The 55,096-nt window shown below is 71.0% G+C and carries 55 protein-coding genes (1 of these 55 cut by a window edge); 22 read left to right on the forward strand and 33 right to left on the reverse strand.

Translation table 11 applies throughout. The features are described from left to right. The 7 genes from J2X36_RS07115 to J2X36_RS07145 form a co-directional block, all read left to right on the forward strand. On the forward strand, nucleotides 1-333 hold a 333-nt coding region (locus J2X36_RS07115), incomplete at its 5' end, for a transketolase C-terminal domain-containing protein (RefSeq protein ID WP_310347645.1). 157 nt (nucleotides 334-490) lie between these two features. Continuing rightward, on the forward strand, nucleotides 491-1,516 hold the full coding sequence (gene hpnA, locus J2X36_RS07120) for a hopanoid-associated sugar epimerase (RefSeq protein ID WP_132256051.1): 1,026 nt from the start codon (nucleotides 491-493) through the stop codon (nucleotides 1,514-1,516). Continuing rightward, a complete protein-coding gene (gene hpnC, locus J2X36_RS07125) occupies nucleotides 1,513-2,409 on the forward strand; it encodes a squalene synthase HpnC (RefSeq protein WP_310347647.1) in 897 nt (298 codons plus the stop codon). Before hpnA ends, hpnC begins: the two co-directional genes overlap by 4 nt. Continuing rightward, the gene (hpnD, locus tag J2X36_RS07130) at nucleotides 2,406-3,260 is read left to right on the forward strand and encodes a presqualene diphosphate synthase HpnD (protein WP_310347649.1); all 855 of its coding nucleotides are present in this window, start codon (nucleotides 2,406-2,408) and stop codon (nucleotides 3,258-3,260) included. Before hpnC ends, hpnD begins: the two co-directional genes overlap by 4 nt. Then, nucleotides 3,257-4,546 (forward strand): hydroxysqualene dehydroxylase HpnE, encoded by a 1,290-nt coding sequence (gene hpnE, locus J2X36_RS07135; protein ID WP_310348315.1) that lies wholly within the window; start codon nucleotides 3,257-3,259, stop codon nucleotides 4,544-4,546. The genes hpnD and hpnE overlap by 4 nt, the downstream gene beginning before the upstream one ends. A gap of 42 nt (nucleotides 4,547-4,588) precedes the next feature. Next, nucleotides 4,589-6,586 (forward strand): squalene--hopene cyclase, encoded by a 1,998-nt coding sequence (gene shc, locus J2X36_RS07140; RefSeq protein WP_132256054.1) that lies wholly within the window; start codon nucleotides 4,589-4,591, stop codon nucleotides 6,584-6,586. 157 nt (nucleotides 6,587-6,743) lie between these two features. Then, the gene (locus tag J2X36_RS07145; protein ID WP_405029745.1) at nucleotides 6,744-7,526 is read left to right on the forward strand and encodes a phosphorylase; all 783 of its coding nucleotides are present in this window, start codon (nucleotides 6,744-6,746) and stop codon (nucleotides 7,524-7,526) included. 125 nt (nucleotides 7,527-7,651) lie between these two features. On the opposite strand, the gene hpnH is transcribed toward J2X36_RS07145, so the two are convergent. Beyond that, nucleotides 7,652-8,815 carry an adenosyl-hopene transferase HpnH gene (gene hpnH / locus J2X36_RS07150; RefSeq protein WP_310347652.1) on the reverse strand — a complete coding sequence of 388 codons (1,164 nt, stop codon included), beginning with the start codon at nucleotides 8,813-8,815 and terminating at the stop codon, nucleotides 7,652-7,654. Between the two features lie 611 nt (nucleotides 8,816-9,426). Between hpnH and J2X36_RS07155 the strand changes: the two genes are divergently transcribed. Next, complete coding sequence (locus J2X36_RS07155; RefSeq protein ID WP_132256057.1) at nucleotides 9,427-12,078, forward strand: MMPL family transporter; 2,652 nt, start codon at nucleotides 9,427-9,429, stop codon at nucleotides 12,076-12,078. A gap of 156 nt (nucleotides 12,079-12,234) precedes the next feature. On the opposite strand, the gene hpnK is transcribed toward J2X36_RS07155, so the two are convergent. The 5 genes from hpnK to J2X36_RS07180 all read right to left on the reverse strand — a co-directional run bounded on the left by hpnK (nucleotide 12,235) and on the right by J2X36_RS07180 (nucleotide 17,633). Further along, nucleotides 12,235-13,077, reverse strand: a complete 843-nt coding sequence (hpnK, locus tag J2X36_RS07160) for a hopanoid biosynthesis-associated protein HpnK (protein WP_132254519.1) — start codon at nucleotides 13,075-13,077, stop codon at nucleotides 12,235-12,237. Nucleotides 13,078-13,157: 80 nt separating this feature from the next. Further along, nucleotides 13,158-14,591 carry a hopanoid biosynthesis associated radical SAM protein HpnJ gene (gene hpnJ, locus J2X36_RS07165; RefSeq protein ID WP_310347654.1) on the reverse strand — a complete coding sequence of 478 codons (1,434 nt, stop codon included), beginning with the start codon at nucleotides 14,589-14,591 and terminating at the stop codon, nucleotides 13,158-13,160. Between the two features lie 50 nt (nucleotides 14,592-14,641). Further along, complete coding sequence (hpnI, locus tag J2X36_RS07170) at nucleotides 14,642-15,826, reverse strand: bacteriohopanetetrol glucosamine biosynthesis glycosyltransferase HpnI (protein WP_310347655.1); 1,185 nt, start codon at nucleotides 15,824-15,826, stop codon at nucleotides 14,642-14,644. Between the two features lie 86 nt (nucleotides 15,827-15,912). Then, the gene (locus J2X36_RS07175) at nucleotides 15,913-16,530 is read right to left on the reverse strand and encodes an ABC transporter substrate-binding protein (protein ID WP_310347657.1); all 618 of its coding nucleotides are present in this window, start codon (nucleotides 16,528-16,530) and stop codon (nucleotides 15,913-15,915) included. After that, a complete protein-coding gene (locus J2X36_RS07180; protein WP_132254515.1) occupies nucleotides 16,521-17,633 on the reverse strand; it encodes a flippase-like domain-containing protein in 1,113 nt (370 codons plus the stop codon). The genes J2X36_RS07175 and J2X36_RS07180 overlap by 10 nt, the downstream gene beginning before the upstream one ends. 210 nt (nucleotides 17,634-17,843) lie before the next feature. Here J2X36_RS07180 and J2X36_RS07185 point away from each other — a divergent pair, with 210 nt between their 5' ends. Further along, nucleotides 17,844-19,025: an amidinotransferase gene (locus tag J2X36_RS07185; protein WP_132254514.1), complete on the forward strand. Its 1,182-nt coding sequence runs from the start codon at nucleotides 17,844-17,846 to the stop codon at nucleotides 19,023-19,025. 68 nt (nucleotides 19,026-19,093) lie between these two features. Here J2X36_RS07185 and J2X36_RS07190 read toward each other — a convergent pair whose 3' ends face one another. The 8 genes from J2X36_RS07190 to J2X36_RS07225 all read right to left on the reverse strand — a co-directional run bounded on the left by J2X36_RS07190 (nucleotide 19,094) and on the right by J2X36_RS07225 (nucleotide 24,058). Continuing rightward, nucleotides 19,094-19,306, reverse strand: a complete 213-nt coding sequence (locus tag J2X36_RS07190; RefSeq protein WP_132254513.1) for a hypothetical protein — start codon at nucleotides 19,304-19,306, stop codon at nucleotides 19,094-19,096. 90 nt (nucleotides 19,307-19,396) lie between these two features. Next, on the reverse strand, nucleotides 19,397-20,008 hold the full coding sequence (locus tag J2X36_RS07195; RefSeq protein ID WP_310347660.1) for a glutathione S-transferase: 612 nt from the start codon (nucleotides 20,006-20,008) through the stop codon (nucleotides 19,397-19,399). 43 nt (nucleotides 20,009-20,051) lie between these two features. Further along, nucleotides 20,052-21,233 carry an alpha/beta hydrolase gene (locus J2X36_RS07200; RefSeq protein ID WP_405029746.1) on the reverse strand — a complete coding sequence of 394 codons (1,182 nt, stop codon included), beginning with the start codon at nucleotides 21,231-21,233 and terminating at the stop codon, nucleotides 20,052-20,054. Nucleotides 21,234-21,346: 113 nt separating this feature from the next. Further along, nucleotides 21,347-21,553, reverse strand: coding sequence for a hypothetical protein (locus J2X36_RS07205; RefSeq protein ID WP_132254510.1), 207 nt, complete (start codon nucleotides 21,551-21,553; stop codon nucleotides 21,347-21,349). 60 nt (nucleotides 21,554-21,613) lie between these two features. Next, entirely contained in the window at nucleotides 21,614-22,063 is a 450-nt protein-coding gene (locus J2X36_RS07210; protein ID WP_310347662.1) for a response regulator, read from the reverse strand. A 312-nt stretch (nucleotides 22,064-22,375) separates the two neighbouring features. After that, nucleotides 22,376-22,807 carry a hypothetical protein gene (locus J2X36_RS07215; RefSeq protein ID WP_132254508.1) on the reverse strand — a complete coding sequence of 144 codons (432 nt, stop codon included), beginning with the start codon at nucleotides 22,805-22,807 and terminating at the stop codon, nucleotides 22,376-22,378. 139 nt (nucleotides 22,808-22,946) lie between these two features. Then, nucleotides 22,947-23,447, reverse strand: a complete 501-nt coding sequence (locus J2X36_RS07220; RefSeq protein WP_405029747.1) for a DUF192 domain-containing protein — start codon at nucleotides 23,445-23,447, stop codon at nucleotides 22,947-22,949. Between the two features lie 5 nt (nucleotides 23,448-23,452). Further along, nucleotides 23,453-24,058 (reverse strand): cold-shock protein, encoded by a 606-nt coding sequence (locus J2X36_RS07225; RefSeq protein ID WP_310347663.1) that lies wholly within the window; start codon nucleotides 24,056-24,058, stop codon nucleotides 23,453-23,455. Nucleotides 24,059-24,439: 381 nt separating this feature from the next. Here J2X36_RS07225 and J2X36_RS07230 point away from each other — a divergent pair, with 381 nt between their 5' ends. Further along, a complete protein-coding gene (locus tag J2X36_RS07230) occupies nucleotides 24,440-25,450 on the forward strand; it encodes a heparan-alpha-glucosaminide N-acetyltransferase (RefSeq protein WP_310347665.1) in 1,011 nt (336 codons plus the stop codon). A gap of 62 nt (nucleotides 25,451-25,512) precedes the next feature. Here the strand turns inward: J2X36_RS07230 and efp are convergent, their stop codons facing one another. Continuing rightward, on the reverse strand, nucleotides 25,513-26,079 hold the full coding sequence (gene efp, locus J2X36_RS07235; protein WP_132254504.1) for an elongation factor P: 567 nt from the start codon (nucleotides 26,077-26,079) through the stop codon (nucleotides 25,513-25,515). A 188-nt stretch (nucleotides 26,080-26,267) separates the two neighbouring features. Here efp and epmA point away from each other — a divergent pair, with 188 nt between their 5' ends. The 6 genes from epmA (at nucleotide 26,268) to J2X36_RS07265 (ending at nucleotide 31,764) form a co-directional block, all read left to right on the forward strand. Next, nucleotides 26,268-27,323 (forward strand): EF-P lysine aminoacylase EpmA, encoded by a 1,056-nt coding sequence (gene epmA, locus J2X36_RS07240; protein ID WP_310347668.1) that lies wholly within the window; start codon nucleotides 26,268-26,270, stop codon nucleotides 27,321-27,323. Next, nucleotides 27,320-28,369: a lysine-2,3-aminomutase-like protein gene (locus J2X36_RS07245; RefSeq protein WP_310347670.1), complete on the forward strand. Its 1,050-nt coding sequence runs from the start codon at nucleotides 27,320-27,322 to the stop codon at nucleotides 28,367-28,369. Before epmA ends, J2X36_RS07245 begins: the two co-directional genes overlap by 4 nt. A 259-nt stretch (nucleotides 28,370-28,628) precedes the next feature. Continuing rightward, complete coding sequence (gene aqpZ / locus J2X36_RS07250) at nucleotides 28,629-29,369, forward strand: aquaporin Z (RefSeq protein ID WP_132254501.1); 741 nt, start codon at nucleotides 28,629-28,631, stop codon at nucleotides 29,367-29,369. A 133-nt stretch (nucleotides 29,370-29,502) separates the two neighbouring features. Continuing rightward, nucleotides 29,503-30,123: a glutathione S-transferase family protein gene (locus tag J2X36_RS07255; protein WP_310347671.1), complete on the forward strand. Its 621-nt coding sequence runs from the start codon at nucleotides 29,503-29,505 to the stop codon at nucleotides 30,121-30,123. A gap of 90 nt (nucleotides 30,124-30,213) precedes the next feature. Then, nucleotides 30,214-30,876, forward strand: coding sequence for a dimethylmenaquinone methyltransferase (locus J2X36_RS07260; RefSeq protein ID WP_310347673.1), 663 nt, complete (start codon nucleotides 30,214-30,216; stop codon nucleotides 30,874-30,876). Nucleotides 30,877-30,924: 48 nt separating this feature from the next. Next, a complete protein-coding gene (locus J2X36_RS07265) occupies nucleotides 30,925-31,764 on the forward strand; it encodes a YdcF family protein (protein WP_132254498.1) in 840 nt (279 codons plus the stop codon). Here J2X36_RS07265 and J2X36_RS07270 read toward each other — a convergent pair. The 7 genes from J2X36_RS07270 to J2X36_RS07300 all read right to left on the reverse strand — a co-directional run bounded on the left by J2X36_RS07270 (nucleotide 31,689) and on the right by J2X36_RS07300 (nucleotide 37,798). After that, complete coding sequence (locus J2X36_RS07270) at nucleotides 31,689-32,033, reverse strand: DUF3253 domain-containing protein (RefSeq protein WP_310347675.1); 345 nt, start codon at nucleotides 32,031-32,033, stop codon at nucleotides 31,689-31,691. The two genes, J2X36_RS07265 and J2X36_RS07270, sit on opposite strands and share 76 nt — an antisense overlap. After that, entirely contained in the window at nucleotides 32,030-32,764 is a 735-nt protein-coding gene (locus tag J2X36_RS07275) for a DUF599 domain-containing protein (protein WP_132254496.1), read from the reverse strand. Before J2X36_RS07275 ends, J2X36_RS07270 begins: the two co-directional genes overlap by 4 nt. A gap of 87 nt (nucleotides 32,765-32,851) precedes the next feature. After that, nucleotides 32,852-33,136, reverse strand: coding sequence for an acylphosphatase (locus J2X36_RS07280; RefSeq protein WP_310347676.1), 285 nt, complete (start codon nucleotides 33,134-33,136; stop codon nucleotides 32,852-32,854). 105 nt (nucleotides 33,137-33,241) lie between these two features. Next, entirely contained in the window at nucleotides 33,242-33,673 is a 432-nt protein-coding gene (locus J2X36_RS07285) for a gamma-glutamylcyclotransferase family protein (RefSeq protein WP_310347678.1), read from the reverse strand. 16 nt (nucleotides 33,674-33,689) lie between these two features. Next, a complete protein-coding gene (locus J2X36_RS07290) occupies nucleotides 33,690-35,693 on the reverse strand; it encodes an acetyl/propionyl/methylcrotonyl-CoA carboxylase subunit alpha (RefSeq protein ID WP_132254493.1) in 2,004 nt (667 codons plus the stop codon). Nucleotides 35,694-35,845: 152 nt separating this feature from the next. Next, a complete protein-coding gene (locus J2X36_RS07295; protein ID WP_310347682.1) occupies nucleotides 35,846-37,171 on the reverse strand; it encodes a diguanylate cyclase in 1,326 nt (441 codons plus the stop codon). Nucleotides 37,172-37,363: 192 nt separating this feature from the next. Then, nucleotides 37,364-37,798, reverse strand: coding sequence for a hypothetical protein (locus J2X36_RS07300; RefSeq protein ID WP_132254491.1), 435 nt, complete (start codon nucleotides 37,796-37,798; stop codon nucleotides 37,364-37,366). Between the two features lie 266 nt (nucleotides 37,799-38,064). Here J2X36_RS07300 and J2X36_RS07305 point away from each other — a divergent pair, with 266 nt between their 5' ends. After that, nucleotides 38,065-38,994 carry a histone deacetylase family protein gene (locus J2X36_RS07305; protein ID WP_310347684.1) on the forward strand — a complete coding sequence of 310 codons (930 nt, stop codon included), beginning with the start codon at nucleotides 38,065-38,067 and terminating at the stop codon, nucleotides 38,992-38,994. A gap of 8 nt (nucleotides 38,995-39,002) precedes the next feature. Here the strand turns inward: J2X36_RS07305 and J2X36_RS07310 are convergent, their stop codons facing one another. From J2X36_RS07310 to aroC, 4 genes are all read right to left on the reverse strand, one after another. After that, the gene (locus J2X36_RS07310; protein ID WP_132254489.1) at nucleotides 39,003-39,386 is read right to left on the reverse strand and encodes a nuclear transport factor 2 family protein; all 384 of its coding nucleotides are present in this window, start codon (nucleotides 39,384-39,386) and stop codon (nucleotides 39,003-39,005) included. Nucleotides 39,387-39,468: 82 nt separating this feature from the next. Beyond that, a complete protein-coding gene (locus J2X36_RS07315) occupies nucleotides 39,469-40,302 on the reverse strand; it encodes a class I SAM-dependent methyltransferase (RefSeq protein ID WP_310347687.1) in 834 nt (277 codons plus the stop codon). A gap of 259 nt (nucleotides 40,303-40,561) precedes the next feature. Next, nucleotides 40,562-41,638 carry a 3,4-dihydroxy-2-butanone-4-phosphate synthase gene (gene ribB, locus J2X36_RS07320; RefSeq protein WP_310347689.1) on the reverse strand — a complete coding sequence of 359 codons (1,077 nt, stop codon included), beginning with the start codon at nucleotides 41,636-41,638 and terminating at the stop codon, nucleotides 40,562-40,564. A 29-nt stretch (nucleotides 41,639-41,667) separates the two neighbouring features. Then, entirely contained in the window at nucleotides 41,668-42,774 is a 1,107-nt protein-coding gene (aroC, locus tag J2X36_RS07325) for a chorismate synthase (protein ID WP_310347691.1), read from the reverse strand. Nucleotides 42,775-42,975: 201 nt separating this feature from the next. Here aroC and J2X36_RS07330 point away from each other — a divergent pair, with 201 nt between their 5' ends. Continuing rightward, nucleotides 42,976-43,836 carry an EamA family transporter gene (locus J2X36_RS07330; protein ID WP_132254485.1) on the forward strand — a complete coding sequence of 287 codons (861 nt, stop codon included), beginning with the start codon at nucleotides 42,976-42,978 and terminating at the stop codon, nucleotides 43,834-43,836. On the opposite strand, the gene J2X36_RS07335 is transcribed toward J2X36_RS07330, so the two are convergent. Beyond that, a complete protein-coding gene (locus J2X36_RS07335; RefSeq protein WP_310347694.1) occupies nucleotides 43,808-44,467 on the reverse strand; it encodes a DUF3578 domain-containing protein in 660 nt (219 codons plus the stop codon). The two genes, J2X36_RS07330 and J2X36_RS07335, sit on opposite strands and share 29 nt — an antisense overlap. 10 nt (nucleotides 44,468-44,477) lie before the next feature. Continuing rightward, complete coding sequence (locus tag J2X36_RS07340) at nucleotides 44,478-45,611, reverse strand: anhydro-N-acetylmuramic acid kinase (RefSeq protein ID WP_310347696.1); 1,134 nt, start codon at nucleotides 45,609-45,611, stop codon at nucleotides 44,478-44,480. A 144-nt stretch (nucleotides 45,612-45,755) separates the two neighbouring features. Between J2X36_RS07340 and tyrS the strand changes: the two genes are divergently transcribed. Beyond that, nucleotides 45,756-47,033 (forward strand): tyrosine--tRNA ligase, encoded by a 1,278-nt coding sequence (gene tyrS / locus J2X36_RS07345; protein WP_310347699.1) that lies wholly within the window; start codon nucleotides 45,756-45,758, stop codon nucleotides 47,031-47,033. 5 nt (nucleotides 47,034-47,038) lie between these two features. Here the strand turns inward: tyrS and J2X36_RS07350 are convergent, their stop codons facing one another. Then, nucleotides 47,039-50,488: a DUF3971 domain-containing protein gene (locus tag J2X36_RS07350; protein ID WP_310347702.1), complete on the reverse strand. Its 3,450-nt coding sequence runs from the start codon at nucleotides 50,486-50,488 to the stop codon at nucleotides 47,039-47,041. Between the two features lie 138 nt (nucleotides 50,489-50,626). Here J2X36_RS07350 and J2X36_RS07355 point away from each other — a divergent pair, with 138 nt between their 5' ends. Further along, nucleotides 50,627-51,094: a peroxiredoxin gene (locus J2X36_RS07355; protein WP_132254480.1), complete on the forward strand. Its 468-nt coding sequence runs from the start codon at nucleotides 50,627-50,629 to the stop codon at nucleotides 51,092-51,094. A 172-nt stretch (nucleotides 51,095-51,266) separates the two neighbouring features. After that, on the forward strand, nucleotides 51,267-52,409 hold the full coding sequence (locus tag J2X36_RS07360; protein WP_310347707.1) for a M23 family metallopeptidase: 1,143 nt from the start codon (nucleotides 51,267-51,269) through the stop codon (nucleotides 52,407-52,409). A 31-nt stretch (nucleotides 52,410-52,440) separates the two neighbouring features. On the opposite strand, the gene prfB is transcribed toward J2X36_RS07360, so the two are convergent. Then, a protein-coding gene (gene prfB / locus J2X36_RS07365; RefSeq protein WP_132257083.1) for a peptide chain release factor 2 occupies nucleotides 52,441-53,569 on the reverse strand; the annotation gives its coding sequence in 2 pieces (ribosomal slippage) (nucleotides 52,441-53,499 and nucleotides 53,501-53,569; 1,128 coding nt in all). A 155-nt stretch (nucleotides 53,570-53,724) separates the two neighbouring features. Here prfB and J2X36_RS07370 point away from each other — a divergent pair. Beyond that, nucleotides 53,725-54,081 carry a DUF3140 domain-containing protein gene (locus J2X36_RS07370; protein ID WP_132257085.1) on the forward strand — a complete coding sequence of 119 codons (357 nt, stop codon included), beginning with the start codon at nucleotides 53,725-53,727 and terminating at the stop codon, nucleotides 54,079-54,081. Between the two features lie 25 nt (nucleotides 54,082-54,106). On the opposite strand, the gene J2X36_RS07375 is transcribed toward J2X36_RS07370, so the two are convergent. From J2X36_RS07375 to J2X36_RS07385, 3 genes are all read right to left on the reverse strand, one after another. Beyond that, nucleotides 54,107-54,454 carry a hypothetical protein gene (locus J2X36_RS07375; protein ID WP_132257087.1) on the reverse strand — a complete coding sequence of 116 codons (348 nt, stop codon included), beginning with the start codon at nucleotides 54,452-54,454 and terminating at the stop codon, nucleotides 54,107-54,109. A 110-nt stretch (nucleotides 54,455-54,564) separates the two neighbouring features. Continuing rightward, the gene (locus J2X36_RS07380; RefSeq protein ID WP_132250407.1) at nucleotides 54,565-54,777 is read right to left on the reverse strand and encodes a hypothetical protein; all 213 of its coding nucleotides are present in this window, start codon (nucleotides 54,775-54,777) and stop codon (nucleotides 54,565-54,567) included. A gap of 153 nt (nucleotides 54,778-54,930) precedes the next feature. Next, nucleotides 54,931-55,096 carry the end of an LL-diaminopimelate aminotransferase gene (locus J2X36_RS07385; protein WP_310348328.1) on the reverse strand. The gene runs 1,052 nt beyond the window's last position, so only the last 166 of its 1,218 coding nucleotides appear in the window; its start codon lies beyond the right edge, outside the window — the gene reads right to left on this strand; its stop codon occupies nucleotides 54,931-54,933.

The raw sequence follows: 55,096 nt of genomic DNA on the forward strand, positions 1-55,096 counted from the left end.
GTGAGCGTTGCGGATGCGCGCTTTGCCAAGCCGCTGGACGAGGCGCTTCTTCTGGATCTGGCGGGCACGCACGAGCTTGTTGTGACGCTGGAGGAAGGCTCGGTGGGCGGGTTCGGGGCGATGGTCCTGCACCTGTTGGCGGAGCGGGGCGTTCTGGACACGGGCCGTGTCCGGGTCCGGACGATGACGCTGCCGGACCTGTACCAAGACCATGACAGCCCGGATCGGATGTACGCGGAGGCCGGCCTCGACGCCGCCTCCATCGTCAAGCTCGTCCAGGACACCCTCCCCGAGCGCCAGGACAGCCGGACGAGCCGTCTCCGCCTCGCCTGATGCCCGACCGAACGGGCGGCACGCGCGCGGCGCGGCCCGCGTGTGGCCGCCCGATCCTTGTTCCTTCAGCGGTTCGGTGACACAAGCGCGCGGCGCGCCGCGGCGCCCGGGGTGATGGCGCCCCGCCGCGGCTGCAGCCCGTGACGAAACGAGAGAGATGGCAGAGGCGACTGAGACCGGACGCACCGATCCCGGCCCCGTGCTGATCACGGGCGCGAGCGGATTCCTCGGCGCCGCCCTGGTCGACGTGTTCCGCGATGCGGGCTTTCCCGTGCGCATCCTCGTGCGCGCCACGAGCCCGAGCACCAATCTCGTCTGGCCCGATGTCGAGCGCGCGGTCGGCGACATGCGCGATCGCGCCGCGGTCGCCGCCGCGATGACAGGGCAGCGCTACCTCGTTCACGCCGCGGCCGATTACCGGCTCTGGGCGCCCGACATGGAGGAGATCGTCCGCACGAACCGCGACGGCACGCGCATCCTGATGGAGGAGGCGCTGAAGGCGGGCGTCGAGCGGATCGTCTACACGTCGAGCGTCGCCACCATCAAGCCGCACGACGACGGCACCTCCGCCGACGAGACGCGCCCGCTGACGCCCGAGACCGCGATCGGCGCCTACAAGCGCAGCAAGGTCGTGGCCGAGCGCGTCGTCGACGAGATGGTAGCGCGGGACGGCCTGCCGGCCGTGATCGTGAACCCCTCCACGCCGATCGGCCCCCGCGACGTGAAGCCGACGCCGACCGGGCGGATCATCCTGGAGGCGGCGCTCGGGCGGATGCCCGCCTTCGTCGATACCGGCCTCAACCTCGCCCACGTCGACGACGTTGCAGCGGGCCACTTGCTGGCGCTCCGGAAGGGCCGCTTGGGCGAGAAGTACATCCTCGGCGGCGAGAACGTGATGCTCGCCCAGATGCTCGCCGACATCGCCGGCCTCGTCGGGCGCAAGGCTCCGACCGTCCGGCTGCCGCGGGTGGCGACCTACCCCGTCGCGATCGTCTCCGAGCTGATGGCCCGGGTCACCGGCAAGGCGCCGCTCGCGACGATCGACGGCATCCGCATGGCGCGCTACCGGATGTTCTTCTCGGACGCCAAGGCGCGTTCCGAGCTCGGCTACACCGCCCGGCCCTACCGGGAGGGGCTCGCGGACGCGATCCAGTGGTTCCGCGGCGCGGGGTATCTGCGATGAGCGCGAGCCTTCAGACCGCGACCGAGACCCGCTCGGGCAAGGGCCACCGCGACGAGAACTTCCCCGTCGCCTCCCACCTGATCCACCCGCGCCACCGGGGGGCGATCCTCGCCTTCTACCATTTCGTCCGCGCGGGCGACGACGTGGCGGACCATGCGGACCTCACGCCCGAGCGCAAGATCGCGCTCCTCGACGGTCTCGCCGACGCGCTGACCGGACGCGGCCCTGCCGATACGGAAGCCGCGCCCCTGAAGCGGGAACTCGACGCCCGCGGCCTGCCGCCGACCCACGCGCTCGAACTCCTCGACGCCTTCCGGATGGACGCGCGCAAGAGCCGCTACGCGGATTGGGACGAGCTCATCCACTATTGCCGCTACTCGGCGATGCCGGTCGGCCGCTACGTCCTCGACGTGCACGGCGAGGACCCCGCCCGGGTCTGGGCGGCGTCGGACGCCATCTGCGCGGCGCTCCAGATCCTCAACCATCTGCAGGATTGCGGGAAGGATTACCGCAACCTCGACCGGGTCTACATCCCGCAGGATTATCTCGATCTGCACGGCGCGACCGTCGAGATGCTCGGCGCCGACAGGGCGAGCCCGGAGCTGCGCGGGGTGATCCGCGACCTCGCCGCCCGGACCCTCCTCCTCCTCGACGAGGGCGCCGTGCTGCCGAGCCTGATCGACGATCTGCGCCTGTCCCTGGAGATCGCCGCGATCCACCGCCTCGCGGTCGTGCTGACGCGCGGCCTCCTCGATCGCGATCCGCTCTCCGAGACGGTGCATCACGGCAAGGCCGGCTTCGCCCTCACGGCGCTCGGCGGAATCGTCGGCAGCCTCGCCCGCCGCCCCTTCCGCGGACGCAATCTGCGCGCCCTTCAGGGAGCTTCGCCATGAGCGCCACCGCGACGCCCCTGCCCGACGATGCGGCGTCCGAGGCCCCTGCCCTGCCGGCGGCGGGCTCCTCGTTCTACACGGCGATGCGCCTGCTGCCGAAGGAGCGGCGCGAGGCGATGTACGCCGTCTACGCCTTCTGCCGAGCGGTCGACGACGTCGCCGACGACGGCGGTCCGGCCGATATCCGCGCGGCCGAGCTCGACCGCTGGCGCGCCGACATCGATGCCCTCTACGCCGGCAGGCCCCCGGCCCGGGTGCGCGATCTCGTCGTGCCGGTCGAGCGCTACGGCCTGAAGCGCGAGGATTTCCACGCCGTGATCGACGGCATGGCGATGGACGCCTTCGAGGACATCGTGGCGCCCGACGAGGCCACCCTCGACCTCTATTGCGACCGGGTGGCGAGCGCCGTCGGGCGCCTCTCGGTGCGCATCTTCGGCATGCCGGACCAGGACGGGATCCGCCTCGCCTGGCATCAGGGCCGGGCGCTGCAACTCACCAACATCCTGCGCGACATCGACGAGGACGCGGAGCGCGGCCGCCTCTACCTGCCGCGCGAGAAGCTCGCCCGGATCGGGCTCTCCGCGCCGACGCCGCGGGCCGCGATCGAGCATCCGCGCATCGCCGAGGTCTGCGCGGCGGTCGCCGCCGAGGCCGACGCCCATTACCGCGCGACCTGGGAGATCATCGGGCGGTCGCCGCGCAAGGCCACGAAGGCGGCCCGCCTGATGGCGGCGGCCTACCGCCTCTACCTCGACGCGCTCGTGAAGCGCGGCTGGTCGGCGCCCCGCGCTCGCGTCAAGCCCGGAAAGCTCGCGCTGCTGGCGGTCGCACTCCGCCACGGGATCGTCTGATGGGGACCACCCACGTCGTCGGGGCCGGCCTCGCCGGCCTCTCCGCGGCCGTCGCGCTCGCCGAGCGGGGACGGCGAATCGTGCTGCACGAGGCCGCCAAACAGGCGGGCGGGCGCTGCCGCTCCTACTACGATCCGAGCCTCGGGCTCACCATCGACAACGGCAACCACCTCCTCCTCTCCGGCAACACCGACGCCCTCGCCTTCATGAGGACGATCGGCGCACCCTCCGATGCCCTGACCGGCCCTGACGAGGCCGCCTTCGATTTCGCCGACCTGAAGACCGGCGAGCGCTGGCGCTTGCGCCCGAATGCCGGCCGGCTGCCCTGGTGGATCCTGAGCCGCGGCCGTCGCGTGCCGGGCAGCCGCGCCCGGGACTACCTGGCGCCCCTGGGCATTCTGAAGGCCGCCTCCGGCAAGGCGGACGGCGCGGGCGGCACGATCGGGCAGAGCATGGCCTGCGAGGGCCTGCTCTACGAGCGGCTCTGGAACCCCGTCCTGCTCGCAGCCCTCAACACCGACCCGCGCGAGAGCGACGTGGGCCTCGCGGCCACGATCCTGCGCGAGACGCTGGGCGCGGGCGGGTCCGCCTGCCGCCCCCTCGTCGCGGTCGCCGGGCTCTCGGCGGCCTTCGTCGATCCGGCCGTCGCCTATCTGGAGCGGACGGGCGCGGAGATCCGATTCGGGCGGCGCCTGCGCGGCCTCGGCTTCGGAGCCGGGCGGATCGACCGGCTCGATTTCACGGACGAGCCGGTGGAGCTGGCGGCGGACGATTCGGTCGTGCTGGCCCTGCCGCCCTGGGTCGCCGCCGAGGTGCTGCCGGGCCTCGCCGCGCCGCAGAGCTTCCGCTCGATCGTGAACGCGCATTTCGCCGTGGTTCCGAAGGCCGGAAGCCCGCTTCTTCTCGGCGTGGTGAACGGGCTCACCGAGTGGCTCTTCGCCTATCCCGATCGGTACTCGGTGACGATCAGCGGCGCCGACAGGCTCCTCGACGTGCCGCGCGAGGATCTCGCGCGCCGGATCTGGGGGGAGATCGCGCAGCTCGATCAGCTTGCTCCGGAACTGCCAAGCTGGCAGATCGTCAAGGAGAAGCGCGCGACCTTCGCGGCGACGCCGGCGGAGGCCGCTCGGCGCGCGAGCGCCGTGACCGCGCAGACGAATCTCGTCCTGGCAGGCGATTGGACCGCGACCGGCCTGCCGTCGACGATCGAGGGAGCGATCCGCTCCGGCAAGACCGCCGCGCTTGCCCTGATGTGCGATCCGGCACTGGGGCGCGGCGCGGCGTGAGTCATAGGGCTCCCTTTCCGAGGAGCCGCTGAGGCGAGGACGATGCGAGAGGCTGTGAACAAGGTCGAGGCGCTGCAGCGCCCGAAGACCCAGGACATCTCCCTGGAGGATGTCGAGCGCGGAGTCGCCAACGCGACGCGGGCGCTCACACGCCTCGCGCACGCGGACGGGCATATCTGCTTCGAGCTCGAGGCCGACGCGACCATCCCCTCCGAGTACATCCTGTTCCACCAGTTCCGCGCGACCACGCCCCGCGACGGGCTCGAAGCCAAGATCGGCAATTATCTGCGCCGCACGCAGGGCAAGCACGGCGGCTGGGCCCTCGTGCACGATGGGCCCTTCGACATCAGCGCCAGCGTGAAGGCGTACTTCGCCCTCAAGATGATCGGCGAGGACATCGAGGCGCCGCACATGCGCCGGGCGCGCGAGGCGATCCTCTCCCGGGGCGGCGCGGCGAACGCCAACGTCTTCACCCGGTTCCTGCTCGCCCTCTACGGCGAGGTGCCCTGGGCGGCGGTGCCGGTGATGCCCGTCGAGGTCATGTTCCTGCCGAAGTGGTTCCCCTTCCACCTCGACAAGGTCTCCTACTGGGCCCGTTGCGTGATGGTGCCCATGTTCGTCCTGCAGGCCGAGAAGCCGCGGGCGAAGAACCCGCGCGGCATCGGCGTTCAGGAACTGTTCGTCACCCCGCCCGAGCACGTTCGCTCCTGGCCGGGCTCACCCCACGCCACGTGGCCCTGGACGCCGATCTTCGGCGGCATCGACAGGGTGCTGCAGAAGGTCGAGAACTATTTCCCGAAGACGCCTCGGCTGCGTGCCGAGGAGAAGGCCGTCGCCTGGGTCAGCGAGCGCCTGAACGGCGAGGACGGGCTCGGCGCGATCTTCCCCGCGATGGTCAACTCGGTGCTCATGTACGAGGTGATGGGCTACCCGGCCGATCACCCGCAGGTGCGCATCGCCTGCGAGGCCATCGAGAAGCTCGTCGTCGAGAAGGACCACGAGGCCTACGTCCAGCCCTGCGTCTCGCCCGTCTGGGACACGGCGCTCGCGAGCCACGCCCTGCTCGAGGCGGGCGGCGCCGAGGCCGAGCGGCAGGCCCGCGACGGCCTCGACTGGCTCAAGCCCCGGCAGGTTCTCGACATCGTGGGCGACTGGGCGGCGGCGAAGCCGAACGTGCGGCCCGGCGGATGGGCCTTCCAGTACGCCAACGCCCATTATCCGGACCTCGACGACACGGCCGTCGTGGTGATGGCGATGGACCGCGCCATGCGCCAGCACGGGCTCGTCGCCGACATGCCCGATTACAGCACCTCGATCGCCCGGGCCCGCGAATGGGTCGAGGGGCTCCAGTCGAAGGATGGCGGCTGGGCGGCCTTCGATGCCGACAACAACCACATGTATCTGAACCACATCCCGTTCTCGGACCACGGGGCGCTCCTCGACCCGCCGACTGCGGATGTGACGGCCCGCGTCGTCTCGATGCTGGCGCAGCTCGGCGAGACCCGGGAGACCTACCCGGCTCTCGACCGGGGCGTCGCTTACCTGCTCAAGGAGCAGGAGAAGGACGGCAGCTGGTACGGCCGCTGGGGCATGAACTTCATCTACGGCACGTGGTCGGTGCTCTGCGCCCTTAACGCCGCGGGCGTCGATCCGAACGCGCCGGAGGTGCGCCGGGCCGTGGCATGGCTCATCAGCATCCAGAATCCGGACGGAGGCTGGGGCGAGGACGCGTCGAGCTACAAGATCGATCCGGCCTTCGAGCCCGGCTACAGCACCGCCTCCCAGACGGCCTGGGCGCTGCTCGCCCTGATGGCGGCAGGCGCCAACGACGAGCCGGCGGTGACGCGGGGCATCAACTATCTCGCCCGGACGCAGGGCGCGGACGGCTTCTGGAACGAGGAGCGCTACACCGCGACCGGCTTCCCGCGGGTGTTCTACCTGCGCTACCACGGCTACTCGAAATTCTTCCCCCTCTGGGCGATGGCGCGGTTCCGCAACCTCAAACAGAGCAACAGCCGGCAGGTCGCCTACGGCATGTGACCCCGGCCGGCCGGTGCGCTGGCGCGCCGGGACGCTTCCGGCGCGGTTTGTTGCAGGTCGGCCACAGGCCGGCCGCATTGGGATTGGTATGAAGGCTGCTTGAGCGTCAAGGCCCGGCCCCCGGTCGGGATGTCCAGCCTCGAACAGCCGGGTTTCCATGATCCTGCCCGAGCCAGCCCCGAGCGGCCGTGTCGTCGCGGTCCGCCCCGGTCCCGCGGCGGCCTTTCTGCCGCACGCCCTGCCGGTCCTCGCCGTCACCGGACTTGCCAAGGAGGGCCGCCTCGCCGCCGGGCCCGGCGTCGCGGCCATCGGCGCGGGCGGCAACCCCCAGCGTCTGCGCAACCTGTTGGCCGGGCGGACGCAACCGGGCTGCCGGGCCGTCGTCAGCATCGGCATCGCGGGCGGGCTCGATCCGGACCTGCTGCCCGGCGACGTGGTAATCGCCTCCGGCGTGCAGGCCGACGGTCGCCGCTACGACGCCGACGCGACCGTGGCCGAGGCCCTGCTCGCCCGCCTCTCGCGTCCCGGTCTGAAGGTTCTGTCGGGCGATCTCGCGGGCGTCGACGCGGCGGTTCTCAGCCTGGACGGCAAGGCCGACCTGTGGGCGCGCACCGGCGCCGCGGCCGTGGACATGGAATCGCACGTCGCCGCTGCCTTCGCCGAACGACACGGCCTGCCCTTCGCCGCGATCCGCGTGGTCTGCGACCCCGCCCACCGCGCCCTCCCCGCCTTCGCCGCGCAGGCGCTGAAGCCGAACGGCGAGCCCGACATCCTGGCCGTCTTCGCCGCTCTCGCCCGGGGCTCGGCCAAGGTCGGCGGCCTCGTTCGGCTCGCGCGCGACTCGAAGGCGGCTTTCGGATCGCTGGCGCGCTGCCGCGCTCTGCTCGGCCCCGGCCTCGGCGTTCCTGTGGTGCAGGAGGCGCTCCGCGAGGTTGCCTGAGGCGAAGGTCTCCGGAAGGGGCCAGTCGCTCGAGCCAGGTGCCTCGACGCCGCAGATTCCGCTCAAGAGAAAGCCCCCGCGGCGATGCCGCGGGGGCTTTCTCTTTGGGTCGCGCCTGCGAGAGCTCAGGCGGCGGTGCGCTTCCGGGCTTCCTGCTTGGTGTCGACGCCCGACGCTTTGATCTCGGAGAGCTTCTGGGCGACGTTGCGCGAGAACACGAACTCGGCCGGGCGCTGGTTCTCCAGGCTCACGTCCGGGGCCATGTCGCCCTCGGTCTTGATGCCGCGAAGGGCCTGGACCAGCGGCTTCCAGGGCTTGCGCACGGAATCGACGACGGACGAGGCCTCGTAGCCCGAATGGACCATGCAATCGGCGCACTTCTCGTAGTTGCCGGTGCCGTAGGAATCCCAGTCCGTCTCTTCCATCAGCTCCTTGAAGGTCGCCGCGTAGCCCTCGCCGAGCAGGTAGCAGGGCTTCTGCCAACCGAACACGGTGCGGGTCGGGTTACCCCACGGGGTGCAGTGATAGGTCTGGTTTCCGGCCAGGAAGTCGAGGAACAGGCCCGATTGCTGGAAGGTCCACTTCTCGCGGCCCTTCTCCTTGCCGTGCCGGAACACGCCGCGGAACAGGTCCTTCGTCGCCTTGCGGTTGAGGAAGTGCTGCTGATCGGGCGCGCGCTCGTAGGCGTAGCCGGGCGAGACCGTGATCCCGTCGATGCCCATGCGCGTCACGGAATCGAAGAAATCGGCGATCTTGTCGGCCGAGGAATTGTTGAAGAACGTGCAGTTGATGGTGACGCGGAAGCCCATCTCCTTCGCCGTCTTGATGGCCGCGACGGCCTTGTCGTAGACGCCGCGCTGGCAGACGGACTTGTCGTGCATCTCCTGGTCGCCATCGAGGTGGATCGACCACGTGAAGTACGGGCTCGGCTTGTACTCCTTGATCTTCTTCTCAAGGAGCAGCGCGTTCGTGCAGACGATGGCGAATTTCTTCTGGGCGATGATGCCCTCGACGATCTGCGGCAGATCCTTGTGGAGAAGCGGCTCTCCACCCGCGATCACGACCACCGGTGCACCGCACTCGCGCACGGATTCGAGGGCGTCGGCGACGGGCAGGCGCTTGTTGAGGATCTCGTCCGGATAGTCGATCTTTCCGCAACCCGCGCAGGCGAGGTTGCAGCGGAACAGAGGCTCCATCATCATCACGAGCGGGTAGCGTTTGCGGCCCGTCAGATGCTGCTTGAGGATGTAGCCGCCGATCTTCGCGACGTACCGGAGGGGAATGCCCAAAACGCGGCTCCTTTGTTTTTGGCCCCAGAGTGTCGGGCTGCTTAGCGCGAAAACAACACGAATTCCAGCGATCTAGGTTGGAACGGGTCTTATTAGCGACCCGAATCGCGGGCGTCCGCACGTGTTTCCGGCAATGACGCAAGCGGGCCACAGATCCGGGGGCCGCCGGCTCCCGCGAACTGCCGCAAACCGACGCCTATCCCATCCCCGGTGCGATTTCCTAGCCCACCGACCGAATGCCAGCTTTGCGTCCGGATTGCGACGAGAACTCCAATGGAAGCTTGAGCATAGGCATGCTGCAGTGCGAAATCGCACCTGAGCGGACGGCTTCCACTGAAAATCGCCCCGCGTTGCATTCGGGGCGCCGGGCCTTTACTGAGCAGGCCGACCGTGAAGGGTCGGCGGCTGGGATGCGCCCGATCGGGCGTGGCCCCCTGAAACCGGCCGCCCCCGCCGCCCGTTCCGGTCACGAAGATGCCGGATCGCTGATCAGGGCGTTTCCCACGGGCGGAGGTTCGTGGCAAATGCCCCGGTTCCCCGTTGCGTCGCACGGTCTCGACCGGACATCCGCTCTCGGTTTCCGGTGAGGGCTCTAGGCAGGCAGGATACTCGTGATCGAACGACTCGTCGCGTTTTCCGTTCATCGTCGCTGGCTCGTCATCGCGGTCGTCGCTCTGATGACCGTCATCGGCGCGGGCACCGCCGCGCATCTGTTCCGGATCAACACCGACGTCGAGCGGCTGATCGATCCGAAGGAATCCTGGCGGCAGGACGAGATCAACTACGAGAAGGCCTTCCCCCAACGGACGAACACCGTCGTGGCGGTGATCGACGGGAAGACGCCGGAGGAGGCGGAAGAGGCCGCCGTCGAACTGACGAGGGCGCTGAGCAACAACAAGGCCCTGATCGAGACCGTCTACCGGCCGGATGGCGGCCCGTTCTTCGACAAGAACGGGTTCCTGCTGATGTCGCAGGCCGAGCTTGAGAAGACCACGGAGCAGCTCGTCCAGCAGCAGGGCCTGCTGGGTCCGCTGGCGGCCGATCCCTCGCTGCGCGGGGTGATGCGGGTGCTCAGCCTCGGGGCCCGCGGCGTGAAGAGCGGCGACGCCAAGCTCGAAGAGCTCGACAAGCCGATGGGCCAGATCAACGGGGTGCTGGAGACGGTGCTCGCCGGCAAGCCCGCGCGCATGTCGTGGCAGACGCTGCTCTCCGGCGGCGAGACGCGGGTGACGGACCTGCGCAAGTTCGTGATCATCCAGCCCGTCCTCGACTTCAACGCCCTGCAGCCGGGCGCGGAGGCGACGAAGCTGATCCGCAGCGTCGCTAAGGATCTGAAGATCGACGAGGCCCACGGGCTGCGCATGCGGCTGACCGGGCCGGTCGCCGTGGCCGACGACGAGTTCGCCACGCTGTCGGACGACGCGGTGCTGAACAACAGCGTGACGGTCGGCGCGATCGTCCTGTTCCTGTGGCTCGCGCTGCGCTCCGCCCCCCTCGTCACCGCCGTGATCATCACGACCTTCGCGGGTCTCATCGTCACGGCGGCGCTCGGCCTCCTGATGGTGGGCGAGCTCAACCCGATCTCGGTCGCCTTCGCGGCCCTGTTCGTCGGTCTGGGCATCGATTTCGGCATCCAGTTCGCGGTGCGCTACCGGGCCGACCGCTACGAGCAGCCGACGCTCGAGGCCGCGATCCGGGCGGCCGCCCGGGGCGTCGGCTGGTCCCTGACGCTGGCCGCGGTCTCGCTGCTCGCGGGCTTCTTCGCCTTCCTGCCGACCGCCTTCCGCGGCGTGTCCGAGCTCGGCCTCATCGCCGGCGTCGGCATGATCGTGGCCTATCTCTTCTCGCTGACCCTGCTGCCGGCGCTGATCGCCGTGTTCAAGCCGCGCGGCGAGAAGGAGGCCGTCGAGACGACCTGGCTGTCGGGCGTCGACCCCTGGATCATCCGCAACCGGAAATGGGTCCTGATCGGCGTCGGCCTGCTCACGCTGGCCGGGATGCCGCTGCTCTGGAAGCTCCCCTTCGATTCCAACCCGATGCACCTGAGGAGCCCGAAGGTCGAGTCGATCGCGACCTATCTCGACCTGATCAAGGACCCGGCCACGAGCCCGAACATCATCGACGTGCTCGCGCCGTCCGTCGCCGACATTCCGGAGACGATGAAGAAGCTGCGCGCCCTGCCCTCGGTGGCCGAGCTCATCAGCATCGACACCTACGTTCCGCGCGATCAGGACCAGAAGCTCGCCACGATCCAGGAGACGGCGCAACTCCTCGATCCCGTGCTCAACCCCGGCCGCAAGCCGCCGCCGCCCACGGACGCCGACAACGTGAAGGCGATCAAGGACGCGGTGACGGCCCTGCGCGGCGTCGCCGGCAGCAGCGAGCCGGGTGCCAAGAGCGCCGAGGCGCTGGCCAACACCCTCGACAAGCTCGCCAACGCCCCCGTCGCGGTCCGCGAGGCGGCCTCCGTCGCGCTGACGACCGATCTGAAGACGCTGCTGAAGCGCCTCTCCGACCTGCTCCACCCGGAGAAGGTCACCCTGGAGAACCTGCCCCCGCAGGTGAAGGCCGAGTGGGTCGCCGCGGACGGGCGCGCCCGGATCGAGGTCCACCCGAAGGGGAACTCGAACGACGATCAGGTCCTGCGCAACTTCGCCAAGGAGGTGCAGACCGTCGCCCCCCACGCGACTGGAGCGCCCGTGGCGACGACGGCGTCGAGCTACACGATCCTCGGCGCCTTCGTGCAGGCCGGGCTGACGGCGCTCGCGCTGATCTTCATCATCCTGTCGGTGGCCCTGCGCAAACCCTGGGACGTCGCCATGACGCTGGGTCCGCTGGTGCTCGCGACGCTGTGGACGCTGATGGCGCTCCACGTCATCGGCATGCCGCTGAACTTCGCCAACATCATCGCCCTGCCCCTGATGCTCGCGGTGGGCGTCGCCTTCCACATCTACTACGTCATCGCGTGGCGGGCGGGCGTGACCGACATGCTGGCCTCGAGCCTGACCCGGGCGATCTTCTTCTCGGCCCTGACCACGGGCACGGCGTTCGGCTCCCTCGTCCTGTCGAGCCATCCGGGCACGGCGAGCATGGGCAAGCTCTTGGCGCTGTCGCTGTTCTTCACGCTGCTCGCAGCCTTCTTCGTAGTGCCGGCCTTCCTGGGTCCGCCGCCCAAGAAGCCCGATCCGAAGCGCCCCGAGGCGAAGACCGTCGACAATGATCCGATGGTGCCGAGCCGCACCGAGGCGGCGCTGGCGAAGTAGCAGCCTGCAGCCGCCGCGGGCGGGGGTTCGCCCCGCGCCGCGGCGGCCGCCGGACGGGAGCCCCACCCCGGTCTCGTCGATCCGGACGGGACCGTTTGCGAAGCTCAGCGCTCGTGCCGCCGCGCGCGCCTCAGACCTGCCGGGCGCCGGCAGGGTTCAGCGGCTGAAATCCGAGAAGCCGCCGCTGACGGCCCCGACCCGCTGGAGCGCGGCCCGCGCTTCTGGGGCGATCAGGGCGTCCCGCTCCGCCGCGTAGGCGTAGCCCGGGGCCTCGCCGGGAAAGCCCGCCGCCGTCGCGGGATGCGTGTAGAGCTCGGTGAGTCCGTCCGGCAGGTGGGCGAGCAGCCCCGCCACGCGGCGAGGCGTCATCGCGCCGGACCACGCGAGGCCGAGGGTCCGGTCCGGGATCAGAAGGCCCGCCGCCCTGGCGCGCACCGAAAGGAGCGCCGCCCAGGGCGCGATGTCGAGGGCGGGCCGCGGGCGAGACCCGGGCTCGGCCTGGCGCAGGATCTCGCGAGGCTCCCGCGGGACGCGAAGCGCCCGCATGCCGTAATCGCGCCCGATCCCGAGCACCGCCCCGGCGATCAGCGGATGGACGTGGAAATGCTTGTGGGCGTTGACGTGGTCGAGCGGGAGCCCGGTGGCCCGGTAGGCCTCGAACTGGGCGCGGATCTCGGCGCCGAGCTGGCGGCGGGCAGGCGCCCGCACGGCGAGGTCGAGGCCCAGACGCTCCATGTCGCGCCGCATCAGCCCGTCGGGGCCGGTGAGGTCGGGCAGGTCCCCCGGGGGAAGGGTCGGCCACGCCTCGACGAGGACGAGGTGCAATCCCACGCGCAGGGAGGGCAGGCGGCGCGCGCGCGCCACCGCGTCGGCGGCTCCCGGAGCGGAGACCATCAGGCTCGCCGCCGTGAGGATGCCCTCGCGGTGGGCCTGCTCGACGGCCTCGTTGACCTCGACGCTCAGGCCGAAATCATCGGCCGTGACCACCAGCCGCTTCACGGCCACTCCCCTCGTCCCCGCAACGGAAACGGCCGGGCTTCAGGCCCGGCCGCTCCTCGATCGATCCGTGCGCGTGCCGCTCAGGCGGCCTTGGCGCTCGACTGACGCTCCTTGAGGAAGTGCCAGAACTCGACACCCTCGCGCAGGCGCCGCTTCATCATGTCCGGCGAGCGGACCATCTCGCCGACGATCGAGGCGATCTTCGGGGCGCGGAAGTAGAACTTCTTGTAGAAATCCTCGACCGAGTTGAAGATCTCGGTATGCGACAGGTGCGGGTAGTGCAGCGGCGCGACCTGCACGCCGTTCTCGTCGACGAGCTCGGCGTTCTCCACGTCGAGCCAGCCGTTCTCGACCGCCTGCTTGTAGAGGAAGGTGCCGGGATACGGGGCCGCCAGCGAGACCTGGATCGTGTGCGGGTTGATCCGGGTGGCGAACTTGATCGTCTCCTGGATCGTCTCCTTCGACTCGCCCGGCAGGCCGAGGATGAAGGTGCCGTGGATGGCGATGCCGAGTTCGTGGCAATCCTTGGTGAACTTCTCGGCCACCTCGACGCGCATGCCCTTCTTGATGTTGTGCAGGATCTGCTGGTTGCCGGACTCGTAGCCGACGAGCAGGAGGCGCAGGCCGTTGTCGCGCAGCACCTTCAGGGTCTCGCGCGGAACGTTCGCCTTGGCGTTGCACGACCAGGTGACGCCGAGCTTGCCGAGCTCGCGGGCGATCTCCTCGGCGCGGGGCAGGTTGTCGGTGAAGGTGTCGTCGTCGAAGAAGAACTCCTTCGTCTGCGGGAACGCCTTCAGGCAGTACTTGATCTCCTCGATCACGTGACCGACCGAGCGGGTCCGGTAGGTGTGGCCGCCCACCGTCTGCGGCCACAGGCAGAACGTGCAGCGGCTCTTGCAGCCGCGGCCGGAATAGAACGAGATGTAGGGGTGCTTCAGATAGCCGATGAAGTAGTTCTCCATCACGAGGTCGCGCTTGTAGACGCTCGTGACGAAGGGGAGCTGGTCCATGTCCGTCATGATCGGACGGTCTTCGTTGTGCACGATGACGCCCGAGCCGTTCCGGTAGGACAGGCCCTTGATCTGGGACATGTCGATCCCGTCGGCGACGTCCTTGATCGTGAAGTCGAACTCGTTGCGGGCCACGAAATCGACCGCGGGCGCCTGGGCGAGGCTGCCGGCGGCATCGACGGCGACCTTGGCGCCGATCAGGCCGGCCTTGAGGTTCGGGTTCTCGGCCTTCAGCGCCTCGATCGTCTTCACGTCCGACTTGAAGGACGGCACCGAGGTGTGGAGCACCACGAGGTCGAAATCCTTGGCCTGGCCGCGGATCTCCTCGAGCTTGGTCTTGTGCGGCGGGGCGTCGATCAGCTTCGAGTTCTCGACGAGCGCCGCCGGCTGGGCGAGCCAGGTCGGGTACCAGAACGACTTGATCTCGCGCTTGGCCTGGTAGCGGGAGCCGGCGCCGCCGTCGAAGCCGTCGAAGGTCGGTGCCTGGAGGAAGAGCGTGCGCATGGGGTTCAAGGCCTCAGTGCAAAGCGAGACGAAATCAGACGAAGCGAAGATCAGACGGAGGTCGCTTCAGCATCGCGGCTGAGGCTGGCCTCCGGAATTAGCGTTCCGTCCGCAACGACGCGATAATCGTGACCTTTCCATGTCACCGCACCCGAGACGAAGCTCCAGGAGAAGTTCGCGAAGGAGAGCATGTCGCGAATCGGCAACAGCCAGTAGGCGTGCGGCTCCAGGCCGAAGGCGCGCTCCAGGCGGACGCAGAGCAGGATGCGGCAGGCCAGGGCCAGTGCCGCCACGACGAGGGCGTTGTGGCCGGCCCCCGGCAGCAGCGCGCCGATCAGGGCGAGCGGGAAGGCGTGCGTGACGACGGAGCCGGCATAGCCGGCCGGGTCGACGTTGCGGATCGTGCGGTTCCAGCGCAGCTCGTGCCGCCAGAGGCCGGACATCTCGGTGTCGACGCAGGTATGCCCGATCGTGAAGTTCGGGATCGCCACTTCGCCTACATGGGTGCGCAGGGCCTCGCCGATCGCGTAATCGTCGGCGAGATCGTCGCGGAACGCCTCGAAGCCGCCGATCGCGGCGAGCGAGGTGCGGCGGAAGGCGATGGTCGAGCCGAAGCAGGGCTTGGCGAGCTTGAGCGCGGTGCCCATGACCACGTTGGGCAGGAATTGCACGTCGATGGCGAGGCCCGACAGGTGGGCGTGGATGCCGCGATGGGCGGGCACGCCGTGGTAGAGGCAGGTCACGCCGCCGATGCCCGGCGCCGACAATTCGGCCACCACGCGCTCCAGGTAATCGGGCCGCACGACCATGTCGCTGTCGGCCAGCACGATCACGTCGTGGGCGATCGCCGCCGACATGTTGATGAGGTTCGAGACCTTGCGGTTCGAGCCGTGCTGGCGGGCGTCGATCACGAGGTCGAGGCGCAGGCCCGGATGCGCGCCCTGCAGGCGGCGCACCACGCCGATCGCCGGGTCGGCCGCGTTCTGGACGCCGAAGACGATCTGGACCGGGCCGGAATAAGCCTGGCGGCAGAAGGTCTCGAGGTTCTCGTAGAGGTTCGGCTCCATCCCGCAGAGGGGCTTCAGCACGGTCACGGAGGGGCGCGGCGCACCCTCGGGAAGGCGGGCGGGGAGGCGCGCGGCGAAGCGGCCTGCGAGGAAGGCGGCGGTGAGGCCGTAGCCGCAACCGGCGAGCGCGAGGACGAGAAGGATCGGCGAGAGCCAGGTCAGGTCCATGGGGGCATCGCTCGGGCGGCAGGGATCGGGGGGATTGGAGGCGCGCCGGCCGGCGCCACCTCAGAGGCGTGAGGTGTCGGCCTCTTTCAAGGCGCTGGTTTGGCGGCGAGCATCTTCTCGGTGCGCTCGCGCAGGAATTTCTGCAGGGCGTCGGCGCCGCCGGCCTTCAGCGGATCGGCGAAGCTCGTGCGCAGGGCGGCGACCTCGCTGACATTGCCGTTCAGAAGCACGTCCTGGATGCGGTTGCCCGCATTCACGACGAAGTCGACGTCGGAATCCTCGCCGGCGGCATTCGACACGCGCGTGCGCACCACCCGGTTGCCCGCGCGCGCCTCGCTCTTCGGCGTCACCTCGAACGTGCCGCCTGCCGCCTGCGACAGGCGGGTCGCGTAGGTCGCGATGAAGTGCTGGACGAACGCTTCCGTCAGCGAGGCCTGCTGGTCGGCCGGCAGGCTCTTCCATTTCGGGCCGACGGCGACGCGCGCCATGGCCGGAAAGTCGAAGCTCTCGCGCATCGGGCCCGAGATCGCCTCGGCGCGGGCTTTCACGTCGCGCGAGCCGTCCTTCAGCGCGCTCTCGTAGCTGGCATAGAGGGCCTGCACCGTCTTCACGGCCTCGTCGTCGGCCGCCTGCGCGGACCGGGACGGCGCGGCGATAGCGGCGAGGCAGAGGAGCGCGACCAGGACTTCGCGGATCAGGCGCACTTCTTCAGGTCTCCCCGCTCGGCCTCGCTCAGGGAGGGGCCGTAGGCGCCGCGCGGCGGGGCGTAGCTGTACAGCGGCCCCAGGGTCGCCGGCTGCAGGACGGGGCCGAGGCGACGCCCGAGCTCCGCCGCCCGATCCTCGCTCTCCTCGGTCTTGCCGCCCTCCATCACGTGCCACGCGACGAGGCCCGGCACGCCGACGAGAAGGTCGGCGAGGCGCTTGACGAGGGAGAGGGCCAGGGCCGCCTCGGCCGGGATGCCGAAGATGGCGCAGAGGGCGATGAGGCCGCCCTCCTGGGCGCCGAGGGCGCCGGGCACCGCGAAGGCCGCGCCGCGGACGGCCTGCGCGAGGCTCTCGATGACCACGGCCTCGGCGAAGCTCACCGGGTAGCCCATGAAGTGCAGGCAGACATAGACCTCGAGGGTGCCGATCAGCCAGCCGATGAGGTGGATCGTGATGCCGGCGAGGATGCGGGCCGGCCGGCCGTAGAGGCGGCGCAGGTTGTCGTAGAGCACGTCGATGGCGCCGAGCGCCCGCCACTCGCGGCCCGAGGCGAAACGGCTGACGAGCGCCTGGATCACCCGGTGACCGGAGCGGCGCTGGATCAGGTAGAAGGCGCCCACGGCGGGCGCCGCCACGGCGAGGCCCGCCGCCACGGTGCGGACCACCGGCCCGTCGCCCGCGAGCCAGATGAGGATCCCGAGGCCGGCCACCGTGAACAGGAGCTGGGTGAGCGCCTGGGTCATCAGGTCGACGAACATGCTGGCGCCGGCAAGCCCCCCGGTCAGGCCGCGCTTCGTCAGGAGCCGGGCGCCCACGAAGTCGCCGCCGACGGTGGCGACGGGCAGCAGCGTGTTGATGCCCTCGCGCACGAAGCGGAGGTTGATGCAGGCGGCCAGACCCGGCCGATCGGCCTTCGGGAAGATGGCGAACCAGCCGAGGCCGGCCCAGGCGACGGCAACGCCGCGCGCGACGACGACGAACAGGGCACCCCAGCCGGCGCTCACCACCGCGGCCGCCACATCCTCCAGACCCGAGGACAGGAACAGTCCGACGACCGTGCAGAGTCCAGCGATGAGGGCCAAGGTCGTCAGGCGCTTCATGATCCTCTTTCGGGTTCGTCGAAGGCTGAAATGCTGAAATCCCGCCGTGATTCCGACGGAAAAAAATCGCCGGAAGCGAGGAGCATCTGGGCAAGTTGCAGCTTTGGTCAGCGTTGTCTATCACCCCAGAGACACACCGCGGTCCAAAGCGGCACAGGGGCAAAAGCCCCTCCCAGAAGAGCTGCCGGAACGCCGAAGGGGACTGACCGAATGGATCGCGAATCACACATCACGGCCGGCGAGGCCGTGCGCGAGGACGCTCATGCCGGCGCCTTCGCCGGGCAGCACCAGGGTGGCCCGGGCGCGCCCTCGCCCCAGTCGCCGGTGATGGCCTGGAACGAGTGGGACCCGCTGGAGGAGGTCATCGTCGGCTCGCTCGACGGCGCCACGATCCCCACCCACCACCTCACGGTGATCTTCAACCTGCCGCGGGCCGCGCAGCCCTTCTACCGCTTCGCGAGCGGCTGGAAGTACCCGAAATTCATGAAGAAGCTCGCCCAGGCCGAGCTCGACAACTTCATCGGCATCCTGGCCGGAGAGGGCGTGAAGGTGCGCCGCCCGGACGCGGTCGACTTCTCCCGCAAGTTCAAGGCCCCGCGCTGGTCCTCGCGCGGCTTCTGCGTGGCCTGCCCGCGCGACCCCTACCTCGTCATCGGCGACGAGATCATCGAGAGCCCGATGTGCTGGCGCTCGCGCTACTTCGAGGGCGATGCCTACCGCTCGCTCTTCAAGGAGTATTTCCGGGCCGGCGCCCGCTGGACCTCGGCTCCGCGGCCCCAGCTCACGGACGATCTCTACAATTACGATTACCGGGTGCCGAACCTGAAGGCCGGCGAGCCGATGCAGTTCACGGTCAACGAGTTCGAGCCGGTCTTCGACGCCGCCGACTTCGTGCGCTGCGGGCGTGACCTTTTCGTCACGCGCTCCAACGTCACGAACCTGATGGGCATCGAGTGGCTGCGCCGCCATCTCGGGCCGGGCTTCCGCATTCACGAGATCGAGAGCCGCTGCCCGCAGCCGATGCACATCGATTCGTCCTTCATGCCGCTCGCGCCCGGCAAGGTGCTGGTGAACCCGGACTACGTCGATGTCGAGCGCCTGCCGGCCGTGCTGAAGAAGTGGGACGTGCTGATCGCTCCCCGCCCCGACCCCGTCGCGGGCTTCATGAGCAAGATCTCGATGTGCTCGCCCTGGACCTCGATCAACGTGCTGGCGATCGACGAGAAGAAGATCGTCGTCGACGCGAGCCAGCCGACCCTGATCAAGGCCCTGAAGGATTGGGGCTTCGACCCGATCCCGGCGCCGTTCCTGTCCTACGGCCCGTTCGGCGGCTCCTTCCACTGCGCGACGCTGGACGTGCGCCGCCGCGGGACCCTGAAATCCTACTTCTGATCGCGGCCAAGCCGCGACGGGTCAGGGGCGCGCCGGCGACGGCGCGCCCTTTCCCGTTGTCGGGGCCTTCAGCGCCCGAGGCGGCTGCGCGCGGGCAGCGGCACCCGGCGATAGGCGGCGCGGGCGAGGAGGAGCGCCCCGCCGAGTTGCAGGAAGCCGTTCTCGGCGAGGTCGTGGGGTGCCATCTGCCAGTGAAGGGCGAGGCGCGTCAGCGCATTGAGGGCGATCAGGCCGAGGCAGAAGACGGTGGCGGCGGTGAGCGCGGCGACGAAATCGGGCATGGCTTGCGCGTCCCAACGATCGGGATTCCAAGCGTAGCAAGAGGTGCGCCAGGGCACATCTGTCCGAAGGTCGAAGCCTCTGGATCGTGATCAGGCCGCGGGCGGGCGCGTCTCGCGCATCGAGGGCCGCTCGGCGAAGGCGGCGTACCATGCGGCGAGCCCCGGACGGCCCTCGGCCCAGGCGAGATCGGGGAAGCGCAGGTCGAGATAGCCGAGCGCCGTGGCCGTCGCGATCGTGCCGATGTCGAGACGCTCCGCGAAGCTCTCCGCCCGCGCCTCGAACCAGTCGAGCGCGCTCGCGATCTTGGCCTGCTGCCCCGCGATCCAGGCGGCGGAGCGCTCGGCTCCCGCGCGCGCGGTCAGCTCGTAGCGGATGAGCAGGGCCGCATCGAGGAGGCCGTCGGCGACCGATTGCTCGTTCAGGGCACGCCAGCGTTCGGGGCCGCGCGCCGGGAACAGGCGGTTGCCGGCGAGCGCGTCGAGATACTCGCAGATGACCCGGCTGTCGGCGACCGCCTCGCCCGCATCGTCGAGGAGCGTCGGCGCCTGCGCGAGCGGGTGATGGGCGAGCACGGTCCTGTCGCGCTCGACCGGGTGCACGGCACTCGGAAGGAGCTCGATCCGCTCGGCGAGGCCGAGTTCGTGCGCGCAGATCAGGACCTTCCGCACGAAGGGCGAGAAGTGGGAGTGGAAGAGCTTCATGGGCGGCGTTCGGGGCTGGAGGGCGGGAGCGTCCGGCCCGGCTTCAGCGGCGGGCCGGCGTCGCCGCGTTCCGGGCGGCCGGTGCGGCGCCGCTCGCCGCCGGGGTCGGGGCGGGGGCGGGCGTGGCCCGCGGCGTCTCGACGGCGAGGCGCTTCACGGGCCAGCCGTCGGTCCAGCGCTCCATGTCGCTGAAACGGGCGTTGCTCTTGAGGCCGGAGGCGTCGCTGCCCGCGAAGGCCGCCGCCGCCGCGAGGTCGAACGTCTTCCAGAAGGCGAGGTAATCGAGCGCGTCGGTGCGGGCGTTGTTGATCTGGGCGACGAGCGTCTGCTGCTCGCCGGAGAGCGCCATGTCGGCCGACCACTTGAAGGGCGGCGGCTTCACGTCCTTCGGGTCGGGCGGCAGCTTGATCGCGCCGCCATCGTAGGCGGCCTCGACGCCGGCCGGAGCGGCGAGCGTGGCGGTGAGCGCCGGGAAGCCGTGATCGTCGGAGAGGGCCCGCACGAAGAGCTTGCGCTCCGGCGGCACCGCGCTCGCCTCGCGCAGGATCCGCCGCGCCGCCGCGTCCGCCGCGCGGGCATCCTTGTCGCCGATCACGGTGACGACCATCGTGCCGGCGGGGATCGCGGCCAGATCCTTCAGGGCGATGCCCCGCGCCTTCGGGTTGCTCGCGATGCCGCCGGGCATCACGGCGAAGACGAGCTTCGGCGCGGGCAGATCCTGCTCCTTCGCGTCGGCCGCGAGGTTCGCGGCCAGCGGCGCCCCGGCGAGGTGGCCGATGACGGCGACGCGCTTCGGGTCGGGCTTCGCGTCCGGATCGTTCGCGAGCTCGGCGAGCGCCGCCTTGAGGAGGCTCTCGGCGTTTCCGGTGGCGTCGGCCGGCCGGGTGCGGTTCACCTCCTGGAAGCGCGGAAACAGGACGAGATGGCCCTGCCGGGCCAAGTGGTCGATCCAGCCGCCGTAGCTCTGCGGGTTGGGAGCCCCCCAGGCGTGCAGGAACACCACGACGGAGCGGCCCTCCGCCGGCGCGGCGCCGGCGGCGTAGAAGGCGAAGGTGCCGGCGCCGGCCCGGCCGACGCCCCGCTTCACGACGTTCGCAGCCCGGTCCCCGGCGCCTCCGGGGCCCTGCGCCGGCTGGGGCGGCGGGGCCGCGGCCTGTGCAGCGCCCACGAGCAGGCCCGCCGCCACTCCCGCGGCCATCAGGCTGTGCCAAGCTGTCAGAGGCATGAGATGCTCGATCGAAGGGGACGCGCGGGCTGAGCCGGTGCGCCTCCATAGCAGATTTGCGCGGGCTGGCGATGCCGGCTGCGCCCCTCCGCCGCGCCCCTCCGCAGAGCCGTTCAGGCGCGCGCGGGCTCCCGTGCGCGCTTCTCGTCGAGGAGCAGGGCGAGTTGCGCGAGGCGGGCCGGCTGCGCGCCGGCGCAGACGTCGCGGTAGAGATCGCGCATGTCCTCGCCGATCTTCGCGAGGAGCAGCGTGTCCGCGATCGACGGGGAGGCGCCGGGGCGGCGGTAATTGGCGGCGTGGTTGAGGGCGACGGGTTTCATGACAACTCGCGGCGCCGTTCGCGGCGCACCATCCGGGTTGCCGTCAACGGGAAGCGGACCTCAAGTTTCCATCCCGCGGGTGATTATTTTGCCGCCCTGCCCGATCACCGAGGGCCCGCCGTCCGGCCGTCCCGCCGCCTGCTCGACCCAGGCGAGGATGTCCTCGGCCCGCCAGGGCTTCGGGATGAAGGTCGCGGAGACGCGCAGGTCGCTCGGCTGATCGCCGGCATCGCCCGAGGTCAGCAGGACGCGCACCCGCGGCCAGGTCACGCCGATGATCCGGGCGAGCTCGAACCCTCCGATCGGACCGGGCGTCCGCACGTCGGAGAAGACGACGCTCACCTCTTCGGCCCGGTCGTTGAGGATGGACAGCGCCTTGTCGGCGGTCTCGGCCTCGATCACGGTGAACCCCGTCTCTTCCAACAGGGTTGCCGCGAGGAAACGCTCGTCGGGTTGGTCCTCCACGACGAGGATCACCGGCTTGCGTCCCGACGGCGTCACGTCATTCATGTCCGGGCCACTCTATGGGGGCTGAACGGCGAGGCCGTCCTTTTGTTTCATCGCGCCTTCGCCGTAACTCACCCGCCCTCAGACAAAGCAAGTCCTGCACCGCACCCTCGCACAGAACGATTGCGCTGGGCGTGTCCGGAAGGGCACAGGTCGAGCCAAGATCAGGGCATCATTGGGACGGACGGGATCGCGGGACGGACCTCCGCAAACGCCAGGCGCCCCACCCGGAGGCGAGGCGCGACGACGTCGGGAAATCGTCCGGCCGCGGCCGAACGCGATGGGTGGAGCGGTGCCGGGCGGGGCGCCCCGCCCTCAGGCCCTCGCCGAGGCCCGCGGCGCGCTACGGCGCGGCTGCCGCATCTCGCCGGCGCTCGCACGGTCGGCCGCAGGCCGGCGCGGGCGCACGATCTCGGCCAGGGCGACGAAGCCCTCGCCGACCGCCCCCTGCCCGGCCCGGATGCCGATGCCGACGGCGAAGGATGGCGCCAGCTGCGCATCCCGCCCGATGCCGAAGCGGTCGAGCGCCACCAGGAACGCCTCTCGGAACAGGCTCGGCGTGCACCAGCGCTTCTCGGCCATGTGCAGGGGCCAGGCCCAGAGGTTCTCCTCCCGGCGCTGAGCGAGGGCGTCGCGCTCGATGAAGTAGCCGGTGCGGTGCTCCAGCCCCTCGTCCGAGAGTGTCCAATCGTCGTTGCGGAAGAGGACGCCGCCGGTGGTGCCGCCGTTCCGAGCGTTCTCGATCATCGCCGTGCCTCCCCGCCGCCCCATCCCGGAGAGGAATGGAACAATAGAGGAACACTGGATCGAAACGGGACGGTGGTCAAGCGTTCCGTTCACCATGCGTTCGTGAAAGTGTGACGTGCCGCCGGAGGGCCGCCCGTTCCTAGCGCGTTGGCCGGAACAGCGGATGCTCGACCCGGTCGCCGGCCCGGATCCCGAGCTTGGCGGCGACGCCCGCGTTCAGCTCCAGCACCGAGAGGACCGGCTCGCCGGAGGCGATCACGCGGGTCGAAAGCGGTTCGGTCTCGGCCTCGATCCGGACGATCGTGCCGTCGGCGCGGATGAAGACCATGTCGAGCGGCAGGTAGGTGTTCTTCATCCACATGTTCACGGGCAGCGAGCGCTCGAAGTCGAACAGCATGCCGTGCTTGGGCGCCATGCTGCGCCGGAACATCAGCCCGCGGGCGCGGGAGGCGTCGTCGCGCATCACCTCGACATCGAAGGCGTGCGCCCCGGTTCGGGTGACGATGGTCAGCGGCTCGGTTCGGGCAGCCTCCGCCGGGGCGGCCTGGGCCCGGGCCGGCGCGGCCGGCAGGGCGATGCAGGGGAGGAGCGCGAGACCGGCGCAGAGGATCGAGGGGAGGACGCGACGCAACGGGACCATCCGGATCAATGGGAGGATGGCAGGGCTCCGTCGATCAGGCGGACCTCGGCGGCCATGGTCCCCTTCGATCCGTCGCCGTAGCGCACGAGCACCGCCTCTCCCGGCTTCAACTCGGCGATTCCGTAGCGGCGCAGCGTCTCCATGTGAACGAAGATGTCCGGCGTCCCGTCGCCGCGGCTGAGGAAGCCGAAGCCGCGCAGGCGGTTGAACCACTTCACGACCGCCGTCTCGAGACCGCTCGTCGGCGTCACGGTCACGTGGGTGCGCGGCATCGCCAGTTCGGAGGGATGCGTCGCGGTGGATTGGTCGAGGGAGACGACGCGGAAAGCCTGCCAGCCCCGCGCGCGCTCGACCGCCTCGACCACGATCCGGGCGCCTTCGCTGGCCGCCTGGTGCCCGTCGCGGCGCAGGCAGGTGACGTGGAGCAGGATGTCGGCGCTGCCGTCGTCCGGCACGATGAAGCCGAAGCCCTTCGAGACGTCGAACCACTTGATGCGGCCGGCCACCTCGACGAGGTCGAGGGGCTGCTCCGCATCGCCGATCTGCGCGGCGCTGCCCAAGCCATCTGCCGAACGAAGGCCCCGGGGCCCCGACCCGAATTCGTCAGACATGATTAAGCAACCCACACCGAATCGCGACTTGCGGTTCACAAACGAGATTAACAAAGTCCCGACTCGGCGGAAGCCTGTTTGACCGGCAGTCCTGGCGCGCGCCTACGCAATTTCCCGCGAGACGGCAGCGGTGCCACAGGTCCGTTCCGGCCGGCGAAATCCCGGCGCGACTGCAAACCCGTGATCCGACTCGCAGATTGCGCCGGGCGAAGCTTGAGCGTGCCCGGGCGGCCACGCCGGCTTCACGTTTTCGAGAGGCGTTCCGCCGCAGCGATGACCGCAATCGAGCGTTGTGCAGATCGCGCAACCGCAACGGGAAGCACCCGCTTGGCGGACGAACCGGCCTTCCATCGAGGGGGAACGGGTTGTTATGAGCGGCGCATGCTCGCGTCCCGGCTCGATCCTGCGCCCCTGCCGCCGGCGGAGGTTTCCCCGGTGCCTCCGGCGCGCTTCGCCGTCGTCGATCTCGCCCGCGGCGCGGCCCTCGTCGCGATGGCCGCCTACCACACGGTCTGGGATCTCGGCTTCCTGCGCCTGACGCCGGACAATTACGCGCTGACCGCGCCGGGGCGGGTGGCGGCCCATGTCATCGCCGGCAGCTTCCTCGTCCTGGTCGGCCTCGGCCTCGTGCTGATGAACGGCGGCGGGATCCGCCCGCGGCCCTACCTGCTCCGGCTCCTGCGGATCGGCGGCGCGGCGCTGCTCATCACGCTCGCCACCGCGTTCGCCTTTCCCGACAGCTTCATCTTCTTCGGCGTGCTACACTGCATCGCGGTGTCGAGCGTGCTGGCGCTGCCCTTCCTGCGCATTCCGCCCCTCCTCGTCGGGCTCGCCGCCCTCCTCGTCGCGGCGGCCCCTCACCTCGTGGCGAGCCCGCTCCTCGACGCGCCCGCCCTGCGCTTCCTCGGCCTCGGCGTCACCCTGCCCCGCACCAACGATTACGTGCCGCTGTTTCCCTGGTTCGGGGCGGTGCTCGCCGGATTGGCGGCCGGCCGCGTGCTCCTGCCGCGCCTCGCGGGGTCGCGCCTCGCATCCTGGCGGCCGGCCGGGATCGGACGCGCCCTCGCCTTCGCGGGCCGGCACAGCCTCGCGATCTATCTCGTCCACCAGCCGGTCCTGCTCGCCCTCCTGACCGGCCTCGTCACCCTGACCGGCCCTCATCCCCGCGCCGGGCTCGACCGCTTCCACGCGGATTACACGGGCAACTGCGTACGCACGGGGGGCGAGGTGGGCGCCTGCGGGCGGGCCGCCCGCTGCACCGCGGAGGCGCTGCGCCGGGAGAACCTGTGGTCGGGCGACGGGCGCGTATTCACGGCGGCCGAGACGCTGCGGGCGCAGGCCCTGTCCGAGGCCTGCTACGCCCAGGCCGAGGGTGCGGCGCCGCCCCCCTGAAACGCATCGAGGCCGGGTGCTGCCGCCCGGCCTCGACGATTGCGCCTTGCCTGCGGCGGGGCTCAGTCCTTGGCGCGCTCCACGTAGGAGCCGTCCGCCGTCATGATGACGACGCGGGTCCCGGCGGCGATGTGCGGCGGCACCGTGGTGCGCACGCCGTTCGAGAGGACGGCGGGCTTGTAGGAGGACGAGGCGGTCTGGCCCTTCAGCACCGGCTCCGTCTCAGCGACCTCAAGCGTCACGCGCTGGGGCAGCTCGATGGTGAGGGGCGTGTTGTTGTGGATCGAGAGCATCACGGCCATGCCTTCCTGCAGGTAGGGGGCGGCATCGCCGACCACATCCTCCGGCACGGCGATCTGCTCGTAATTCTCGGGGTTCATGAAGTGGAACCCCTCGCCGTCGTTGTAGAGGAAGGTGTGCTCGCGGTCCTCGACGAAGGCGCGCTCGACCTGCTCGGTGGTGCGGTAGCGCTCCGAGACCTTCACGCCGTCGGTGATGCGGCGCATGTCGAGCTGCGTCACCGGGGTGCCCTTGCCGGGATGGATGTTCTCGGCGAACAGGATCACGTAGAGCCTGCCGTCCTTCTCGACGACGTTCCCCTTGCGGAGCGTTGAGGCGATCACCTTCACGGGGTTCAGATCCTGACGTTGACAAAACGGGGTGGCGTCCCCATCGCGAGTTACCGCGGGGACGACTCGCTCCCGCCACTATCGCATCCGCGGCCCGGTTGCCAGTCGCCGCGGCCGCAAGGCCCCGCCCGTCCCATGCCGTCGCGCCCGCAGGGCCACGCCCGCGGGCCGCTCGGAGCGTCCCGCCCGTGAGCCCGTCCTCATCACCCTGGTGGTCGCCGCAGGTCCATGCCGACCGGCGCCCCCTCCTCCTGCTGCGCAACCGCATCGCCGCCCGCATCCGGGCGCATTTCGCGGCGCTCGACTTCGTCGAGGTGGAGGCCGCCGCCCTCCAGGTCTCGCCGGGCAACGAGGCGCATCTCTCCGCCTTCGCCACGGAGGCGATCGGCCCGGACGGGGCGCGCCGCCCCCTCTACCTGCACACCTCGCCCGAATTCGCCTGCAAGAAGCTGCTGGCGGCGGGCGAGCCGCGCCTGTTCAGCCTCGCGCGGGTGTTCCGCAACCGGGAACGGGGCGCGCTGCACCATCCCGAATTCACGATGTTCGAATGGTACCGGGCGAACGAGCGCTACACGGTGCTGATGGCCGATTGCGCCGAACTCCTGGCGCTCGCCGCCGAGGCCGCGGGCGCGCGCCGCCTCCGCTTCCGCGGCCGGGAGGCCGACCCGCAGGCGGATTTCGAGCGGCTGACGCTCGCCGAGGTGTTCAGCCGGCATGCCGGGATCGACCTCCTCGCGACGATCGACGGCGCGGGCGCGACGGACCGGGATCGTCTCGCGGCGGGCGTCGCCGCCGCGGGCCTGCGGGTCGCGCCGGACGACACCTGGGCCGACCTGTTCAGCCGCGTCCTCGTGGCGCGGGTCGAGCCCCATCTCGGGCTCGGCCGGCCGACCATCCTGTGCGAGTACCCGGTGAGCGAGGCGGCGCTCGCCCGCCCCTGCCCGCGCGACCCGCGGGTGGCCGAGCGCTTCGAGCTCTACGCCTGCGGGGTCGAGCTCGCCAACGCCTTCGGCGAGCTGACCGACCCGGCCGAGCAGCGCCGCCGCTTCGAGGCCGAGATGGCCGAGAAGGCCCGGGTCTACGGCGAGACCTATCCGATCGACGAGGATTTCCTCGCCGCCCTCGCCGCCATGCCGGAGGCGAGCGGCATCGCGCTCGGCTTCGACCGGCTGGTGATGCTGGCGAGCGGCGCCCCGCGGATCGAGGACGTGATCTGGACCCCCGTCGCGGAGACCGCCCCGTGACGCGCCCGCTGAGGAGCCTCGTCGATCTCGCGGCCGCGGGCCTCGTCCGCGACGGGGACCTTCCGGCGCTCCAGGCGGTCGCGGCCCGCTACGCCGTCGCGGTCACCCCCGACATGGCCGAGCTGATCGATCCGGCCGATCCGGCCGACCCGGTGGGCCGCCAGTTCGTCCCGCGGGCCGAGGAGGCCGAGACGCGGCCCGAGGAGCGGGCGGACCCGATCGGCGACGGCGCCCACGCGCCGGTGCCCGGCCTCGTCCACCGCTATCCCGACCGCGTCCTCCTGAAGCCGCTCCACGTCTGCCCCGTCTATTGCCGCTTCTGCTTCCGCCGCGAGATGGTGGGGCCGGACGGGCTCGGCACCCTGAGCGAGGCGGAGCTCGCCGCCGCCTACGCCTACATCGCCGCGCAGCCGGGGATCTGGGAGGTGGTGCTGACGGGGGGCGACCCCTTCGCCCTCTCGCCGCGGCGGCTCGGCGCCATCGCGGAGGCGCTCGCCGCGATCCCGCATGTGCGGGTGCTGCGGATCCATACGCGGGTGCCCCTCGTGAGCCCGGACCTCGTGAGCGCGGACCTCGTCGCGGCCCTGAAGCGCTTCGGGGGCGCGGTCTTCGCGGCGCTCCACGCCAACCATGCCCGCGAGTTCACCCCGGCCGGCCGCGCCGCGATCGCGCGCCTCGTCGATGCCGGCATCCCGATGGTGAGCCAGACGGTGCTGCTGCGGGGCGTCAACGACGAGGCGGCGACGCTGGAGCGGCTGATGCGCACCTTCGTCGAGAACCGCATCAAGCCCTATTACCTGCATCACGGCGACCTCGCCCCGGGCACCGCGCATCTGCGCACGGGGCTCGCCGAGGGTCAGGCCCTGGCGCGCGCCCTGCGGGGGCGGCTCTCCGGCCTCGCCCAGCCCCTCTACGTCCTCGACATCCCCGGCGGCCACGGCAAGGTCCCGGCCGGGAGCGCCTATCTGCGCGAGAGCGACGCGGGCTACCGCGTCACCGATCCGTCGGGGGAGGAGCACGCCTACCCGCCCCGCGAGGCGGAGTGAAGGTCTCGTCCGAGGCCTGATCAAGAGCGGCGCCAGTAGAGCGGCCGGTACGTTTCGAGACCGAATCGTTCAAGAGTTGTCTTTGCTATGGCTCCTCTTCGGAGGGGCGCGTAAAGCTGCGTCCTGCATCGCAGGATTCAGGTATCTGGCCGCCGATCATCTCGCCGCGGGCCCGTTGTCCGGTGTGAGTACCGCGAGAGACACCTCCGCCCACCCTGCTCCGGCCGTTCCTCGCCTGCGCGATCCACGGAGTCCGGTCATGCGCGACGACCTGATGCGCCGGTCCACGGCGGAATTCTTCGGCACCTTCTGGCTCACCTTCGGCGGCTGCGGCGCCGCCGTCCTGTCCGCCGCCTTTCCCGGCCTCGGCATCGGCTTCCTGGGGGTGGCCTTCGCCTTCGGCTTCACGGTGCTGACCATGGCCTACGCGGTCGGCCACATCTCCGGCGGCCATTTCAACCCTGCCGTGACCCTCGGCCTGTGGTCGGCCGGGCGCTGCGCCAACCACCACGTCATCCCCTACATCGTGGCGCAGGTCGTCGGCGCCATCGTCGCGGCGGCCGTGCTCTACGCCATCGCCTCCGGCAAGCCGGGCTGGATGCCGGAGGGCTTCGCCTCGAACGGCTACGGCGATCTCAGCCCCGGCAAGTACGGGCTGGTGGCCTGCGTCGCGACGGAGATGCTCGCGACGTTCTTCTTCCTGTTCATCATCATCGGCACCACCTCGAAGGGGGCGGCGGTGGGCTTCGCCGGCATCCCGATCGGCCTCACCCTGGTGCTGATCCACCTGATCTCGATCCCGGTGACGAACACCTCGGTCAACCCGGCGCGCAGCACCGGCCCGGCCCTCTTCGCGGGCGAGCCCTACGTGATGCAGCTCTGGCTGTTCTGGCTCGCGCCGATCGCGGGCGCGATCCTCGCCGGCATCGTGGCGCGCTGGCTCTACGAGCCGGCCGACATCGTCGACACGGTCGTGGTCGAGAAGCGGGCGGTGGCGTAAGGCTTCGCCGTCGCTGCGCGGGCCCCGGCCGGCGCTGCGCGGGCCCCGGCCGGGGCTTGCGCCCGCGCCGGATCCGGTCGATCTCCCCCGGCGCCGGCCCCTCGCGGCGCGGCGCTGACGGGAGAGGTTCGGCATGCGCAGGCTCTGGGGCCGGGCGAATTCGGTCAACGTGCAGAAGGTGCTCTGGGGCCTCGACGAGCTCGGGCTCCCCTACGAGCGGATCGAGGCCGGCGGCGCCCACGGAATCGTCGACGCCGCCGCCTACCGCGTCCTGAACCCGAACGGCCTCGTGCCGACCCTGCAGGAGGACGGCTTCGTCCTCTGGGAATCGAACGCGATCCTGCGCTACCTCGCCGAGGCCCATGGCGGCCCCCTCGCCCTCCCCGAGGATGCCCGGGCCCGGGCCCGGATCGCGCAGTGGCTCGACTGGCAGGCGACGAGCTTCACCCCCGCCATGCGCGACGCCTTCTGGCAGACCTACCGGGTCGCGGACGGGCAGCGCGACCACGAGGCGGTCGCGGCCTCCCTCGCCCGCACGGAGCGCCACGCCGAGACCCTCGACCGGCACCTCGCCAACCAGCCCTTCGTCGCAGGGGACCGTTTCAGCATCGCCGACATCGCCGTGGGCTGCGCCGCGCATCGCTGGCTGTACCTGCCCCTCGCGACCGCCGAGCGGCCGGCCCTGTCCCGGTGGTACGCGGAGATCGCTGCCCGTCCCGGCGCCGCGCAGGTGATCGCCGAGCCGATCAGCTGAGGCCGGGGCGGCTTGCCGGGGCCCGCCCGCGACCCACCTTGAGCGGAGGCCGAGCGGGCCGGGGCGGAGATTCCTGGGGAGATTCCTGGCATGCCGATCGACACGACCCTGCGGGACGCCCTCTCGGCCGTCACGACGGCGAGCCTCGCGCGGGTGCTGGCGCGCCGCGGGCTGGCCGCCTGCCTGCCGCGCGGCCTGCGCCGCCGAACGGGCGGCGCCCACGCAATCGGCAAGGCCGTCACTCTGCGGCTGATCCCGGCCCGCGACGCGCCCGGCCCCTCCCTGGCCGATGCCGTCGAGGCGGTGCCGGAAGGCGCCTTCGTCGTGATCGACGCGGGCGGTCCTGGCAACGCGCTTCCCTTCGGCGCGATCCTGGCCGAGCGCCTCCAGCGGCGCGGCGCGGCCGGCCTCGCGATCTCCGGCGCGCTCACGGCCCCGGGCGCCCTGCCGATCTGGGATGCCGGAGAGGCGCCCGCGCTCGCCGCGACCGGGCTGGTTCTCGCCGGCGCCAACGAGCCGATCGCCTGCGCCGGAGCCGCCTTCCACCCGGGCGACATCGTGGTCGGCGACGGGCACGGCGTGGTGGCGATCCCGGATTCCATCGCCGAGGCCGTCGCCTTCGAGGCCGTCGAGCAGCAGCGCCTCGACCTGTGGATCCAGCGCGCCGTCGAGAACGGGGGCAGCCTCGCGGGGCTGCTGCCGCCGGACGAGGCCGCGCTCGCCCGCTTCCGGGCCGAGACGGAAACCCGCTGAGGGCCCGACGACCCGACCCGCCACTCCCGCCCGAGGCCCGTCCGGACGATGTTCTTCCCGCTCTCGAAGGTGATCTTCTTCGTCCTGACGCCCTCGAACTTCCTGATCCTCGCCGGGCTCGCCGGGATCGTGCTCCTTGCCGCCACGCGTCGGCGCAGGTTGGGTTTGAGCCTGGCGGGTTTCGGGCTCGGCGGCCTCCTCGTGGCCGGGCTCTCGCCCCTGCCCTTCCTGGCGCTCGCGCCCCTCGAGGAGCGCTTCCCGGCCCTTCCCGAGGACGCCGCGCCGCCCACCGGCATCATCGTGCTCGGGGGCGGCGTCGATTCCGGCCTGTCCGAGGCGCGGCGCCAGATCGTCGTGAACGATGCCGGCGAGCGGCCGATCTACCTCGCCGACCTCGCCCGCCGCTTCCCGAGCGCGCGCCTCGTCTTCTCGGGCGGCAGCGGCAGCCTCAACCAGGGCCTGTCCGAGGCGGAGGTCGTCGGCCGCCTGGCGGACGTGATCGGCGCGCCGCGCTCGCGGCTGATCCTGGAGCACCGCTCCCGCAACACCCGCGAGAACGCGCTCTTCACGGCCGATCTCGTCAAGCCGAAGCCGGGCGAGCGCTGGCTCCTCGTCACCTCCGCCTGGCACATGCCGCGCTCGGTCGGGTGCTTCCGGCAGGCCGGCTTCGAAATCGTCGCCTTCCCGGTCGACTATCGGACGCGCGGCTTCGCGGACGCCGTCCGGTTCAACAGCTTCGCCTCGGACGGGCTTCTCCACCTCGACCTCGCGGCGAAGGAGTGGATCGGCCTTCTCGCCTACAGGCTCGCCGGCTACACGCCGGAGGCGTTCCCCGCACCCTCCTCCGCGTCCCGGCCGGACGCGCCCGGCCCGGCCGCCAGCCGGTAGATGCCGCGGAAATCGTCGGGGTCGGGCACCGGCCGCCCCTTGCGCAGGATCGCGACCTGACCCGCCTTCATCAGCCGCACCGCGACGCGCCGCACGGGCTGCATCAGGGGGCTCCAGCCGTCCGGGTGCGGGCCGCCGAGCGCCCGCGCCACCTCGGAGGGGCAGATCGTCTTGCCGGCCCCCCGCTCGGCGACGAGCCGCAGCAGGGTCTCGGCGATGACCTCCTCGCTCGCACGCGTCGGGCGGGCCGTGTCCTGCGGATTCGTCATGGGCTGGGTTCCCGGACCGTCAACGGGTCCTCCGAGAGGAGTGCCGACCGGATCTCGGAGGCGAATTGGCGGCGCCACATCACGAGGACGACCGCGGTCGTCGTCAGCATGAGGATGATGGGGCTCACGAACCAGCCGAGATAGGCGAGGGCGAAGAAGAAGGCCCGCTGGCCCCGCGCGAAGTGGCTGCCGGCCGCGATGTTCATCGTGGCCGCCCGGCGCGCCGCGCGCAGCATCTCGGCCTGCGAGGCGCCGCTGCCCTTGGGCGGCACCGCGCCGATCAGGATGGCCCCGTAATTGAACAGCCTGTAGGCCCAGGCGAACTTGAAGAAGGCGTAGACGAACACGACCGCGAGCCCCGCCACCTTGATCTCCCAGGTGGTGCGCGTCGTGACCGTGCCGAAGGGCAGCGTCCCGAACAGCGTCAGGACCTCGTCGCCGGAGCGCGAGAGCGTGAGCACGCCGCCGAGCGCGATCAGCGAGGTCGAGGCGAAGAAGGCGGTTCCGTTCTGCAGCGAGGCGTTGATGGTGGTGTCCACCACGCGGTTCTCGCGCACGATCATCTGCCGCGCCCAGGCCTCGCGCTGCGCGTTCATGATCTGGCTGAGGCTCACGAGCCGCCCCCGCATCCGCCCGACCGAGAGGCCGTAGCCGACCCAGGCGACGACGAAGACGATCAGGGCCGCGAGGTCGAGATGCGAGAAGGTGGCGTCGGTGGGAAGGTTGGTCATAGGGCCGGATGTCGGGCAGCGCGCCGCCGCTCGCTAGCCCGGCGGGGCCTCCCCTGTCGAGTGCGGGAGCCGTGCGCGGGGGCGGCTTCAGGCGCCGCGGATCTCGAAATCCGGAAACGTCCCGGATCCCGGCCGCTCCGTCAGCTCGACGGAATCGACCCGCGCCCCGCGCGGCCCCGCCTCGCAGGCCTTCAGCATGGCGCCGACCGCCTCGGCCGGCCCCGAGAAGGTGGCGGCGACGGCCCCGTCGTCGCGGTTGCGCACATGGCCGGTCAGCCCGTGCAGCTGCGCCTGATGCTGCGTCCAGACGCGAAAGCCGACGCCCTGCACGCGGCCGCTGATCACGACGTCGACGGTTCTGGTCTCGCTCAAGAGCGGCTCCCGGGTTGCGCGGGGCGGAGGGGTCCCGGCTCCGGCGGCCGGTGAGGTATCACGCGGCGGGCGCGATGAGAACGCCGCCCGGGCGGGGTCCGCCCCTCAGGGCGCCGGGCCGCGCGCCCAGGCGCGCATCTCCTTCAGGTAGGCCGGCGGAAGCTGCGCCGCCTCGGCCGCGGCGAGGACGGCGTCGAGATAGCCGGGTCGCGGCACGCCCGGGGCGACGCTGCGGCCGAGATAGATCAGGGCGCGCTTGACCCCCGCCTGCGTCGTCACCGGCTGCGCCGCCTTGAGATAGAGCCCCGAGGCGACGCCCTCGTAGCGGTCGAGGGCCGGGATGTCGGCGAGGGCGAGGTCCCAGAGCACGCCCCAGACGGTGCGGGCGGGGTCCCGCACCACGGAGGCGTAGCCCTCTCGCATCACGATGAAGCGGTGCCGGTTGAGCCGCCTCTGCCCCACCAGCCGCGAGGCGGGGCAGCGCAGCGCCATCGCGGCGGCGTCCATGTTGGCGCCGTAGGCGAAGTAGAGCGGCAAGGGGCCGCTCTGCGCCTCAGGCGAATTCCAGGATCACGGCGTCGACCGCGAGGCTGTCGCCCTCCTTGGCGTGGATCTTGGAGACCGTGGCGTCGCGCTCGGCGCGCAGCACGTTCTCCATCTTCATCGCCTCGACGATGGCGAGCGGCTCCCCGGTCTTCACCTCCTGGCCGTCCTTGACCAGGATCTGCTTCACGAGGCCGGGCATCGGGCAGAGGACCTGCTTGCCAGAGCCCGCCTGCTCCTTGACCGGCATCAGCGCGGCGAGCTCCGCCTCGCGCTTGGTGAAGACGCGGGCCTCGGCCGCCGCGCCCGCGTGCTGGAGCGCGACGCCGTTGAGGAGGCCGCGCACCTGGATCGCGACCCGCTCGCCGCCGATCGTGCCCGACCAGACCGGCTCGCCCGGCCGCCATGTCGTCGCGACGGTGAGCGGCGTGCCGTCGGCCTCGGTCACGACGAGGTTGTCGCCGTCCGAATCGACCGTCACGGCATAGGATTCGCCGGCCAGGATCACGACGCGGTCGCGCTCGAAGCTGAGGAGGCCGGGATCGCGCATCTGGCCCGAGATGCCGCGCTTGCGCTGGTTGAGCTTGTGGTCGATCGCGGCGGCGGCCGCGGCCATGCGGCGGGCGATCTCGCCCCGCGGCTCGGGTGCGACGAACCCCTCGGGGAATTCCTCGGCGATGAAGCCCGTCGAGAGCCGGCCCTCGCGCCAGCGCGGATGCGCCATCAGGGCGGAGAGGAAGGGGATGTTGTGGCGGATGCCGTCGATCGCGAAGGCGTCGAGCGCCTCTCCCTGCGCCTCGATCGCCTCGGCGCGGGTCGGCGCCCAGGTCACGAGCTTGGCGATCATCGGATCGTAGTGGATCGCGATCTCGCCGCCCTCCTCGACGCCGGTGTCGTTGCGCACGATCGCCGTGCCCCGGCGCCCCTCCTCCGGCGGCTGGTAGGTGGTCAGCCGGCCGATCGAGGGCAGGAAGTTGCGGGTCGGATCCTCGGCGTAGACGCGGCTCTCCACCGCCCAGCCGTCGAGCTTCACGTCGCCCTGCGCGAGCGGCAGCCTCTCGCCGGCCGCGACGCGGATCATCAGCTCAACGAGATCGAGCCCGGTGATCATCTCGGTGACCGGGTGCTCCACCTGCAGGCGGGTGTTCATCTCCAGGAAGTAGAAGGACTTGTCCTGGCCGGCCACGAACTCGACGGTGCCCGCCGAATCGTAGTTCACCGCCTTGGCGAGCGCGACCGCCTGCTCGCCCATCTTGCGGCGGGTCTCCTCGTCGAGGAGCGGGGACGGCGCCTCCTCGATCACCTTCTGGTTGCGGCGCTGGATCGAGCACTCGCGCTCGCCCAGGTAGATGACGTTGCCGTGCTTGTCGCCGATCACCTGGATCTCGATGTGGCGCGGATCGGTGATGAACTTCTCGACGAAGACCCGGTCGTCGCCGAAGGAGGAGGCCGCCTCGGACTTGGCGCGGGCGAAGCCCTCCGCCACCTCGGCCGCCGAGTGGGCGATGCGCATGCCCTTGCCGCCGCCGCCGGCCGACGCCTTGATCATGACGGGGTAGCCGATCTCGTCGGCGATGGTCACGGCGTGCTCGGGGGAATCGATCACGCCGAGGAAGCCCGGCACGGTCGAGACCTTGGCGGCGGAGGCCGCCTTCTTGGACTCGATCTTGTCGCCCATCGCGGCGATGGCGCCCGGGTTCGGGCCGATGAAGACGATGCCGGCCTCGGCGAGCGCCTTCGGGAAGGCCTCGCGCTCGGAGAGGAAGCCGTAGCCCGGATGCACCGCCTGCGCGCCGGTCTTCTTGCAGGCGTCGATGATGCGGTCGATCAGGAGGTAGGATTGGGCGGCCGGCGCCGGGCCGATATGGACGGCCTCGTCCGCCATCGCGACGTGCACCGCGTCCCGGTCGGCGTCCGAGTAGACCGCCACGGTCTTGATGCCCATCCGGCGCGCCGTCTTGATGATGCGGCAGGCGATCTCGCCGCGGTTCGCGATCAGGATTTTCTCGAACATCGAATACCGTATTCAATCCGGGGAAGTGCAACGGCGGGCATGCACCCAAGCTTTGCCCCGTTAAAGCACTTGCGCGCGTTTCGGAAGGCGACCTTCGTGGGAAGGCGCGGGATTCGCGCCGCGCGGTTCCCTCCGGGGCGTCGGGGGCCGGTTCAGGCGGCCCGCACGTCCCCGTTCGCGGACGGCATGGTCCAGAGCGCGACCACCCGGTCGCGCCCGCGCGCCTTGGCCTCGTAGAGGGCCGCGTCCGTGCCTTGCAGGAGCGCCTCTGCGCCCGCGATCTCGCCGTCGGCGACGGCCAGCGCGACGCCGACGCTGACCGTGACGCAGCGCCCCTCGGGCAGGCCGGGATGGGGCAGCGCGAGGGCCGTGACGCCGGCCCGGATCCGCTCCGCGATGTCGGCGAGGGCGCGGGGCGCGGTGCCGGGCACCAGGGCGACGAATTCCTCGCCGCCGTAGCGCGCCGCGAGGGCGGTGCCCGGCACCGCGGCGCGGATCGCCTCTGCCACGGCGACGAGGCAGCGGTCGCCCGCCGCGTGGCCCGCGCTGTCGTTGAAGCGCTTGAAGTGGTCGACGTCGATCAGGATGGCGCCGACGCGGCCCGATCGGGCCGCCTGCTCGGCCCAGTCCCGGGCGAGGCGGGCCTGGAAGGCGCGGCGGTTCGGCAGCCCGGTCAGCCCGTCCGTGTCGGCGAGGATCGCGAGCCGGGCATTGGCGGCCGCGAGCGCCTCCGCCTGGATGCGGGTGCGCAGGCTCAGCACGTAGGCGTGCTCGAGCACGGTGTTCATCGCCTGCCGGGCCGGGACGAGGCAGCCGATCACGAAGGTGAAGAAGATCGTCTCGAGGATCGGCACCTTGGTCTCGACATCCGCGTTCGTCAGGCCGAAGGCGAGGAACAGGCCGATCACGACGACCGTCCCGGCGATCGTCCAGCGCTGGTCGAGCGGGAACACGACGATGGCGGTCGAGGTCGCGAACAACCCCGCCATGAGGTAGCGCTCGTGCAGATCCCCGCCGCCCGCGTTGCCGAGGATCTCCGCCACCACCATCATGGCGCCCACGGTCAGCGGCAGCGTCAGCCCCTCGATCACGGGTGCCCGCGGCCGCGACCAGAACCAGGCGAGCGCCGCGTAGACGACCGGGATGAAGACGCCCCGGAAGACGAGGGAGACCCCGAGAAGCGCCGGCTGCATCACGTAGTCGAGCAGGCAGGTCACGGCGCTGAAGACCGAGACCCAGAGCAGCCAGAAGCGGATCGTCCGGCTCCGGTGCGGCCAGCTCGCGGCCCGGTAGATGTCGCGCAGGCGGCCCCGCAGCCTGATGTCCCGCACGCGCCTGCAGAGGAGCGCGTCGATCTCGGCGAGGAGGTCGTCACGGCCCGCCGCATCGAGCCCGTCGAGGATGGCGAAGCGCGACGAGCGTGGGCCGGGCGAGACCCGTTCCCGATCGTCCGCACCGAGGGAGAAGCCTCCGATCATCGTTCCTGCCCGATCTCAGGACAGAGAGTATCCGCGATCCGCTCGGGGGATCCGTTACGATCGCCGCCGCGTCCGGGCCGCTCATGCGGGGATCCGCATCTGTTTTCGCTCAGCATCGCGCCCATGATGGGTCGTGGCCGGCATTTTTCGTTCAGGCCGGCGGCCATGCCGACGGCGCGTCGCAGGGATTGCTCAGGCCGCGCGCCGGTTCTCGGCCGGCGCGCTCTCCAGCGTGCACCGGTTGGCGGCGAGGGCGAAGGCGACCAGCGTCTCGTCGCTCGCCTGCGCCTCGCGCACGATCTCGACGGCGATGCGCGCGCCGGTCGTGGTCGGGCCGCGCCCGTTGCCGATCGAGGCCGCGAGCCAGCGCGCCGTCTCGGCGTTGACGTAGCCGGTCGGCCGCTCGCCCCAGACGGCGAAATCGACCAACGAGGCGACGAGGAAATCGGCGAAGGCGGGCACGGAGCCGCCGAGCGCCCGGTCGAGGGCGATCAGCAGGTCCGCCTCGTCGCGGGTCGTGAGGCCATCGGGCAGCAGCTCACCGCCCAGGATGCGAAGGTCGGCGGCCGTCATGCGACCGGCGGCGGCGATACGGTTACAGAAATCCTGCAGCGAAGCGTTGATCATGTCTTGATGCTCCCCCGGCTTTTTCTTGCGCCGGTCTGTGTCCCTGTCTGAATTGGACTATGCGGAAGCGGTTCGACTTGGCGGTTAACGGGCGAGTCTGAACTGGCGTTCAGGTTAAAGCGTGCTCACGAAGCAGCGTTTCGAGTTTCTTGCCGGCCCGTCTTCGACATAGCCCGCCGCCCACGTTCCGTGGCACAGTCGCCCCGCGTCCCGCACCGACGCGTCGCGAGCGGACCGCCGGAGGGACCGCCGCCGGGAGGACCCGCGTGAGCACCCTGTACATGAGCCATCCGGCGGCCCTCGACCACGAGATCCCGCCGGGCCATCCCGAGCGGCCGGACCGGATCCGGGCCATCGAGCGGGCCCTGGAGGACGAGCGTTTCGCGGGGCTGGTGCGCGGCCTCGCCCCGCTGGCCGAGGCCGAGGTCGCGACCCTCGTCCACCCGGCGGCCTACGTGGAGGCGATCGTCGCGGCCTCGCCCGCGGAGGGCTACGTCCAGATCGATTCCGACACGCTGATGTCGCCCGGCACCCTGGAGGCGTGCCTGCGCGCCGTGGGCGGCGCCGTGCACGCGGTCGACGCGGTGATGGCGGGCGAGTGCGCCAACGCCTTCGTCGCCATGCGGCCCCCCGGCCACCACGCCGAGCGCGCCACCGCCATGGGCTTCTGCCTGTTCAACCACGCGGCGATCGCCGCGCGCCACGCTCAGAAGGCGCACGGGGCCGAGCGGGTCGCCCTCGTCGATTGGGACGTGCATCACGGCAACGGCAGCCAGGACATCTTCTGGGACGATGCCAGCGTGCTCTACGCCTCGACGCACCAGATGCCCCTGTTTCCCGGCAGCGGCGCCGCCTCGGAGCGGGGCGCGAGGGACACGATCGTGAACGTGCCGCTGCGCCCCAACGACGACGGCGCCGTCTTCCGCGAGGCGTTCGAGGCGGGCATCCTGCCCCGGCTGGAGGCGTTCCGGCCGGACATCGTGATCATCTCGGCGGGGTTCGACGCCCATCGCCTCGACCCGCTCGCGAACCTGCGCCTCGACGACGCCGATTTCGCCTGGGCGACGCGCAAGCTGATGGACCTCGCGGACCGGCACGCGGGCGGCCGGATCGTCTCGGTGCTGGAGGGCGGCTACAGCCTGGAAGGTCTGGCGCGCTCGGCCGCCGCCCACGTGGACGCGCTGCTCGGGCGCTGACCGAGCCCTCAGAACATCCCGTTCGGGTTGGCGGAGTTTTCCGGCAGGGGCTGGAGCACGTCCCAGTGCTCGACGATCCGGCCCCTGTCGTCGAGCCGGAAGATGTCGATGCCCGCATAATCCTGGTCGCCCGGCCAATGCTGCAGGCAGTGCAGCACGACCAGATCGCCCTCCGCGACCGCCCGCTTCACCTCGACCCGCTTGCCGGGCCATTCGCGCGCCATGCGCTCGAAATAGGCGATGAAGCCGTCCTTGCCGGTCGCCACATGCGGGTTGTGCTGGATGTATTCGTCGCCGGCATAGCGCTCGATCGCCTCGCGCGGCCGGCCATCGTTGAACATCAATGCGTAGAAGGCGATCACGGTCGCCTTGTTCTGCGCGGCGTCGGCCATGATGTCTCGCCTCGGACGGCCCGGCGCCCGCTCTGGATTCGCGGCCGGATCCTATCACGCGCCCCATCCGCCGAAGGCCCGATCAGGGCCGCTTCCGCAAGATCGCCCCGATCGTCGGACTCCGCTGCGCGATCAGCGCAGACGAGCGCCGTCGACGCTTGGCATGGAGCGCCGCCCGATGGAGGTGGGGCACCAGCGAACGCAGTCTCCGCGTCAGCCCCTGCCGCCTGTCGTCCTTGGCCAACCAGTCGAGGGCCGCTTGCGTCACGTTTCCCGACTCGTCGAGCCATGCCGGTTGTCCGGCGAGCCCCGATCGGCCGGCCTCCGGCTCCCTGCCCGTGTACATCGGCGTGAAGTCGCAGAAGTTGACGCTCAGCCCCGCACGCCGCGCCATCTGGCGGATCGCCGTCTCGGAGAACCACCAGAGATGGACGGGCGGGTTCTCCGTCTTCCAGCAGGCGTTCAGGGGTGCGGCCGACTTGTTGGGCGTCGTCATCAGGATCGGGCCGCCCGGCTTGAGCAATGCAGACGCCGCTTCGAGAAACGCGATCGGCTCCGTGACGTGTTCGATGACCTCCGTCAGGATCACCGCATCGTATCGGTCAGGATCGGCAGCGAGGGTGAACAGATCTCTGCGCGCGTAGAGATCCCCGAACAGCGCACGCGCTCGGGAGACCGCCTGATCGGAAATGTCGATGCCCGTCGCGGCGTAGCCTTCGCGAGCGAGGGCGAAGCTCAGGTAGCCCAGCCCGCTGCCGATCTCGAGAACGGAGGCCGGCTTCGGGAGCTTGCCCAACTCCCTGCGGATGAACCAATAGGCTGGCTCCTGCTCGCTGAGCCAGTGCAGCGGTCGCGCCTGCTTCGCAATCTCCGATTGATACCAGGCATACCGGTTGTAGCCGGGAATGCGGGACACGTTGGCGTAGATGTGATCGTACAGGTCGTCGGGAACGCTCAGGGTGCCGGCATGCTGGAGATCGCAGTATTGGCAGGAGCGCAGCCGGTATGGAGGGCCGGTCTTGTAGGATCGGGCCTCCTGTTCGACGGCCTCCGTCGGCTCGTCGCAGATCGGGCAAGCCGGGATGCTCGTGGATCCGATCATGGATGCTGAACCCCCCGGATGTTCGCCAGGGCCGGAGCCGGGACCTCGCCGGCGTGGCCGTTCGATCCCGTTTCTAACCCTCCAGCGGCTCCTCGCCGAGCAACTCGATGCCGAAGCCCGACAGGCCGACATAGGCGCGCGACGACGCGGAGAGATTGCGGATCGAGACCACGCCGAGGTCGCGCAGGATCTGCGCCCCGAGCCCCACCTCGCGCCATTGGCGGACCCGCTGCGCCTCCGTCCCCTCCTCCGCGTAGCGGGAGAGCGGCACGCCGGCCGTGCCGTCGCGCAGGTAGACGAGGACGCCCCGTCCCTCGCGGGCGAAGCGGGCCATCACGCTCTCGATCAGCTTGCCGCCCTCGATCACGTCGGCGACCACGTTCGAGCGGTGGAGGCGCACCAGCACGTCGCGCCCGTCGCCGATGCGGCCGTGCACGAAGGCGAATTGCTGGATCGACTCGAAGGGCGTCGTGTAGGCGTAGCCCGTCATCTCGCCGAACTCGGTGCGGACGGGGAAGCTTCCCACCCGCTCCACCAGCTTGTCGCGGGATTGCCGGTAGGCGATCAGGTCCGCGACCGAGACGCGCCGGAGGCCGTGCCGGTCGGAGAATTCGTCGATCTGCGGCCCCTTCATCACGGTGCCGTCGTCGTTGGCGAGCTCGCAGATCACCCCGACCGGCGGCAGGCCGGCGAGCCGGCAGAGATCGACGGCCGCCTCCGTATGGCCCGAGCGCATCAGCACGCCGCCGTCCCGGGCGATGAGCGGGAAGACGTGGCCCGGCCGCACGAAATCCGAGGCGCCCATGTTGCCGTTGGCCAGCGCGCGGACCGTGTTGCAGCGCTGCTCGGCCGAGATGCCGGTGGTGAGCCCGTGCTTCACGTCCACCGTGACGGTGAAGGCGGTGCCGAGCGGCGCGTCGTTGGAGGCCACCATCGGGTCGAGGCGCAGGCGCCGCGCCTCCCCTTGCGTGATCGGCGCGCAGACGATGCCGCAGGTGTTGCGGATGATGAAGGCCATCTTCTCCGGCGTGCAGAGGGAGGCGGCGACGACGAGGTCGCCCTCGTTCTCGCGGTCGTCGTCGTCGGTGACGACGACGATCTCGCCGCGGCTGAACGCCTCGATGGCTTCGGTGACGCTGGTATGGGGCACGAACGGACTCTTCTTCGAAACGGGCGCTTCTAGCGGAACGCGCCACCCACCTGCCCCCGGTGGCGCAGATAGTGGTCGGCGAGCACGCAGGCCATCATGGCCTCGGCCACCGGCACGGCGCGGATGCCGACGCAGGGGTCGTGGCGGCCCTTGGTGACGAGGTCGACCTCGCGGTTGTCGCGGGTCACGGAGCGGCGCGGGGTCAGGATCGAGGAGGTCGGCTTCACGGCGAATCGGCAGACGATCGGCTGGCCCGACGAGATGCCGCCGAGGATCCCGCCCGCATGGTTGGCGAGGAAGGCCGGCCGCCCGTCGTTCGAGGCGCGCATCTCGTCGGCGTTCTCCTCGCCCCGGAGCGCGGCCGAGGCGAACCCGTCGCCGATCTCGACGCCCTTGACCGCGTTGATCGACATCATGGCGGCGGCGAGATCCGCGTCGAGCTTGCCGTAGACGGGCGCGCCGAGCCCCGCGGGCACGCCCTCGGCCACCACCTCGATCACGGCGCCGACCGACGAGCCGTCCTTGCGGATGCCGTCGAGATAGGTCTCGTAGGCGGCCGCCGCCGCCGCGTCCGGGCAGAAGAACGGGTTGCGGGCCACCTCCTCCCAATCCCAGTTCGCCCGGTCGATCCCGTGCGGCCCCATCTGCACGAGGGCCGCGCGGATCGTCACGCCCGCGGGCAGCACCTTGCGCGCGACGGCGCCGGCCGCGACGCGCGCGGCCGTCTCGCGGGCCGAGGAGCGCCCGCCGCCGCGATAGTCGCGGATGCCGTACTTGGCGTCGTAGGTGTAATCGGCGTGGCCCGGCCGGTAGCTGTCGCGGATCTCCGAGTAATCCTTCGAGCGCTGGTCGGTGTTCTCGATCATCAGGGCGATCGGCGTGCCCGTGGTGAGCTGGCGCCCGCCGGTGCGGTCGTCGGCGAAGACGCCGGACAGGATCTTCACCTGGTCGGGCTCGCGCCGCTGCGTGGTGAAGCGCGACTGGCCGGGCTTGCGCCGGTCGAGCTCGGCCTGGATCTCCTCGGCCTCCAGCGGCAGGCCGGGCGGGCAGCCATCGACCACGCAGCCGAGGGCGACCCCGTGGCTCTCGCCGAAGGTCGTGACGCGGAAGAGATGGCCGAATGTGTTGTGGGACATGGCTCGCCCGCTCTAGCGCGGGATCGCGCGGCCCACAAATCCGATCGGCCGCCGGGCCGCCCTGCTCCGGATGCGTATCGCCGCCCCGGGCGGACAGGTCCGCGCCGGCCGGCGAAACCGTCCCTCGACGGCGGGCGTAGGGATGGGGCAGGTCCCTCTCGGGGATTCGCGGCCGGAAGCGTATCGGGGGAGCGTATCGGGATGGCTTTGCGGGATGTTCTGGCGGCCCTCCTCGTCGTGACCCTCCTCGGCCTCAATTTCGTGGCGATCAAGGTCGGGCTCGAGACCCTGCCCCCGCTGTTGCTCACGGGCCTCCGCTTCCTGCTCGCCGCCCTCCCGGGCGTGCTTCTCGTGCGGCCGCCGAAAGCGCCCGCGCGCATCGTCGTGGCCTTCGGCTTCTCCCTCGGCGTCGTGCAGTTCGGCCTGCTCTTCCTGGCGATCGCCCACGGCATGCCGGCGGGCCTCTCCTCCCTGATCATCCAGACCCAGGTCTTCTTCACGATCGGCCTCGCCTTCGCGGTGTTCGGCGAGCGGCCGACCGCGCTGCAGGTCGCCGGCGCCCTCGTCGGCGCCCTCGGCGTCGGGATCATCGGGGTGTGGAAGGCGCAGCACGCGCTGCTCGGGCCGCTGCTGATGGTGCTCGGGGCGGCGCTCGCCTGGGCCTGCGCCAACATCATCGTGAAGTCGGCCGGCCGCATCGACATGCTGGCCCTGGTGATCTGGGGCAGCCTCGCGGCGACGCCGCCGCTTCTCCTGCTGTCGCTGGTGCTGGAGGGGCCGGACGCGATCGTGCAGGGGCTCGCCCGGGCGGATGCCCGCACGCTCGCGGCGGTCCTGTTCATCGCCTACCCGACCACGATCGTCGCCTTCGCCCTCTGGAACCGGCTGCTCGGCCGCTACCCCGCCGCGACGGTGACGCCCTTCGCCCTGCTGGTGCCGGTGGTCGGCATCTCCAGCACCAGCCTGCTCCTCGGCGAGCCGTTCGGCCCCGTCGAGGCGGCCGGCGCCGGCCTGATTCTCCTCGGGATCGCGATCAACGTTTGGGGTGCCCGAAAACGGTGACGCGATCATCCCGCGGGAGATCGCGCACATCGCGTCCCGGCACCGCCGCGAGGCCCCCGCGGGCCTTGAGCGCGCGGTAGGCGGCAAGCCCCGTCTCGAGGTCGCGCCGCAGCCGCCGCTCGTCGCCGAGCGCCCCGATCCCGTAGGTCAGGCCGAGAATGTGGGCCGCCTCGTAGCCGCCCGGCAGCTCGCCCCCGCCGCCGAGGCGGATCTCCCGGACGGGCAGCCGCCCGGCGAAATCGGCGAGCACCCCGCGCAGCCGCTCGCCCGAGGCGCGCAGAGCCGCCTGCGCCCCGGCGCCGTGCTCCCGCAGGGCCGCGACCGTGCCCTGGACAAGGGCGAGATGCACGGCCTCCGCAGCGGCCGGGAACAGGTAGACGAGGTAGTAGCCCCGGGTCGGGCTCGTCGTGACGGCGGGGTCGAGCACCGCGATCCAGGGCACGCTCGCCCAGTGCGCGCCGCGGCCCGCGCTGCCCTTCACGAGGAGCCCCGCATCCGCCCCGAGGATCCGCCTGACCTCGTCCGGGGCTCCCTTGCGGAGCACCGAGCCGAGGGGATGGTTCGCCGGCGGGTCGAGCCGCGCCTCCGGGTATTCCGCGATGATCCGCGCGAGCGCGTGGCCGAGGCTCATCGGCGCCGCGTCACGGCCGCGCCAGCACGCCCCCGCTGATCGCCTCGCGCACCCCGGTGGTCGACGGGAAGGTGATGGGCAGCCCCTTCAGCGAGCGCACGGCGAGATGCGCGAAGGCCTGCGCCTCGAGATAGGCCGAGGACCATCCGATCGCGTCGGCGGTCGTGATCTCGGCGCGCAGATGGTAGTGCAGCAGGCGCACCAGCTCGCCGTTGCGGGCGCCCCCGCCCGCCACGATCCAGCGGGTCGGAACCTCGGGCGCATGGTCGAGGGCTCGGGCCACCGCGCGCGCCGTGAAGGCGGTGAGCGTGGCCGCGCCGTCCTCCGTCGAGAGCTGGCCGGCGAGCTTGTGCGAGAACCAGTTCCGGTCCAGCGATTTCGGGGGTCTGCGGACGAAGAACGGGTGCATCAGCAGCCACGCGAGCAGCGACTCGTCCGGGCGACCGCGCGCGGCGGTGCGGCCGCCGTCGTCGAGGTTCTTGTTCTCGCGCTCCTGCATCCACTCGTCGATCAGCGCGTTGCCGGGGCCGGTATCGAAGGCGATCACGCCGCCCTTCGAGTCGATCAGGGTCGCGTTCGCCACGCCGCCGATATTGAGGATGCCGAACGGGCCGTCGAAGCCCGAAGCCTCGGCGAGGGCCTTGTGGAAGATCGGCACCAGGGGCGCCCCCTGCCCGCCCGCCTCGATGTCGGCCCGCCGCAGGTCCGAGACGACGGCGATGCCGAGCCGGCGCGCGAGCGCCTGCCCGTCGCCGATCTGGATGCTGATGCGGTGGTCGGGCCGGTGGATCACGGTCTGCCCGTGGAAGCCGATCACGTCGATGTCGGCGGCCGAAAGCCCGTTCTCCGCGAGGAAGTGCTCCACCGCCTCGGCATGGGCCTGCGTCACGAAGGCTTCCGCCTCCGGCAGGCGGCCGGGCCGGTCCTCCGGCACGGTCACGCTCTCCGCGTCCTTGGTGGCCGCGCGCAGCAGCGCCTTCTCCTCCTCCGCGTAGCCGCGATAGCCGGTCGGACCCAGCGGCTCCAGGAAGTTGTTGTGGCCCTTGACGACGTTGACCCGCTCGCCGTCGGTCTCGATGAGCGCGACGTCGACGCCGTCGAGGGAGGTGCCGCTCATCAGCCCGATCGCGCGCATCATTGCCATGCCGTCCCGCCCCCGTGCCTTTCGCCGGCCGCCCTGCTAAGAGCGCGGCCATCCGTGCCCAAACGCAGGAGCTAGCACGCGGGCCGCGATCCTGTCCCGCCTGCGACGCCCCGCGCCCGGCACCCATCGAGATCCGACCGCGCCATGACGACCGCCCCCGAGAGCTTCAGCCCGAAATCCGACTTCCTGCGGATCCTGACCGAGCGCGGCTACATCCACCAGGGCTCGGACCTCGCGGGGATCGACGCGGCGGCCCTGGAGGGGCGGCTCACGACCTATGTGGGCTACGATTGCACGGCGGCCTCGCTCCATGTCGGCCACCTGCTCTCGATCATGATGCTGCACTGGCTGCAGGCCACCGGCGGCAAGCCGATCGCGCTGATGGGCGGCGGCACGACCCGCGTCGGCGACCCGTCCGGGCGCGACGAGACGCGCAAGATCCTCACCCTGGATCAGATCGAGGAGAACAAGGAGGGCATCAAGAAGACCTTCGCGCGCTTCCTCACCTTCGGCGAGGACGGGAACGGCGCCCGGATGGTCGACAATGCCGAGTGGCTGACGAAGCTCAACTACATCGAGATGCTGCGCGACATCGGGCGCCACTTCTCGGTCAACCGCATGATGTCGATGGACAGCGTGCGGATGCGGCTGGAGCGCGACCAGGAACTCTCGTTCTTGGAGTTCAACTACATGATCCTCCAGTCCTACGACTTCGTGGAGCTGAACCGCCGCTACGGCTGCATCCTGCAGATGGGCGGCTCGGACCAGTGGGGCAACATCGTCAACGGCATCGATCTCGGCCGGCGGCTCGGCACGCCGCAGCTCTTCGGGCTGACCTGCCCGCTGCTGACGACGGCGTCGGGCGCCAAGATGGGCAAGACCGCCGCGGGCGCGGTCTGGCTCGATGCCGGGATGCTCTCGCCCTACGATTACTGGCAGTTCTGGCGGAACACGGAGGATGCCGATGTCGTCCGCTTCCTGAAGCTCTTCACGCTCCTGCCGATGGACGAGATCGCGCGGCTCGGCGCCCTCGCCGGTGCCGAGATCAACGAGGCCAAGAAGGTGCTCGCCACCGAGGCGACCGCCCTCATGCACGGGCGCGAGGCGGCCGCCGCCGCCGCCGAGACCGCGCGGAAGACCTTCGTGGAGGGAAGCCTCGCGGCCGACCTCCCGACCGTCTCCGTCTCGCGCGATCTCCTCTCCGCCGGCCTCGGCGTGCTCACCGCCTTCGGGCCCGAACATGCCAGGCTCGTCCCCTCGACGAGCGAGGCGCGGCGCCAGATCAAGAACGGCGGCCTGCGGGTGAACGACGTGGCGGTCACGGACGAGCGTGCCGTGCTGCGCGAGGGCGACCTCACGGGAGAGGGCGTGATCAAGCTCTCCTTTGGGCGCAAGAAGCACGTCCTGCTGCGGGTCGGCTGAGGCGCCTAGCGCTCGCTCGCCGCCGGGACGCCGTCCGCGAAGGCGTCCGGCCCCCCGCCGGCGCTGAAGAGCTTGCGCAGGAAGCCGGGTGCGACCGCCGAGAGCGGGTTCACGCTCACGTCGGGCGAGCCGAGCTTGCCCGCGACGCGGAAATTCACCGCGAACAGGCCCTCGTTGTGCCCGCCTGCGAGCAGGGGACCGAACAGGGGCACCTGCGCCACCACGTTGTTGAGCCCGTAAAGCGGCACGAAGGTGCCGTTGATGTCCGTGCGCTCGCGGCCCGTGTCGAGATAGCCGCTGAGCGTGAAGCCCATCGCGGCGTTGGAGATCGCCGCGTCCGCGAAATCCACGCGGCTGCCCGTGCGCACGAAGTTCGCCCGCATGCGGTCGAAGCTGACGTCGCTCGCCTGCCCCTGCACGACGCGCCGGCGCCCGCGGGAATCCGTGACCTCGCTGCTCGCCGGTCCCTGCGCCATGATGCTCGACAGGGCCGGCTCGTTGCGCAGGGCGAAGTTGCGGATGTTGACCGCGCCGGCCTGAGGCCCGTCGTTCATCGCGACGTTGAGGAGGAGGCGACCGCCATACATCCGCCGATAGACGTCGACGAAGCGCAGCGTCGCCCCGGCATCCGCCGAATCGACGTTGAGGACCGGCACTCCGCGTTCGCCGCGGGCGATGTTCGCCGTGAACGGCGCGGAGCGGAAGCGCCCCTGGAAGCTCGCCTGGCGAACCTCCCGCCCGCGCATCGACAGCTTGAGGCTCGCGGCCGTCAGCGCCTCGTCGTTGAAGCCGGTCAGGATGTTGAGCGAGAGATCCGCCTCGATCTCCTTCGCGCCCGCATCCTTCGCCGACTTGCCATCCGGGCTCGACAGCGAGCGCAGGAAGGGCCGGGCATCCGCCACGGCACCCTTGACGCCGACCCGGTAGCCGGCGCCGCTGCGCTCGACGCTCACCCGCATCTCGTCGCCGGGCGAGAGCTTGAGGGTGGTGAATTCCGCCCGGTCGATGCCCCCGTCGGCCCCGAGAACGGCGCTGCCGCGGGCGCTTGCGGGCGCCGCGTCGAGCACGATGTCGCGCAAGTCTGTCGGGCTGCCGGGCCCGTTGTCGATCAGGTTGAAGGTGAGGCGCCCGGGCTTTCCGGCGGGCTTCACGAAGCCCGGCACGAGGCCGTCGATGCCGGCCCTCGCGAGGTCCGCCTCGACCCGCACGGCGCCCTTGCCCGATCCCGAACGGCCGACGGGAACCACGGCCTTGACCGCGATCGGCCCGGAGAGCTGCGGCGCGCCCGGCAGGCCCTTGCGCACCCGCAAGGCCTCGTCGAGGGTGAGGCTCACCAGCGCCTCGCCGGATCCCCCGGCCTTCGGCTGGCGCAGATCCACCGAGATCGGCGATCCGGCGATCCGGCCGTCGCCCTTGAGCGAGAAGCCGCCCCGGTCGTAGCCCACCGCGAACTTGCCGCTCTCGAGTTTCTCCTTGCCGAACACCTTGTCCACGGAGAGATCGGTGAGGATGCCCCCGAGCACCACGGGCAGGTCCGCGAGTTCCGGCAGGTGCTTCAGGTTCAGGGGGAAGTCGATGCGAAGATCCGCGTTTCCGCGCACGGTCGCCGGGTCGAGGTCGGCGTTGGCGAGGCTCTTGAACATCTTGGTCTGAAGCAGCGCCGCGAGCGCGTCCGCGCCCCCGCCGAGATGGAAGCCGATCTGCGCCACGACCCTGTCGGGCGCGATCTCGGGGATGACGAAGCTGCCGTCGGTGATGGCGAGGCTGCGCCCCTCGGACACGCGGATGTCGGCGGTGACGCCGCGGATCGTGGTGGTGCGCCCGGTGATCACGCCGCTCACGCGGCCCTTCGTCAGCGGCGGTGCGTCCGCGGAGACGTTCAGCGTGGCATCGGAGACGCCGAAGGCGATCCGCACCGCGTTGTCCGGCATCGGGTCGCCTCGGGTGGCGGCCGCGAGCTCGGCGGCGGACATGTCGACGGCGATATCGACACTGTCGACCCGGCCGGCGCGCAGCTCGTCCGACAGGTAGTTCCGCGTCGGCGGAGCGATGTGCTCCGGCCAGAGGCGCAGCGCGGTGCGCACGTCGGCGTTCTGGGCTGTCACGTGGAGGGTGAGCCCGTCGTCGTCGCCAGACGTGCCGATCGTGCCGGTGATGCGCCCGCCGAACGTGTCGCCCGTCATGGCGAGATCGTCGATCGAGATGCCGCCGGCGCGGCCGGACAGGCGCCCCTCAAGGGTCGCGATCCGCACGGGCTTGTCGGCGGCGCTGGCGCCCCGCAGCACCGCGTCGCGCCCGGTCAGCGTCGCGGTCCAGGCGGTGTCGGCACCGGCCGGGCTCTCGGTCCAGGCGCCGGTGAGATGCACCGCGTTGCCGGCGCCGAGATAGTCGAGCGCGTCGAGCTTGAGGGCCCGGTTCGCCTCGTCCCAGCTCGCGCTGGCCTGAACGCTCTCGATCGTGACGGGGTTGAAGTCCTTCTCCTCGATCAGGAGGTTGCCGTCGCTCGTGCGCAGGGTCGCCGTCATGGCCTCGATGCGCCCGCCGTCGAGGGCGACATGAGCCTTGGCCGAGAGCTTGAGGTCGGTGGTGACGGGCAGCCGCGACTGGCCGGAGAGCAGCAGAAGGTCCGTCACGGGCAGATCGTCGAGGGTGATGATGCCGGTCCGCTTCGGGCCACCAGCCTCGCGCAGGTTGCCGCCGAAGCGCCACTCGCCGTGCGGCCCGTCGATGCGCAATTCGAAGATGCGGGCCTCCTGCGTGGCGTCGCGCCCGAACAGGCCGTTCACCCGTTCGAACACCGCCCGCTCGCGGGCGTCGTCGTCCACCAGCGTGAGACGGGCGTTCGTGATCCGGGCCCGGTCGAGGGCGCCGACCACGCCCGCCGAATCGAGCACCACCCCGAAGATCGAGGCCACCGCCGCCGAGAGCGGGGAGACCGTGCCGCGTGCGGGGTCCACGCTCGGCAGGGTGTGCGGCTTGGCCTCGCCGGGATGGGCGGGCTCGGAGGCGGCGAAGGCGATCGAGCCGTCCCGGTGCACGAGCGCGGTCATCTGCAGGTCGCGGAACTCGATCGAGCGCGGCTGCACCGCCAGACGCAGCAGGCTCCAGGTGTCGAGGCTGACGACGGCGAGGGGCGCCCGCACCACGAGCGCGCCCTGAGGATTGCGGATGTCGAGCCCGGCCACCCGCAGGGCGAGGGAGCGCTCGCTGTCGAGTTCGAGGGCCGAATCGCGCAGGGTGATCTTCCAGCCGGGGCCGATCCGGTCGGCGATCGCCGAGGCGACTTGCGTGGAGAGACCGTCGATCCGCAGCGGGCCGTAGGTGAGGCGCAGGAGGGCGACGCCGATGCCGAGCCCGAGGACGAAGACGAGGCAGAGCGCCGTCAGGAGGCAGATGCCCCCCCAGCCACGGCCCGGCGGCTTCGGCCGAACTCCCTGGGCGGTATCCTCAACCATTCGAACCTTGACCGCTGGATCGGCTTGCCCACTCGGCCTAGAGGATCGAGGGACATCCGTGTTTCATTGCCGCCGTTCGGGCGTCTCGCGGATGGCGCTCCGCACCCCACACTCATAATCGGCCGAAAGGAAGGCACGATGGCCCTCGAGACCGGCGATCCCGCCCCCGATTTCGATTTGCCCGGCGCGGGCGCGGAGACAATCCGTCTCGCCGACCTGAAGGGTCACAAGGTCGTGCTCTACTTCTACCCGAAGGACGACACGAGCGGCTGCACGCTCGAGGCGCAGGGCTTCAACGGTCTCCTCGAGGCGTTCTCCGCCGCCGATGCGCGGGTGATCGGGGTCTCGCCCGATTCGGTGAAGAGCCACGACAAGTTCCGGACGAAGTACGGCCTCGCCTTTCCCCTCGCCTCGGACGAGGCGAAGACGATGCTCGAAGCCTACGGCGTCTGGGCCGAGAAGAGCATGTACGGCCGCAAATACATGGGCGTGGAGCGCACCACGATGCTCATCGACCGCGAGGGCCGCATCGCGCGGATCTGGCCGAAGGTGAAGGTGCCGGGCCATGCCGACGAGGTGCTGCAGGCCGCCCGCGACCTCGGATAGACGCCCGGCCGCCCCGGGCAGCGAGAGCGGGCCGGGCGCAGGAACCGCCCCGCGGAGAATCTCCCTCGCGAGGGCATGGCCCGCCGGGCGCGCCGCCTTCCCTGACCTTTCCTTCTCGGTTCGTTAACCTTGATCGTTGCCTAATGCCGGCTCGCCTCGCCGGTCGGTTTCGATGCCACTCACCTTTCGGGCCGCCACCTCGCCGCTCCGCGCCGGACGGATCGCGCTCGGCATCGGCCTCGTCGTCACGACGCTCTGGGCCGCGGCAGCGACCTATGTCCTCGTCTTCCACGACACCGTGCTGGCGCGCTTCGTGGAGCGGCAGGTCGCGATGCGCGCCGCCTACGAGGCCCGGATCTTGGACCTGCAGGCGAGCCTCGACCGCGCCGCCACCCAGCGCGTCGCCGATATCGACGGCGTGGAGAGCCGCCTCTCTGCCCTGACCGACCGTCAGGCCGGGCTCGAGCGCCGACAGGCGGCAATCGCGGACCTTGTCGGCGAGGACGTGCCCGACCCGTCCCGGACCGGTGCGCTGCCCGACGCGGGTCCGCTCGATCTCGAACTCCGCCCCGGCGACGGGGGCCCCGGCCGCCGCTCCGCCCGCGACGCCGGCATCCGGCTCGCCCGGCTGGAGCGGACGCTCGACCGCTTCACGGAGGCGCAGACGCGCAGCCTCGGCCGCATCGCGGCTCGGGCCGGGCGCGGTGCCGAGCGCCTGCGCAATCTCGTCGCCCGGACCGGCCTCGAACCGCACCGGCTGGAGCGTCCCGCGGCCGGTCTTGGCGGCCCGCTCGTTCCGGTCAGCGGCGACCCCTTCGCCCTGGCGCTCGCCCAGGCTCAGCGGGCGCGCGGCGACGAGCAGCGTCTGCGCCGGATCGCGGCGGACCTGCCGCTGCGCCGCCCGATCCTCGGCGCGTTCAGCCTGTCGAGCGCCTTCGGCACGCGTCTCGACCCCTTCACCAGAGGGCTCGCGCTCCATACCGGGCTCGATCTCAAAGCAGAATTCGGGGAGCCCGCGCGCGCCACCGCGTCGGGGCACGTCACCGCCGCCGAACCGGCGGGCGGCTACGGCAACATGGTCGAGATCGACCACGGCCACGGCGTCGTCACGCGCTACGCGCATCTGGCGCGCTTGGCCGTGACGCCGGGCCAGTGGGTGCGGGCCGGCGACGTCGTCGGCCGCGTCGGGTCGACCGGCCGCTCGACCGGGAGCCACCTGCATTACGAGACCCGGATCGACGGAGAGCCCGTCGATCCGCAACGTTTCCTCAGGGCCGGCGCCGACCTCGACGCGTGGCAATTCAACGCGCCCTGAGCGCCGGAGCGGGGCCCAGGCGCCGCGTTCCTCAGTCGATGTCCTCGACCGCGTCGGCGCCGCCGTAGAGGCGCTGGGCGAGCGAAGCCTCCATGAACGGGTCGATGTCTCCGTCGAGCACGTCGTCCGGGCTCGTCGATTGTGTCCCCGTGCGCAGGTCCTTCACGAGCTGATAGGGCTGCAGCACGTAGCTCCGGATCTGGTGACCCCAGCCGATATCCGTCTTCGCGGCGGCCTCGGCGTTCGCTTTCTCCTCGCGCTTCTTCAGCTCGGCCTCGTAGAGGCGGGCGCGCAGCATGTTCCAGGCGGTCGCCCGGTTCTTGTGCTGAGAGCGCTCCTGCTGACAGGCCACCACGATGCCGGTCGGGTTGTGCGTGATGCGCACCGCCGAGTCGGTCGTGTTGACGTGCTGGCCGCCGGCGCCGGACGAGCGATAGGTGTCGATCCGGCAATCCGATTCCTTGATCTCGATCTCGATCCGGTCGTCGATGACCGGATAGACCCAGACGCTCGCGAAGCTGGTGTGGCGCCGCGCGCTCGAATCGTAGGGCGAGATCCGCACCAGGCGGTGCACCCCGGACTCGGTCTTGAGCCAGCCGTAGGCGTTGTGCCCCTTGATGAGGAGCGTGGCGCCCTTGATGCCGGCCTCCTCGCCATCGGACCACTCGACGATCTCGACCTTGTACTTCCGGCGCTCGGCCCAGCGGGCGTACATGCGCTGGAGCATGTTGGCCCAGTCCTGGCTCTCTGTGCCGCCGGCGCCCGAGTGAACCTCGAGATAGGTGTCGAAGCCGTCCGCCTCGCCGGAGAGCAGGCTCTCGATCTGGCGACGCGCCGCCTCGGCCTCGACGGCGCGGACCCCGCGCTCCCCCTCCTCGATCGTGGCCTGGTCGTTCTCGGCCTCACCGAGCTCGATCAGGGTCTGGGCGTCCTCGAGGTCCTGCTCCAGCCGCTTGATGGCGGAGACCGCCTCGTCGAGCTGGGTCCGGTCGCGCATCACCTTCTGCGCGGCCTCGGCATCGTTCCAGAGTTCCGGGTCCTCGGAAGCCGCGTTCAGCTCCGCGAGGCGTTTCTCGACGGTATCCCAGTCAAAGATGCCTCCTCAGCAGTCCGATCGACTGCTTGGCGGCATCCGAGGCTTGCTCGATCTCGGCGCGCATCTAGGGGTTCACTCAATGGTGCGGATTGTGGAGGGGCCTGATACCGGCCCCGCGCCGGCCTGTAAACGGCGCCCGCCCTGCGACGCCCCGTCCCCGGAACCGAGCCGCGCCCGCGCGTTGGTAGGCACGATGGAAGCCGCAGGGAGTTTGGCGGGATGGCGAAGGCGAGCAGCGAGGAGGCCGAGGACCGGGCCAAGACCTGGGAGGCCTTCAACGAGGCCGTGAACATGACGCCGGCCGCGCTCCGCAAGCACCTCGACAGCGAGGCGAGCCAGGCGGTCGGACAGAAGACGGACGGGGCTGAGTCCACCGGCCACAGGGAGGGGCGGCGCATCCTCGAGATCAAGGACAGGAAGCGGGCCGACCTGACCGACGACGATTACGCCCATATGCGCAAGGTCGTCTCCTACGTCCACCGCCACCTCGCGCAGGGCGGCAAGTCACGTCAGGATCCGGATTCCGCCTGGCGGATGTCCCTGATGAACTGGGGCCACGATCCGAACAAATCCTGACGGGCCCGGATCGGGCGCCCGCGCCTCAGCGCGCGACGAGCGGCGGGACCGGAGCCGGCACCAGCACGAAGGCGCGCCGCTGGCGGCGCCCGCCGAGGCGCCCCTCCGTGTCGCTGTCGTTGTAATAGGCGGTTCCGGTGATCCCGAAGCCGCCGCCGTTCATCACGTGGGGCACGGGCAGGGCCGGCACCGCCAGCAGATCCTGCCGCCACGGCGGCGCCGTGGGTCGGCCGGTCAGGGGATCGACCTCCAGCACCGTCGGGCCTGGCTCGCCCATGTAGTAGGTCGGCACGCCCTGCGCGGCGGCACCGAGAGGGGCGGCGAGCGGCAGGCCGAGAAGGCAGGCGGCGAAGAGGGGGCGGATGATCGTCACGCGTGGTCTCCGTGCACGGGGCCGGTCGTCCCGCTTGATGGCCGGTAAGATGGGCTTTCCGGCCGCTCCGTCCGGCGCGGCGAACGCCCCGGCGGCTCGGTCCCGGCGCCTCAGCCTTTCGAGCGGAGGACCACCTGCGGCTCCCGGGCGACGGGGTCGCACTGGGTCTGGAACGCGTTGAGGACGAGGGCCCGCGAGTCGCAGACGTAGCCGACCTCGGGTCCCGGCGCGGGAACCGGGTCGCGGGCGATGATCGGGTTGGGCGCGCAGGCGCCGGCGGCGCCCGTGAGCAGGAGGGCGGCGAGCAGGTTCAGGCGGCGCATGCAACCCTCGGGACGCAGGTGGCGAAACAATCGCTCCGAGCCTTGCGGACGGGACCGGCGCCTGACAAGCGCCGATGACCGTACGGCCCCGCTTTGCCGCCGCCTGTCGCCCCGCCGCAACATGATCGAGCGGCGTTCCGATGCCCGATCCGCTCAGACGGCCTTGGCCATCGGCAACACGTTGTGGAGCGTGCGGTCCGAGGTCTCCAGGAAGCGCCGGATGTTGCGCGCGGCCTGACGGATGCGCTGCTCGTTCTCCACGAGGGCGATGCGGACGTACTCGTCCCCGTGCTCGCCGAAGCCGATCCCCGGCGCCACC

The sequence above is a fragment of the Methylobacterium sp. BE186 genome (assembly GCF_031457035.1).
GTDB lineage: Bacteria > Pseudomonadota > Alphaproteobacteria > Rhizobiales > Beijerinckiaceae > Methylobacterium > Methylobacterium segetis.

What these genes read in the sequence shown, in the direction of transcription:
- hpnA (WP_132256051.1), top strand. Translation starts at nt 491, where the DNA reads ATGGCAGAGGCGACTGAGACCGGACGCACCGATCCCGGCCCCGTGCTG.
- hpnC (WP_310347647.1), top strand. Translation starts at nt 1,513, where the DNA reads ATGAGCGCGAGCCTTCAGACCGCGACCGAGACCCGCTCGGGCAAGGGC.
- hpnD (WP_310347649.1), top strand. Translation starts at nt 2,406, where the DNA reads ATGAGCGCCACCGCGACGCCCCTGCCCGACGATGCGGCGTCCGAGGCC.
- shc (WP_132256054.1), top strand. Translation starts at nt 4,589, where the DNA reads ATGCGAGAGGCTGTGAACAAGGTCGAGGCGCTGCAGCGCCCGAAGACC.
- J2X36_RS07145 (WP_405029745.1), top strand. Translation starts at nt 6,744, where the DNA reads ATGATCCTGCCCGAGCCAGCCCCGAGCGGCCGTGTCGTCGCGGTCCGC.
- hpnJ (WP_310347654.1), bottom strand. Translation starts at nt 14,591, where the DNA reads ATGCGCACGCTCTTCCTCCAGGCACCGACCTTCGACGGCTTCGACGGC.
- hpnI (WP_310347655.1), bottom strand. Translation starts at nt 15,826, where the DNA reads ATGGACCTGACCTGGCTCTCGCCGATCCTTCTCGTCCTCGCGCTCGCC.
- J2X36_RS07180 (WP_132254515.1), bottom strand. Translation starts at nt 17,633, where the DNA reads ATGAAGCGCCTGACGACCTTGGCCCTCATCGCTGGACTCTGCACGGTC.
- J2X36_RS07185 (WP_132254514.1), top strand. Translation starts at nt 17,844, where the DNA reads ATGGATCGCGAATCACACATCACGGCCGGCGAGGCCGTGCGCGAGGAC.
- J2X36_RS07190 (WP_132254513.1), bottom strand. Translation starts at nt 19,306, where the DNA reads ATGCCCGATTTCGTCGCCGCGCTCACCGCCGCCACCGTCTTCTGCCTC.
- J2X36_RS07195 (WP_310347660.1), bottom strand. Translation starts at nt 20,008, where the DNA reads ATGAAGCTCTTCCACTCCCACTTCTCGCCCTTCGTGCGGAAGGTCCTG.
- J2X36_RS07200 (WP_405029746.1), bottom strand. Translation starts at nt 21,233, where the DNA reads ATGCCTCTGACAGCTTGGCACAGCCTGATGGCCGCGGGAGTGGCGGCG.
- J2X36_RS07205 (WP_132254510.1), bottom strand. Translation starts at nt 21,553, where the DNA reads ATGAAACCCGTCGCCCTCAACCACGCCGCCAATTACCGCCGCCCCGGC.
- J2X36_RS07210 (WP_310347662.1), bottom strand. Translation starts at nt 22,063, where the DNA reads ATGAATGACGTGACGCCGTCGGGACGCAAGCCGGTGATCCTCGTCGTG.
- J2X36_RS07215 (WP_132254508.1), bottom strand. Translation starts at nt 22,807, where the DNA reads ATGATCGAGAACGCTCGGAACGGCGGCACCACCGGCGGCGTCCTCTTC.
- J2X36_RS07220 (WP_405029747.1), bottom strand. Translation starts at nt 23,447, where the DNA reads ATGGTCCCGTTGCGTCGCGTCCTCCCCTCGATCCTCTGCGCCGGTCTC.
- J2X36_RS07225 (WP_310347663.1), bottom strand. Translation starts at nt 24,058, where the DNA reads ATGTCTGACGAATTCGGGTCGGGGCCCCGGGGCCTTCGTTCGGCAGAT.
- J2X36_RS07230 (WP_310347665.1), top strand. Translation starts at nt 24,440, where the DNA reads ATGCTCGCGTCCCGGCTCGATCCTGCGCCCCTGCCGCCGGCGGAGGTT.
- aqpZ (WP_132254501.1), top strand. Translation starts at nt 28,629, where the DNA reads ATGCGCGACGACCTGATGCGCCGGTCCACGGCGGAATTCTTCGGCACC.
- J2X36_RS07255 (WP_310347671.1), top strand. Translation starts at nt 29,503, where the DNA reads ATGCGCAGGCTCTGGGGCCGGGCGAATTCGGTCAACGTGCAGAAGGTG.
- J2X36_RS07260 (WP_310347673.1), top strand. Translation starts at nt 30,214, where the DNA reads ATGCCGATCGACACGACCCTGCGGGACGCCCTCTCGGCCGTCACGACG.
- J2X36_RS07265 (WP_132254498.1), top strand. Translation starts at nt 30,925, where the DNA reads ATGTTCTTCCCGCTCTCGAAGGTGATCTTCTTCGTCCTGACGCCCTCG.
- J2X36_RS07270 (WP_310347675.1), bottom strand. Translation starts at nt 32,033, where the DNA reads ATGACGAATCCGCAGGACACGGCCCGCCCGACGCGTGCGAGCGAGGAG.
- J2X36_RS07275 (WP_132254496.1), bottom strand. Translation starts at nt 32,764, where the DNA reads ATGACCAACCTTCCCACCGACGCCACCTTCTCGCATCTCGACCTCGCG.
- J2X36_RS07290 (WP_132254493.1), bottom strand. Translation starts at nt 35,693, where the DNA reads ATGTTCGAGAAAATCCTGATCGCGAACCGCGGCGAGATCGCCTGCCGC.
- J2X36_RS07295 (WP_310347682.1), bottom strand. Translation starts at nt 37,171, where the DNA reads ATGATCGGAGGCTTCTCCCTCGGTGCGGACGATCGGGAACGGGTCTCG.
- J2X36_RS07300 (WP_132254491.1), bottom strand. Translation starts at nt 37,798, where the DNA reads ATGATCAACGCTTCGCTGCAGGATTTCTGTAACCGTATCGCCGCCGCC.
- J2X36_RS07310 (WP_132254489.1), bottom strand. Translation starts at nt 39,386, where the DNA reads ATGGCCGACGCCGCGCAGAACAAGGCGACCGTGATCGCCTTCTACGCA.
- aroC (WP_310347691.1), bottom strand. Translation starts at nt 42,774, where the DNA reads ATGTCCCACAACACATTCGGCCATCTCTTCCGCGTCACGACCTTCGGC.
- J2X36_RS07330 (WP_132254485.1), top strand. Translation starts at nt 42,976, where the DNA reads ATGGCTTTGCGGGATGTTCTGGCGGCCCTCCTCGTCGTGACCCTCCTC.
- J2X36_RS07335 (WP_310347694.1), bottom strand. Translation starts at nt 44,467, where the DNA reads ATGAGCCTCGGCCACGCGCTCGCGCGGATCATCGCGGAATACCCGGAG.
- J2X36_RS07340 (WP_310347696.1), bottom strand. Translation starts at nt 45,611, where the DNA reads ATGGCAATGATGCGCGCGATCGGGCTGATGAGCGGCACCTCCCTCGAC.
- tyrS (WP_310347699.1), top strand. Translation starts at nt 45,756, where the DNA reads ATGACGACCGCCCCCGAGAGCTTCAGCCCGAAATCCGACTTCCTGCGG.
- J2X36_RS07350 (WP_310347702.1), bottom strand. Translation starts at nt 50,488, where the DNA reads ATGGTTGAGGATACCGCCCAGGGAGTTCGGCCGAAGCCGCCGGGCCGT.
- J2X36_RS07355 (WP_132254480.1), top strand. Translation starts at nt 50,627, where the DNA reads ATGGCCCTCGAGACCGGCGATCCCGCCCCCGATTTCGATTTGCCCGGC.
- J2X36_RS07360 (WP_310347707.1), top strand. Translation starts at nt 51,267, where the DNA reads ATGCCACTCACCTTTCGGGCCGCCACCTCGCCGCTCCGCGCCGGACGG.
- J2X36_RS07370 (WP_132257085.1), top strand. Translation starts at nt 53,725, where the DNA reads ATGGCGAAGGCGAGCAGCGAGGAGGCCGAGGACCGGGCCAAGACCTGG.
- J2X36_RS07380 (WP_132250407.1), bottom strand. Translation starts at nt 54,777, where the DNA reads ATGCGCCGCCTGAACCTGCTCGCCGCCCTCCTGCTCACGGGCGCCGCC.